The organism is Streptomyces bicolor (assembly GCF_000719285.1).
In the GTDB taxonomy this organism is placed as follows: Bacteria; Actinomycetota; Actinomycetes; order Streptomycetales; family Streptomycetaceae; genus Streptomyces; species Streptomyces bicolor.
In genome coordinates, this window is record NZ_JOFS01000037.1 from 1 (window position 1) to 56869 (window position 56869).

A 56869-nucleotide genomic window follows, 5' to 3' on the forward strand; every position below is an offset into this window, starting at 1 on the left:
GCGTGGGGGCGCAGGAAGGGGCGGGTGGGGTCGAGGGGCGCTCCGGTGGGGGTGCCGCGCGCGGGCAGGAGCAGGGCCAGGTGCTCGTACACCTCCTGCGCGGAGGCCGGCCGGTGCTGTGGGTCCTTCGCGAGCAGGCGCAGGACCAGGGCCTCGAGCGCCTCGGGGACCTCGGGGCGGATTCGGCGCACGGGCAGCGGGGGCTCGTACAGATGCCGGTGCAGTACGCCCAGCGCCGTCGAGCCGGAGAAGGGGACGTCTCCGCTGAGGAGTTCGTGCAGGAGTACGCCGAGTGCGTACAGGTCGGTGTACGGGCCGACCGCGCCGCCCATCGCCTGCTCGGGGGCCATGTAGGCGGGCGAGCCGATGGGGGTGCCGGTGTGGGTGAGGCGGGTGGTGTCGGCGTCCATGACGGAGGCGACGCCGAGGTCGAGGACGGTGACCGTGCCGTCCTGCTTCACCATCACGTTGCGCGGCTTGAGGTCGCGGTGGACGATCGGCACGGCGTGCACGGCGCTCAGCACGGCGCACAGTTGCGCGGCGACCGCGACCGCCCACTGCCAGGGGTACGGGTCGTGCTCGGCGAGATGGTCGGAGAGGTCGGCGCCGTCGACGTACTGCATGACGAGGAACAGCTCCTCGCCCTCGCTGCCCGCGTCGTGCACGGTGACGAGGCCGGGATGGTCGACCTGTGCGGTGACCCGGCACTCACGCACGAAGCGCCGGCGCAGCTCGTCCGCCTCCTGGCCCGCCACCTTGTCGGGGCGCAGCAGCTTCACCGCCACGCGCCGGTCGAGCCGTTGGTCGTACGCCGTCCAGACCTGTCCCATGCCGCCCTGTCCTATGAGCGTGGACAGTTCATAGCGGCCTGCGACGACACGTCCTGTCGCCACGGTCACCTTCCGCCCTCGTGGTTGCCGTCCTGCCGGCCGTCGTGCTGGCGCAGATAGTCACTGAGCTCGTCGAGCTCGGCGCGCACCTGGTCGATGCGCGCGGGCGCGGGGCGCTGCGGGGCCGGGGGCGGCGGTACGGGGCTGTGGGGGGCGGCGTCGCGGGGCGGCGACGGTATCGGCGTGGGGGGTATCGGGGGCGACTGCGGCACCGTCGCGGCGCTGTACGGCGACTGGGCTTGCGGATAGCCGTAGGCCGGGGGCGTGGGCTGCTGCGCCGGGTAGCCGGAGAAGCGGAGCTGGTGGAAGTGGCGTATGTCCGCGGAGAGGTAGTACGAGATCGACAGCACCATGCCGCCCAGGACGAGGGCGAAGCCCGTCCAGCCGCCCACGGTGTGGATCTCGTCGCCCGGCTCGGAACCCATCAGGTAGAGGCCGAGGATCTCCACCACGATCGAGGCCGCGAACAGCGCCCAGTCGAGCGCCTTGCGGGTCACGATGGCCAGGCGGAGCATCATCGTCCACATCAGCAGGCCGAAGCTCAGCACCGAGATCACGACGAAGAACACGCGCAGGAAGACCAGCCACCCGGTCGGCGGCGGCTGCTTCACCGGCTGCGTGTAGCCGTGGCCGTGCATGGCTGCTCCTGATGCCTGAAGTTGACGTACGAGGTGGACCGCCCCTGCCCGGTGCGGCACAACCTCGGTCGTGCGATTGTCGCTTCGAGCGTATAGGTCGACACCGACATACGGTCACCGGTTGTACCGAACCGTTGTCGTGCTGATCACTTCGCACGACGGCGCAGGTCGGGCGGAGGCTCGGCTTCCGGGTCAGTCGGGTGCGACTGTCCCGTCCGTCAGGCCGTCGTACATGCCGCGTACCAGTTGTTCCCCGAGCCGGCCCGCGTGCCTGAGCGCCCGTTCGAACTCGTCGAGTGCGCGGAAGCGCGCGCCGTAGCGGCGTTGTTCGTCCAGCGGGAGCCGGGGCAGTTGGAGGCGGCGCACGTCGAGGCGGGTGGCGGTGGAGGCGTAGCTGCTGGCCTGGCGGTTGTTGGCGGTGCCGCGCAGGAAGCCGGCGAGGAACCAGGGGTCGAGCGCCGTGGGATCGGGGCGCAGCAGCACCAGGTTGCGCCCCAGGGCGGCGCCGCCGGTCGCCTCGTCGATCACGCGCGCGATGGAGCCGCCGCCCACGACCGGCACGACGACATCGCCGGGTTCGGTCAGCACGGCTTCCTCGTCGCTCTCGGGCAGCGTCCCGGAGGGGGCCGTTCCGGCGAGCACGTCATGATCGGTGAGAACGGGCACGCGCGCGTGGCCGCCGTTTCCGCCGGTCCGCATCGTCAGGGCGCCCCCGCGCGCGAGTTCGCCGAGGGTGGTGAGCGGCCAGCGGGCGGGCTGCGTGGCGTCGGCGGGCGACGGGGTGAGGTCGGCGGTCAGCCGCAGGGTCTCGCCGAGGCGCTCGCGCACGGCCGTGAGCTGCTCGGCGCCGTCGGCCGCCGTGGGGGGCGGGAGATGACGCGCCGGGGCGAGGTCCACGTCGTCGTCGAGGAGCTCGATGACGGGCAACGAGCGGGCCAGGCCCGGGCGTTCGTCGAGCGAGCCGATGGGGGTCCCCCCGCTCGAGCGAAGCCGAGAGTGGGGGAGGTCGTGGACGCGCCAGGCGTCGAGCACGGCACCCCGCACCGCCTCCCAGTCCGGCCCGCCACGCCCCGCACCGGCGAACTGCCCCACATCGACGAGCAGCACCTCCGACTGCCCCACCGCCCGGTCGGGCCGGCGCAGCACCCACAGGTGCAGTGGGATGTTGTACGGCGGTGCCGCGCCCACCGGCAGGGCGATCACGGCGCGCAGCGCACCGCGCCGCAGCAGGTCGGCGCGGATACGGCGGCCGGAGCGGCGGGAGGCGGCGGCGGGCGGCATGAGCAGGACGGCGGTGCCGCCGTCCTTGAGGCGCGCGAGGGCGTGCTGCACCCAGGCCAGCTCGGACTCGTTGCGGGCCGGGAAGCCGAACTCCCAGCGGGGGTCGTAGGCGAGTTCGTCGTGCCCCCAGTTGCGCTCGTTGAACGGTGGGTGGCACAGCACGGCGTCGGCCCGCAGCCCGGGGTGCGCGTCGGCCCGCAGGGTGTCACCGACGGCACCGCTCACCGCGGCCCGGGTCTGCAGGGCGAGCCGGAGCGCGGTGAGCGCGGCGAGTTCGGGGGCGCTGTCCTGGGCGTACACCTCCTGGTCGGGGCGGTCGGCGACGGCTCGCAGGAGGGCGCCGGTGCCACAGGCCGGGTCGAGGACGGTGCGGGCGGTGCCCGACAGATCGGCCAAGTCGACCATAAGGGCGGCGAGTTCGGCGGGGGTGAGCGTGTACTGGCGCGGGTTGGCGTCCAGGTGCCTGCCGAGCAGGAACTCGAACGTCTGACGGGCGCCCAGCTCGGCGGCCAGTTCGGCGGTGCCGCGGAGGAGGGGGGCGGAGGGGAGGAGGTCGGGGCTGGTGGGGACGCGGACGGCGGGGGTGGGGGTGGCCAGTGCGCCGGAACCGTTCACACCGGAATCAGCGTGAGCCTGCGACGCCGTGTTCACAGAGTCCGGAGTGTTCACACCGAACCTCGGCACAAGCACCTGCTCCAGCGCCCCGGGCAGCATCGCGGCGAGCCGCTCGTCGGAACCGGCGCAGATCTCCAGCCAAACGGTGGGCCGGTCATGGATGAGCAGGAGGACGCAGCCGGCGTGGAGCAGCGCGGTGACCGGGCCCTGGGGATGGCCGGCGAGCTGCTGCCAGACGCGTTCCCGCAGGGGGACCTCGGCGAGTTTGCCCTGCTTGCGCAGCCAGGCCTCGACCTCGGCGAGGGCGAAGGAAGGGCTGGTCTCGGTGCCCCCGACCGGCTTGGGGAAGTCGGCGTGACGGCGGCGCCAGTTGCTCACGGCAGCGCGTCCCACGCCGGCGAGCCGGGCGATCCCGGCGGCGGTCACCTCTGTCGCGTTGTCCTGCTGCACCCGCCCGCTCCCCTCGTCGTCCCCGCGTTCGCGTGTGGCGCCGAGCATACCGACGTACGCAAGATCGACCCATTCACGGTCGTGTACACACTCCTTCTCGTCAATCGTGTTGACTCGGTTCACACGCTCTGCTCTTATTGACCAAGCGAACGAGCGACCGCCGATCGGCGGCAGTCGCCGCGCCTGGGGAGGGACACAGTCATGGGCATGAAGGGCAAGATCGCGCTGGGCGCCGTCGTGGGGATCGTGGTCATCGGCACCGCGTCGGCGAACGCCGGGAGCGGCGGCACCGGCGACTCCGGCAGCGGCGACAAGGGCTCTTCGGCGTCCACGGAGCGCAGGGGCGGCGGCGAGCGGGAAGGCAAGGACGCGGCCGAAGTCGCCGAGAAGAAGGCCGCGTTCGCGGGGGACGGCGACTTCCAGGTCGGTACGGACGTCAAGCCCGGCACCTACCGCACCACGGGCAACACCGACGGCATGTGCTACTGGGAGCGCGCCAAGGACTCCTCGGGCGAGATGGACTCGCTGCTGGCCAACGACAACGTGACCGGCACGAGCTACGTCACCGTCAAGGCCGGCGACAAGCTCTTCACGTCGAGCGGCTGCAATGACTGGGAGGCAGTCGACGAGAAGGCGAAGGGCTCCCCCGCCTCGACGATGGCCGGCGAGGGCGGCATGTTCAGAGTCGGCGTCGACATCGCCCCGGGCACCTACAAGTCCGCCGGCAACACCGACGACTCCTGCTACTGGGAGCGCTCCAAGGACGCCGAGCACGGCATCGACTCGATCATCGCGAACAACAACGTGACCGGTACGGCCGTCGTCACGATCAGCGCGTCGGACGCGTACTTCAAGACGACCGGCTGCCAGGACTGGAAGAAGTCCGGCTGACCCGGTCGGTTCCTACGGCACGACCGGGGGCCGCAGCGGCGTACGGCGAATCCTCACGACTCGGGCGCCGGGCACCTCGACGGCGCCACCGCGGACGGGACTCACAGCGGGTGCCGCATCCACACGTTGGGCTCGACATACACCGCGTAGTCCCGCTCCGGCTCGCACCGCACCGGCACCAGAGCGCCGGGAACCTCGATGTCGCCCGCGGCGTCGAACGGCAGGCCGGTCCAGCTGCGCCACTGCTCCAGGGAGCCGGCGACGGTCATGGAGGCCGGGGCTATGGAGTCGATGGTGGCGCCCGCGCGCGCGTGGACGCGCAGCCAGGGGTCGTGGGGCAGGCCGTCGGGGCGTACGCGGTGGGCGTACTCCTCGATGGGGGTGCGCGGTTCGAGGTGTTTGGCGTTGGGCCGGACCGGGGCGACGACCTCGCTGAAGCCGTGGGCCCTTGCGTTGTCGCGCATCGCGGAGAGCATCCGGGCGGACAGGCCGCCGCTCTGGGCGTGCGGGGCGATGACGACGGAGATGGCACTGACCGTGTCAGGGCGGATGCCGCGACGCAGGTCGGCGAAGGCCCACGTCAGCACCTCGTCCCAACCGCGGACGGGCAGCCGGCCACGGCCCTCGGCGGCGAGGGCGAACGGCACGCTGTGGGCATGGGCGACGACCTCGCCGTTCTCGTCCTCGGCGAACTGCACGTACTCCGGGAGTTCGCGGGCGATCCGGCTGTAGTGGGCGTTGCCCACGAGGTCTTGGATCACGAACTCCGGCCAGGTGTCCGCCATGTCGACGACCCGCTCCAGCATCTCGGGGCGTTCGGCGAGGGTCGATATCTTCAACTCCATGGCCGTCACCGTAGGCATGGGGCGGCTGCGCCGGAAAGCCGTTTTCGACGCGCCTCCTTGGTCGGGCCGTCGACCCGTACGAGGTCGAGGAGGTCGTCGGCGAGGTCCCGGCGCTTGCCCTCGGGCCGGCGGGATGCGCCCAGCTCCCAGTCGTACTCAGTCGGTGTCCGTCGCGGCCAGCACCGCCAGCCGTCGGCGTTCCGGAGACACCGCGGCCAGGCCGATGTCCCAGGCCACCTGCTGGAACCACTTCGTGTCGGCGCCGAAGGCGTACCACGTGCACGCTCGGGCACGTGCCTCGACCGCCTCCGCGGAGTCGTCCTCCGCGCCCCCGCAGAGGTGGGCCAGGGACTGCCACGCGGCCAGCCGGCCGTAGGCTCCGCAGGCGCCGGAGTTGTAGGCCCCTCCCGTGGACGCGGCGGCGAAAAGCACTCGCCACGCCTGGTCATGCGGACAGACCGCGATCGAGAACCCGGTCTTCTTCCCCGCGCCTTTCAAGCACTCCAGCCCCAGCGCCGGCAACAGGCTCGGTACCGAACCCTCCTCCAGAGGCTCTGCCAGTTCGAAGACTCGTGCCTCGATCCGGCCGTTCGACTCCTCGGCCCAGTTCGCCACAGCCGCACCGATCCCCGCGGCCGTAGTTTCGGTCGTCGTCTCCTCGACCGGTGGAACGTGCCCTCCGGTGACGACTCCCACGCCGTGGCCCGCCGACGGTCCGTACGGCATCGAGAAGCTGCTGCCGTGGACGCTGTAGCTCGGCAGTGCCGGCTGCCCTTCCACGTCGGACAGCGCCAACGGCAGCCATCCCAGAGGATGGTGCCTCCAGTGCGGCGATGTCGCCCACTGTGCGATCCCCGGTATCTCCGTCACGCCGACGCCCCTGAGCACCAGTTCGTGAACGAGGCAGGCACGCAGCTCCTCCGAGGCTTTCCCGCTGAACGCCACGGCCAGTTCCTCCGCCGGGTGGCTCGATGCCAGCAAGGAGGCTGCGTAACGGTCCAGCTTCCGGTCGCCGACCTCCGCCGAGGAGACCAGACGCAGCGCCTGGGCGACGATCCCGGAACCGGGGGTGGTGGTCAGCAGGCGGAGCAGGTGATCAAAGACGCTTCGGTACTGCCAGACCCGCCTGCTGTCCGAGCCGTACGCCCGGGCGAGCGCGATCCCGAGGTCCGCGGCAAAGGCGGCGTCCCCGCTTGCGAGGCGGCTGTCGAGCACGTTCCACACGTCGGTGACGCTCTTCAGCTCTGGCAGGTTCCTCACGATTTCCTGTATGCGATCAGCCACGCCATGGAGCGTACGTGTCCGGCAGCTCGAAACCGAGCGCGTTTCCCCAGTTCACCGGGCCACTGTCAGCCGCCGCACTGCTTCAGCATCATCGCCTTGTCCGGTGCCGTCACCGCAAGGCCGTACTTGAGGGCGACCTGCGCGAAGCGGACGGCGTAGGCGCACCTGATCTGTTTGTCGGGCGGCAGCCAGGACGCGGGTCCGGAATCGCCCTTGGCCGAGTTGGCTCGCCCCTCGACCGGCATGAGATTCAGTACGTCGTTGGCGAGTTGCTCGCGCTTGCTCTCCGGCCAGCGCGAGGAGCCCATCTGCCAGCTGTAGGACAACGGCACCACGTGATCTATCTGCACCTCGGCGGCCTGCTGCTTGCGCCACTTGATGGTCGTCCCGGTGTACGGGTCGTCCAGCGTCATGGCGATGACCACGCAGTCGGAGCCGGTCCGGTAACGAAGGTTCTGACCGTCACGACGAATCAGATCGTTTCGGGTGTCACACCCGTTCCTCGCCAGCGGCACCCCGTCGGCCGTGTCCATCCAGGCGTAGCCGAACTCGTCCCGCTCGTAGCCCGTCCTGGGGCCGCGGCCCTTCGTCGCCACCTTCTCGATGAGCACCCGTGCCTCGGCCCGATCGGCGTCCGACGTGAGGGGCGCGAGCCCCGGTTTCGTGCCGTCCGGGTTGTCGAGCGGGCTGGTGCCGCGGCCGGAGCCCGTGGCGGGGACGGAACCGGAAGGCTCGCTGTCCACGGGTAGGTCGACGTTCTCGCATCCCGTCAGCACCAGCACCATGCCGAGCATCACCGCGGCGCTCGCCGCCCCGCCCCTCAGACGCATCACGATGCGCCCCTCCCCTTGCCGCCGGTTCCGCCTCGCACAGGCGGTTTTCCCTGGTACTCCGTCGCGAACACGGTAGCGACCCGGCGCACGGCGGCATTCAAGAGGTCCAGACCAGAACGGTCTCAGTCGCGCATACTTCGCAACCCGGGCGTATCGTCGGTGGTGAATCACCTCTGGAAGGAGCTCTGCATGGGCATCTTCGACAGGTTCAAGAACCGCCAGGCGCAGGACAAGACCAGGGACGTGTCCGACGCCGCAGAACGCAAGGTCAACGAGAAGACGGGCAACAAGTACGAGCGCCAGGTCGATGACGCGCAGCAGCGGATGGAGCGCGAACTCGGCATGGACCGCGACCGGCCCGAGCAGCCGTAAGGCCGCAGACCACGGAGGACCAGGAGCCCCGCCGGGCACGGCGCCGGCGCGGGGGCGGTCCGCGAGGGCGCGCCCCCGACGCCTCTGCCGGCGCCCGCGGCACGGCCGGGCTTTCGCTTGAACCACCTTGAGAACAGGGGCCGTCCGCGGAGACTCAGCTCCCGCGGGCGGCTTCGCGCTGCCACCACCGGCCCACCATCGACCTTCGACCACCGCCGACTGCCGACCGCCCACCATCGACCTCCGACCCCTGCCGACCGCCAACGGCCTCACGAGTACAGGCAACCGGCATCCCACCCCGCGCCGGGTTCACCGAGGAGCGCTCAGACCTTTCCGATCCCCAACGTCGTCTCCGACGGCAGCAGACCGGAGGACAGCACCGCCACCCAGAACTCGCCGAGCAGTTCGACGAGGCGGTCGACCTCTTCGAGGGTCAGGGCCTGCCAGGGTGCGGCGGCGAGACGGTCGGTGTGCTCCTCGACGGTGCGGCGCAGTTCACGGCCCGCATCCGTGGCCGTGCCGGCGGCGTCCACCAAGCCTCGGGCAGTCAGGCGGGAGTGGGCGGCCGCCCACTCCTCGGGGCTCCAGCCTCGGCTCTCGAAGCGTTCCACGGATGCGGCGCCTATCGCCGCGAAGGACACGAGCGACTCGACGGGGTCGAGGCCGGCCACCAGCAGGGCCGCTATGTGACCGTCGCCGCGGTGTTCACGCAGAAGTGTCGCCGCGTGCCAGAGCTGCAGGTGTGGCGCCTCCGGCCAGTCCAGGGCGGCGTTGGCCGCGGCGAGCGGGCGGCCCTCGGAGCCGGCCGCCTCGGCGGCGCGGCGGGCGAGGGCCGCGGCTTCCGCCAGTTCGGGGCTGTCCGTCCGGTCGCCGAATATCGCGCGGTAGGCCCGGTCGATCCCCCTCACCCTCGCCGACAACAGGGCCTCGGGGCCGGCGATCTTCCACGCGGGGTCGATGTACTCGGCGACCATGCGGGGGCTGAAGCTGTAGAAGGCGGACGCGACCCGTTCCGCGCCGACCGCCCCCAACGGCGCGGCCCGGTACGGGAAGTAACTCGGCCAGCGCTCCGCGGTGGCGTAACCGAGCGCGGACGCCTCCTCGAAGACCTCCGGTGCGTAGTACAGCACCGCGTGCAAGGGCTCCAGCAGGTGCCAGAGCTGACGTACCCGACCCGATTCCAGACCGCCTTCGTGCTTCACCACGACCCGACTCCCCCAGTCCGACGGCGCGGATCGCCGAGACCCGCAACTTGACACTGACAAGATTGCCCGACGCAACCCGAACTTGTCAATGCCTAGATTCCGCGTACGCTGCTGACCATGCCCCCCGAGAAGCCGTCCACCCGCCGCCCCTACCACCACGGCGACCTGCGCCGCGCCATCCTCACAGCGGCGCTGGACGTCATCGCCGCCGACGGCCCGTCCGCGCTGAGCCTGCGCGACCTCGCCCGTCGCGCCGGTGTCTCGCACGCGGCGCCGGCACATCACTTCAAGGACCGCACCGGACTGCTGACGGCGATCGCCGCCGAGGGGTTCGGGCTGCTCGCGGGCACGCTCAACGAGGCCGGGGATCTGAAGGACGCGGGCGTGCGCTACGTCCGCTTCGCGCGCGAGCACCCCGCCCACTTCCAGGTGATGTTCACCCCCGAACTGCTGCGCGCCGACGACCTCGAACTGACCACGGCCCGCACCCTCGCCGGCGAGGCACTGCGCGGCGCCGTCTCCGCCGTACGGCCCGAGAGCCTCGGCATCGACACCCGCCTGGCCGGCGTCGCGGCCTGGTCCCTGGCCCACGGCTTCGCGACGCTGCTCCTCAGCCACAACCTCGACGGACCGGTCGGTGACAAGGATCCCGAAGAAGTGTTCCGGACGCTGGCGGCGATGCTGTTCCGGAGGGAGTCCCGGGAAAACACTTGACCTCAAGGCCACTTGAGGTACCACAGTGATCCACATGACAACGGAGACCACTGACAAGGCCATCGAACAGGCGGACCTCAAGGCCATCGAGCAGGTCGTCGCCACCGTCGAACGCACCCAGCGCGCCAAGGACCCCGACGGCTTCCTCGCCCTCTTCCATCCCGACGCGCTCTGGACCACCGCCCACGGCAAGGTCCTCATCGGCCTCGACGCCATCGCCGAGTTCACCCGCGCCGTGCTGCCCACTGCGACCTGGGACGGCGAGGTCACCTACGAGGTGGCACACACGCAGTTCCTGCGGCCCGACGTGGCGGCCGTCAAGGTCCGGCAGGTCTACCACTCGCCCAAGGGCGACACGGAGGGCGCCCCGCTGTACGTCATGACCAGGCAGGACGACGGCCGGTGGCTGCTGCACGCCTGCCAGAACACCGAGGTGCGGGTCGCGGCCGACTAGGGCCTGGCGACCGCGTACCGCACCCCGGCCCGGATCACGAACCCAGGATCGACGCCAGGAACTCCCCGACCCACCCGAGCAACTCCCGCCCGACGAGCGGCTTCCCGCCCACCTTCGCGGTCTTCGGGCGCGGCACCAGCACCTGGTGCACCGCCGGCTTGATGACGGTGCCCGGGTACAGCCGCTTGAGCCGCAGTTCCTGGGATTCCCTCAACTCCACCGGCGCGAAGCGGATGTTGGTGCCCTGCAGGACGATCTCGCCGACGCCACACGCGCGTGCCAGCATGCGCAGGCCCGCCACCAGGAGGAGGTTCTCGACCGGCTCGGGCAACTTGCCGTAGCGGTCGGTGAGTTCCTCTCGTACGGCCTTGATGTCCTCCTCGGTGTTGGCGGAGGCGATGGAGCGGTAGGCCTGGAGGCGGAGGCGCTCGCCGGGCGCGTAGTCGTGCGGGACGTGCGCGTCGACCGGGAGCTCGATCTTGACCTCCAGCGGCGGCTCTTCCTCCACGCCGCCCTCCAGTGAGGCGCGGTAGTCCGCGACCGCCTCGCCGACCATACGGACGTACAGGTCGAAGCCGACGCCCGCGATGTGCCCGGACTGCTCGCCGCCCAGCAGGTTGCCCGCGCCGCGGATCTCCAGGTCCTTCATGGCGACGTACATGCCCGCGCCCATCTCCGTGTGCTGGGCGATGGTGGCCAGGCGCTCGTGCGCCGTCTCCGTCAGGGGCTTCTCCGGCGGGTAGAGGAAGTAGGCGTAGCCGCGCTCCCTGCCTCGACCCACCCGACCGCGCAGCTGGTGCAGCTGGGACAGGCCGAAGTTGTCGCCGCGCTCCACGATCAGGGTGTTGGCGTTGGAGATGTCGATGCCGGACTCGACGATCGTGGTCGAGACGAGGACGTCGAACTTCTTCTCCCAGAAGTCGACGACGACCTGCTCCAGCGCCCCCTCCGACATCTGCCCGTGCGCCGTGGCGATGCGCGCCTCGGGGACGATCTCGCGCAGGCGCGCGGCCGCCCGGTCGATCGACTCGACCCGGTTGTGGATGTAGAAGACCTGGCCCTCGCGCAGCAGTTCACGGCGGATCGCGGCGCCGATCTGCTTCTCCTCGTACGGGCCGACGAAGGTCAGGACCGGGTGGCGCTCCTCGGGCGGGGTCGTGATCGTCGACATCTCGCGGATGCCCGTGACCGCCATCTCCAGGGTCCTGGGGATGGGGGTGGCGGACATCGTCAGTACGTCGACGTTCGCGCGCAGCTTCTTCAGCTGCTCCTTGTGCTCGACGCCGAAGCGCTGCTCCTCGTCGACGATGACCAGGCCCAGATCCTTGAACTTGGTCTCCGAGGAGAACAGCCGGTGCGTGCCGATGACGATGTCGACCGAGCCTTCGCGAAGGCCCTCCAGGACGGCCTTCGCCTCGGTGTCGGTCTGGAAGCGGGACAGGGCCCGGGTGTTCACCGGGAACTGCGAGTAGCGCTCGGAGAACGTCCCGAAGTGCTGCTGCACCAGCAGGGTCGTGGGGACCAGTACGGCCACCTGCTTGCCGTCCTGGACCGCCTTGAAGGCGGCGCGGACCGCGATCTCCGTCTTGCCGTAGCCGACGTCGCCGCAGATCAGGCGGTCCATCGGGACCGACTTCTCCATGTCCTCCTTGACCTCGGCGATGGTCGTCAGCTGGTCGGGCGTCTCGGCGTACGGGAAGGCGTCCTCCAGCTCGCGCTGCCAGGGGGTGTCCGCGCCGAAGGCGTGGCCGGGCGCCGCCATGCGCGCGCTGTACAGCTTGATCAGGTCGGCCGCGATCTCCTTGACGGCCTTCTTGGCCCGCGCCTTGGTCTTCGTCCAGTCGGCGCCGCCCAGGCGGTGCAGCGTGGGCGCCTCGCCACCGACGTACTTGGTGATCTGCTCCAGCTGGTCGGTGGGGATGTAGAGCCGGTCGCCGGGCTGGCCGCGCTTGGCGGGGGCGTACTCCACGACCAGGTACTCGCGCGTGGCGCCCTGCACCGTGCGCTGCACCATCTCGATGTAGCGGCCGACGCCGTGCTGCTCGTGGACGATGTAGTCGCCCGCCTCCAGGGTGAGCGGGTCGATGGTCTTGCGGCGGCGGGCCGGCATCCGGGCGCCGTCCTTGCCGGCGGCCTTCTGGCCGGTCAGGTCGGTCTCCGTCAGCACGGCGAGCTTGAGCACCGGGTCGACGAAGCCGTACTCGATCGAGCCGCAGGCGACATGCACGACCGACGGGGAGATCTCCCCCAGGTCCGCCTCCAGGCGCGCCGCGACGCCCTCGCCGCCGAGCACCTCGACCGTGCGGGCCGCCGGGCCGTGGGCCTCGGTCACGAAGACCGTGCGCCAGCCGTCGGCGAGCCAGCCCTTGGTGTCGGCGAGCGCCTTCGCGGTGTCGCCCCGGTAGGACTCGGGGGCGTGCATGCCGAGCTTGAGGGTGTCGGCGTCGAGGGTCTCGTCGGCCGCGAAGGGCGACACCGACCACCACATCATGTCCAGCTCGCGCGCGCGGTCACGGACGTCCGCGATGGACCACAGGGAGGCCGCACCGACGTCGATGGGCGCCTCGCCGCCGCCGGCCGTGGCGGCCCAGGACGCCTGCAGGAACTCCTGACTCGTCGCTACGAGATCGGCGGCACGCGTGCGTACCCGTTCCGGATCGCATACGACGGCCATGGCGCCCTTGGGCAGGACGTCGAGCAGCAGCTCCATGTCGTCGACGAGGACGGGCGCGAGGGACTCCATGCCCTCGACCGCGATGCCCTCGGCGATCTTGCCGAGCAGTTCGCCGAGTTCCGGGTGCTGTTCGGCGAGCGCACGCGCGCGCGTGCGTACGTCGTCGGTGAGGAGGAGCTCGCGGCAGGGCGGGGCCCACAGGCCGTGCTCGGCGACTTCGAGGGAGCGCTGGTCGGCGACCTTGAAGTAGCGGATCTCCTCGACGTCGTCACCCCAGAACTCGATGCGCAGGGGGTGCTCCTCGGTGGGCGGGAAGACGTCGAGGATGCCGCCTCGTACGGCGAACTCGCCGCGCTTCTCGACGAGCTCCACGCGCGCGTACGCGGCCGCCGCGAGGGCGTCGACGACCGCGTTGAGGTCGGCGGTCTGTCCGGTGCGCAGGGCCACGGGCTCCAGGTCACCGAGGCCCTTGACCTGGGGCTGGAGGACGGACCGGACGGGCGCGACGACGACCGAGACCGGGCCCGTCTCGGGGTCGTCCGCGCTGGGGTGGGCGAGGCGGCGCAGTACGGCCAGGCGGCGGCCCACGGTGTCGCTGCGGGGGCTGAGGCGCTCGTGCGGGAGGGTCTCCCACGACGGGTACTCCACGACGCCCTCCGGGGGGAGGAGGGAGCGCAGGGCCGCCGCCAGGTCCTCGGCCTCCCGGCCCGTCGCCGTCACCGCGAGGACCGGGCGGTCGGTGTCGCGGGCGAGGGCGGCGATCGTGAACGGACGGGCCGCCGGGGGGCCGACCAGGTCGACGTGCATGCGGTTGCCGTCTGCGGCCGCCGTGATCGCTTCCGCGAGGGCGGTGTCCTTGACTACGGCGTCGAGCAGACCGTGCAGGCTCATTCGGGGGCGCTTTCCGTCCAGGGTGGGCAACACGAAGGGCCCGACGCGTGGTACGGGCCGGGGGTTCCAGCGTACGTCGCTGCGCGGGCGGGTGCGGGGGCTGTGGATAACGTGCGTTCTCTGGTGCTCGGCGTTGTGGTTGCCGTGGGCGGGTTTTCGCCCCCGCCGCCCCTACCCGTCCCGTCCTCCAGGGGCTCTGCCCCTGCGACCCCGGCCCCTCCTGGGGACTGCCGCCCCCAGACCCCCGCTTCGGCCCCTAAAGGGCCTCGTCCTCAAACTCCACCAGAGGGGGCACCCCCAGGCGGGCTGAAAGAAATGGGCCGAGCTTGTTCTTGAACTCCGGACGGGCTGAATGACGCGCACCGGGCGTTGGAAGGTGACGCGGTCACCCCTGCGAGTGAAGGCCACGCATGTACACCGCGTAAGGTCCCCTCATGCCCTCCCCCGCTCCCTCCACGACGTCGAACACGTCATCCGAACCCCACATACCGGCGCAGAACACGCCCCGGCCCACGGGGACCGAGCAGTCCGGCAGCGGGCGGCGTGATCCATGGCTGGTCGCTGCGGTGCTCTTCGTCGGGTACGCGGTCATCTCCGTCGGGCGTTACCGGCATCTGGGGCAGCGGTCCTGGGATCTCGGCATATTCGAGCAGGTCATCCGCTCCTACGCGCATCTGCAAGCCCCCGTGGCCGACCTCAAGGCGCCGGGCTTCAACATCCTGGGCGATCACTTCAGCCCGGTGACGGCACTCCTCGCGCCTCTCTACCGGGCCTTTCCCTCGCCGGTCACGCTGCTCGTCGCCCAGGCCGCGCTCTTCGCCCTGTCCGCCGTTCCGGTGACCCGGGCGGCGGCCCGGCTGCTCGGGCGGTCGCGTGGGCTCGCGATCGGCGTCGCGTACGGGCTGTCGTGGGGGCTGCAGCAGGCCGTCGACTTCGACTTCCACGAGATCTGTTTCGCCGTACCGCTCATCGCCTTCAGCCTGGAGGCGCTGCTCGCCCGGCACTGGCGTGCCGCCCTGCTGTGGGCGCTGCCCCTCGTCCTCGTGAAGGAGGACCTGGGGATCACACTCACCGCGATCGCCCTGGTCGTCGCCCTGAGGGCCCGGCAGGCCGGCTCGCAGCGCGCCGCCCGGTACGCGATCGGCGTCGCCGTCCTCGGCGTGGTGGCCGTCGCCGTCACGCTCCTGGTCGTCATACCGAGCTTCAACAGCGCCGGCACCTACGACTACTGGAACAAGGTCGACGACTCGGGCGGCGGCGGCCCCTTCGACGGCCTCGACACCAAACTCCGCACGCTCGGCTGGCTGCTCATCCCCACCACCGGGCTGCTCGCCCTCCGGTCCCCGATCCTGCTCGTCGCCCTGCCCACCCTCGGGTGGCGGTTCGTGTCCTCCTACTCGGAGTACTGGGGGACCGACTGGCACTACAGCGCCGTGCTCATGCCCGTCGTCGCCCTCGCCCTCGTCGACGCCCTCGACAGCGCCCGGCGGAGTCCGCGCGCGTGGCTGCGGTCGTACGTCCATCACCTGCCCGCCGCCGTCGCCGCCGCGTCCCTCGCGCTGACCACCTCGCTGCCGCTGTCCGCCCTGACCGAGGGCGAGATCTATCGCAAGCCCACGCGCGTGAGCGCCATCGAGCGGTTGCTGGCCGCAGTGCCGGACGGCGCGTCCGTCGAGGCGAACATCGCTCCGATCAGCCGGCTCACCTCGCGCTGCCGCGTCTTCTGGATCACCAACACGCGCGGCATCAACCCCGACTTCATCGCCCTCGACAACTCCCGCAAGCGCTACCGCGACGTCGAGGACTACGCCAAGGCCCTTCACCCCGACGTCCGGTACAGCGTCGTAGGCACGGCCTACGGCGTCGTACTCCTCAAGCGGCAGACCGGGCAGGGCCAGTAGCCATTAGCCGGTAGCCACTCGCCTCTCGACTCTCGCCTCTCGACTCTCGCCTCTCGACTCTCGCCTCTCGACTCTCGCCTCTCGACTCTCGACTCTCGCCTCAAGCCAGTCATGGCTACGGGCCCGGTCCGGAAGGTGATCCCTCCGGACCGGGCCCGTCCCCCGCAACCCCCGTGTGCGGTGGCTACTCGGGCGGCCTACTCGGTCGCGATCGCGTTCAGTACGTTCATCCGGCCCGCCCGGAACGCCGGGATCAGCGCCGCGAACAGCCCCACGAACGCCGAGCCGATGAAGACCCCGATGATCGTCGGCCACGGGATGTCGAGGACGTTCAGACCCTCCAGCGCCAGGAGCCTCTGGGCCGTCGCACCCCAGCCCATGCCGAGCCCCAGGCCCAGCAGGGCGCCGAACAGGGCGATCACGACCGACTCCATGCGGATCATGCGGCGCAGCTGGCGGCGGGAGAGGCCGATGGCGCGCATCAGGCCGATCTCACGGGTGCGTTCCACCACCGACAGGGCCAGGGTGTTCACCACGCCCAGGACCGCCACGATGATCGCCAGGGCGAGCAGGCCGTAGACCATGTTCAGGAGCTGGCCCATCTGGTCCTTGAGCTCCTGCTTGTAGTCGGTCTGGTCGCGGACCTGGTACTGCGGGTAGCCGTCGAGCGCCTTCTTCAGGGCTGCGTACGCCGCCTCCTCCTGGCCCTCCTTCGCCTTGCCGAACATGATCTCGCTCTGCGGGATCCGGTCGGCGGGGAGGTACTTCCGCAGCGTCTCGATGCTGGTGTAGCGGGCGCCCTGGTCGAAGCTGGTGTCGTCGTCCGTGACGGCGGCGACCTTCAGCTTCGCCGTCTCGCCGCCCTTGAAGGCGACGGTGATGGTGTCTCCGACGTGCACGCCGTGCTCCTTGGCGTAGTCGGAGCCGACCGACATGGCGTCCTTGCCGTAGGCGGCGGAAAGGGTGCCTTCCGTGGTCGTACGGCGCAGGTCCTCGGCGTACGTCGGGTCGGCGGCCGTGAGGCCGGTGTCGTCGGTCTTGCCGTCCGGCGAGGTCAGCGTGGCGTCGATCTGCTTGTTGCGGGTGACGTGGGCGAGGCCCGGCGTCCGCTGCATCGCCTTCTCGGCCTGCGGCACGATCTCCTGCTGCTGGGCCATGACGATGAAATCCGCGCCCACCGACTTGTCGAGCTCGCTCGTCGCCGAGGCGACCAGCGAGGAGCCGACCACCGACAGGCAGGCCACCAGCGCGAGGCCGATCATCAGGGCGGCGCCCGTGGCACCGGTACGGCGCGGGTTGCGCAGGGCGTTGCGCTCAGCCATGCGGCCCACGGGTCCGAAGGCCCGCAGCAGCACCGCGCTGATCACCCGGACCACGCCGCCGGCGAGCAGCGGGCCGATGACCACGAAGCCGATCAGGGTCAGCACCACACCGCCGCCCAGCATCACCGCGCCGTCACTCGCCTTGTCGGCCGTGGCGGCCGCGAACAGCCCGTAGGTGCCGGCGCCCGTGAGCACCAGTCCGATCAGGCCGCGCACCCAGCCGGCCCTGCCGTCGGCCGGTGTGCCGGCGTCGCGCAGGGCGGCCATCGGGGAGACCTTGCCGGCGCGGCGGGCGGGCAGGTAGGCGGCCAGGACGGTGACGACGACGCCGAGCAGCAGGCCGACCACGGGGGTCGTCGCCTTCACCGTCAGGTCGTCGGTGGAGAGGTTCATGCCGGCCATCGACATGAGCTTCATCAGGCCGATCGCGATGCCGACGCCGGCGCCGACGCCGAGTACCGAGCCGACGAAGCCCAGCAGCAGCGCCTCCACGAGCACGGAGCGGTTGACCTGCCTGCGGGACGAACCGATCGCCCGCATCAGGCCGATCTCGCGGGTGCGCTGGGCTACCAGCATCGAGAAGGTGTTGATGATCAGGAAGATGCCGACCAGGAACGCGATCCCGGCGAAGCCGAGCATGGCGTACTTCATGACGTTCATGAACTCGCCGACGTCCTTGCGGTTCTCGTCGGCGGCCTCCTTGGCCGTCTGGATCTTGTACGTGCCGTCCAGTGCCTGCGCGATGTCCCGCTTGAGCTCGGCGTCGCTCACGCCGTCCGCCGCGGTGACGGAGACCTGCGTGTAGCGGTCGGTGGTGCCGAGCAGGGTGCGCTGGGCGGTCTCGGTGTCGAAGTAGACGACGGCCGCGCCCGGGTTGGTCACCTTCCAGGAGGCGATGCCGACGATCCGCGCGCGGATGTCCCCGGTGGCGGCGATGGTGCGCAGCTCGTCACCGAGCCCCAGGTCGTGCTTGTCGGCGGTGTCCGCGTCGACCATGACCTCGGTGGGCCCGCGCGGGGCGTGTCCGGAGGTGATCTCCATGGACTTAAGGTCGTTCTCGGTCCAGTTGCCGGCGATGGTCGGCGCGCCGGTGGACGAACCCATGTTCTCGTTCTCGGAGTTGACGACGGTCACGCTCATCGAGCCGACCGCGCCCTCCGCCTTCTTGACGCCGTCCACGGCCGCGACCTGCTCCACGGCCGAGGCGGGCAGCGAGCTCGGCCGGCCCGTGCCGCCGCCGTCGTCCTCGTCCTTGGCCTCCTTGGGGCTGACGGTGACGTCGGAGGAGGTGACGGCGAAGAGCTTGTCGAAGGTGGTGTTCATCGTGTCGGTGAACACCAGCGTCCCGCACACGAAGGCGACGGACAGGAGCACCGCCACGGCCGACAGGGCCATGCGCCCCTTGTGCGCGAAGAAGTTGCGCATGGAGGTCTTCAGGACGGTCATGACGTACGCCCCCGGGCGTCGAAGTCCTTCATGCGGTCCAGGACGGTGTCGGCGGTCGGCTTGTACATCTCGTCGACGATGCGCCCGTCGGCGAGGTACAGCACGCGGTCGGCGTACGAGGCGGCGACGGGGTCGTGCGTGACCATCACGATGGTCTGCCCGAGTTCGTCGACGGACCGCCGCAGGAAGCCGAGTACTTCGGCACCCGCGCGCGAGTCGAGGTTTCCGGTCGGCTCGTCACCGAAGATGATCTCCGGCCGGGCGGCCAGGGCGCGGGCGACGGCGACGCGCTGCTGCTGGCCGCCGGAGAGCTGGGTGGGCCGGTGCTTGAGTCGGTCGGAAAGTCCAACCGTGTCGACCACGCGCGCGAGCCACTGCTTGTCGGGCTTGCGCCCGGCGATGTCCATGGGCAGCGTGATGTTCTCGATGGCGTTGAGCGTCGGCAGCAGGTTGAACGCCTGGAAGATGAACCCGATCCGGTCCCGGCGCAGTTGGGTGAGCTTCTTGTCCTTCAGCCCGGTGATCTCGGTGTCGTCGAGGTAGATCTGGCCGCTGGTGACGGTGTCGAGCCCGGCGAGGCAGTGCATGAGGGTGGACTTGCCGGACCCCGAGGGGCCCATGATCGCGGTGAACTGCCCGCGCGCGATGTCCACGTCGACGTGGTCGAGAGCGACGACACGGGTCTCCCCCGACCCGTACGCCTTGACGACCTGCCGCGCCCGCGCGGCAACGGCCGTACGCCCTCCAGTGCCCCCGTGCCTGGGAATGGTTACAGCCGATGTCACGGTATGTCTCCTATGTCGGTCAGCAGGTGATCGAGTCGTTCAGTGGGTGAATCACGAGAACTGGCTACGACCGTCAGTCTCGTGGCGGGGATGGGTCCGGCGCGCTGGTGCCCGGCCCCGTTTTGTGCGGGGGAAAACCCCACCCCGGCGGGTTCGGCAAGCCACCCCCCAGCGGCGTAAAGCCAGGCTAAGGACGAGCCCTGTCCCGTCTCGTCCTCCGGCGGTACGAACCCTCCCCGAGACCTGGTACGGAGGTCCCCCTAGGGGCTGTCCTCCCCGCGGCGGAGCTCTTCTCGGGGTCGTCTCCCCCGTCCGACGCATCCAGGCTCCACCCTCCCGCGACGTCAGGGTCAAGTGGGAAGCTGTCGGCGGCCGATAGATGCAAGGGGAAACCAAACGGAGAGGAACCCCGGTGGGCAGTACGACACCCGCGATAGGCGACACCGCACAGCGCACCGGAACCGACAGACGCTCAGCCGTGGTCGCGGCCCTGATGCTCGCGATGGCGCTGGCGGCCCTCGACTCCACCATCGTCTCCACGGCCGTACCGCAGATCGTCGGCGACCTCGGCGGCTTCTCGGTCTTCTCCTGGCTCTTCTCCGGCTATCTGCTGGCCGTGACCGTGACCCTCCCGGTCTACGGCAAGCTCTCCGACACCTTCGGCCGCAAGCCGGTGCTGATCGCGGGCGCGGCGGTGTTCCTGCTGGGGTCCCTGCTGTGCGCGGTGGCCTGGAACATGGGGGCGCTGATCGCGTTCCGGATCGTGCAGGGGCTGGGCGGCGGGGCCCTTCAGGGCACGGTCCAGACGCTGGCCGCCGATCTGTACCCGCTGGAGCAACGCCCGAAGATCCAGTCGAAGTTGTCCACGGTGTGGGCGCTTTCTGCGGTGGCCGGACCGGGGTTGGGCGGGGTCCTGGCCGCGTACGCGGACTGGCGGTGGATCTTTCTCATCAACCTGCCGATAGGGGCGGTGGCGTTGTGGCTGATCGTGCGTCATCTCCACGAGCCGGAGCGTGAGACGACGGGCACGCGCGCGCGTGTCGACTGGGCGGGCGCGTTGGCGGTGTTCGCGTGCGGGGGCGTCCTGCTGACGGCGCTGGTGCAGGGCGGGGTGGCGTGGCCGTGGCTGTCGGCACCGTCGTTGGCCCTCTTCGGTACGGGACTCGCACTCGCGGCGGTCGTGGTGCTGGTGGAGCGGCGGGCGGCCGAGCCGATCATCCCCGGGTGGGTGTGGCGCCGCCGGACGATCGCGGCGGTGAACCTGGCGCTGGGCGCGCTGGGGCTGCTGATGGTGGCACCGACGGTCTTCCTGCCGACGTACGCCCAGGCGGTGCTCGGCCTGGCCCCGGTGGCGGCCGGATTCGTGCTGTCCGTATGGACGTTGAGCTGGCCGGTGTCGGCAGCGTTCAGTCAGCACGTCTATCGCAGGATCGGCTTCCGCAACACGGCGATGCTGGGCATCGGCACGGCGTCCCTGATCCTGCTCGCGTTCTTGTTCCTGCCCTACCCCGGGCAGGCCTGGCAGCCGACGCTGCTGATGCTGTTGCTGGGGGCGGCGCTGGGCCTGTTCCAACTGCCGCTGATCGTCGGCGTGCAGTCGACGGTGGGCTGGTCGGAGCGGGGTACGACGACGGCGTCGGTGCTGTTCTGCCGGCAGACGGGGCAGACGGTGGGCGCGGCCCTCTTCGGTGCCGTGGCGAACGGCGTACTGGCGTCGCGGCTCGGCGGGGCGAGCGACCTGGACTCGGTGACGCGGGCGCTGGATTCCGGCGGTACGGCCCCGGAGGCCACCAGGCGGGCCGTCGCCGATGCGGTGCACGCCGTGTACCTGGGGGCGTCGTGCGCGGCGGCACTGGCCTTCCTGGTGCTGTTGCTGCTGGCGCCGAGGCGGTTTCCGGTGCTCAAGGAAGTCCCCCAGGAACAGGAAGGCCTCACTCAGGGCTCAGTGTGATGCGGGCGGCGACCGGCAGATGGTCGCTGCCGGTGGCGGGCAGGGTACGGATGTGGCCGACCCTCGCCGAGCGGGCCATGACCTGGTCGATCCGCGCCAGCGGCAGCGCGGCGGGGAAACTGAAGGCGAAGCCCCGCTCCGCCACGTTCATCCGTGAGGTCAGCGGGTCCAGTCCGCGGTCGTCGACCGTGCCGTTGAGGTCGCCCAGCAGGATCACCCTGCTCAGCTTCTCGGCGGCGACGGCCTCGCCCAGCCGTACGGCGCTCTCGTCGCGCCGCCAGGACGCCAGACCGGTCGCCCCGACGCGGACCGAGGGCAGGTGCGCGACGTACGCCGCGATGGCGCCGTACGGCGTGTGAACCACCGTCCGCAGCCCCCGATTCCACTCCTCCACGATCCCCCGGGGCTTGATGTCCACCAGCCGGGCACCGCTGATCGGATACTTCGACCAGAGCCCGACAGTCCCCCGCACCGCGTGGTAAGGGAAGTCGGCGGCGAGGGCCTTCTCGTAGGCCTGCAGCGCCGACGGCACCAGTTCCTCCAGCGCGATGAGATCGGGCCCGGCGGCAGCCAGCGCCCGGGCCGTGCCCGCCGGGTCGGTGTTCTCGTCGCTGACGTTGTGCTGCACCACGACGAGGTCGTGCGCGCCGGGTTCGGCCGCCGGCAGGAGCAGCCCGCCGAAGAGATGCGTCCAGGTGGCCACCGGCAGCAGCAGGCACACCAGCGCGACACCGGAACGACGCAGCAGGGCCAGGCCGAGCAGCACCACGACCACCAGGCCGAGCCACGGCAGGAACGCTTCCAGCAGACTGCCCAGGCGGCCCACGGAGTTGGGCACCGCCCGGTGGAAGGCCAGCAGCCCGGCCGTCAGCACCGCGAGCGCGGCGATCAGCCGCCCCCGCACCCACGGTGGCGCCGCCGCCCTCACCGTCGACGTCATACCGCTGCCCGCTCGCTCCACCATGGTTTCCCGTCCGCCGGCCTCGCTTCCCAGGACGAGCAGCCGGATAAATCAGTTTCGGATGGACACATCCGTGTCCCTATCCTGCGGACCATGGTGACGTTGGAGCGGCTGCGGGCCGATCACGCGGATGCGCTGCTGGCCTTCGAGCGGGAGAACCGGGAGTACTTCGCCCGGTCGATCCCGGATCGCGGGGACGCCTACTTCGACCCTGCCGGGTTCGCCGCCAGACACGAGGCACTGCTGGCCGAACAGGACGCCGGGATCTGCCACTTCCATGTCGTGCTCGACGGCGACGGGCACCTCGTCGGGCGGGTCAACCTGATCGACGTCGAGGACGGCTCCGCCGAACTGGGCTACCGCATAGGCGAGCGGGCGGCGGGCAAGGGGGTCGCCACGACGGCGGTGGCGGAGATGTGCCGGAGGGCGAGTACGGCGTACGGGCTGACGTCCCTGGTCGCGGTCACCACCCTGGACAACCGCGCCTCCCGGGCCGTCCTGGAGAAGAACGCCTTCACCGCCGTCGGAGAGGTCACCATCGATGGCCGGCCGGGCATCCGCTATACGCGCTCGACCTGACCGCCGCCGCGTCGCCCCGAGCGCTGCGGTGGCTGCGTTGTCAGTACCGCCGTCTACGGTGCGGTCATGTCGTTTTCCCTGCCCGATGGACTGCCTCCCGGCCGGTTCCTGTCGCATGGTCCCGTACGTCTGTGGGTCTCTGGCGAATTCCCTGACGACGTCGAACAGCTGTGGCCTCGCCTGCTGAGCCAGCAAGGAACACCCGGTGTGGTTCCCCTCCTGTGCCGGCCCGACTCCATGGGAAGGCCTGTCAGCCTGGATCACATCGACGCCGTCCGCCTCGACGACGTACTGGCCACGGACTTCGCCGAGTACCGCCGCAGGAGGCTGCCGTTCTGGGCGGACCCGACGCCGGCTCCGGTGCCTGAAGGAATCGAGCCGTGGCCGCACGACCCCGGGCCGCCCTTCGAACAGTGGCCGGGCCTGGCACCGCAGGTGCCGATCACGTCCACGGACCCGACGCCCGGGGAGGCTGCGTCAAGTCTGCTGGCCGGGCTCATCGAGACGGGCCGGTTCGGGCTGGAGGAGTGTCACCTCGTTCTCGTCCCGGCCCACCGCGGCAGCGATGCCCTGGCGTTGACCGGCCGGCCTGCGGGAGCACCACTGCCTCTTCTGTGTGCACTCCTACGGAGCTGGGAGCATCGCTTCGGCGCCCAGGTCGTGGCGGTGTTCGGCGGCGAGCTGCACGTCTCGGTCACGAGGCCTCCCGTCGAAGCGGAGCACGCGGACCTGCTCGCCTTGGAGCACGTGCTTTCCACTGCGAACAACATCGTCGATGACCCACCCACGCCGTTCCCCGAGTACGCGACGGGCCTTGTGGGGCGGGCGGCCTGGTCGTTCTGGTGGGACTAGGCACGACGGCGGGGACACACAGCCGTTCCAAAAGTCCGAGTTAACCGGGGTAACGCCACAGCTCAGACACGGTTCGATGTAGTAAGCGCATACCGACCACTCAGTTTGGTGAAACCCTCGCACATGGCCGGTACCGCGCAGTAACGTGCAAGGCTCGCCTGCCCCCCACCTCCCTGCGGTCCACCGCACCGGACCCGAGCCACGCAAGGAGTACCGGGATGTCCTCCCCGTACCACCCGTACGACCCGCACGACAGGCACGACAGGCACGACACGTTCTCGCCGTACCCGCGGTACCCGGCCCCCTCGGCGACTACGTCCCCGTCGTATGCCACCTACCCGTGGCAAACCCCCACCCCGCCGGAACCAGCCACGCCCCCACGCCACCGAACCCCGGACCACCCGCCCCTCGGGCACCACAGCGACCTGCGGGTCCTGCGCACCGCCTACCGCTGGCAGCGGCGCGTGGCGACGCTCACCGCGCTCGGGTACTTCATCCTCTTCCTGATCCTGTCCGCCTTCGCGCCCGGGTTCATGACGAGCACGGTCAGCGAGGGGATGCCCGTCGGCCTGCTGCTCGCGCTGCTCCAACTGCCCGTCACCTGGCTGGCGATATGGCTGTACGAGCACACGGCGAGCCGTTACGTCGACCCGCTCGCGGACCGCATCCGCAAGGAGGCCGCGGTGGACGCCAAGCGGGAGGCCGGCAAGCGGGACGCGGGCGGTTGGGAGGCCGGGCGATGACGGACTTCAGCGGAGACGCGCAGGCGATGTCGCTGGTCGCGTTCTGTGCCGTGGCCACGATCACCCTGCTGTTGTGCGTGATGATGGGCCCGGACGGGGACGACCTCGACGAGTTCTACACGGGCTACAGCTCCCTGTCCCCCATGCGCAACGGACTGGCCATCGCGGGCGACTACATCAGCGCGGCGACCGTGCTGGGCACGACCGGCGTCGTCGCGCTGTGCGGCTACGACGGCATCGTGCTGGCGCTGAGCACGGCGCTGTCCCTGATGCTGCTGATGTTCCTGCTGGCCGAACCCCTGCGCAACGCGGGCCGGTTCACGATGGGTGACGCGCTGGCACGCCGGATGCCGGGGCGCGGGGTGCGGGTCGCGGCGTGCGCGGTGACGCTGGCCGCGCTGGTGCCGCTGATGCTGGTTCAGCTGGCCGGGACCGGGCAACTGCTGGCGTTCATCCTCGGGTTCTCGGGCGACTCCCTGAAGACGGGGTGCATCGTCGGGCTGGGTGTGCTGATGATCAGTTACGCGGCGATCGGCGGGATGAAGGGCACGGCCCTCATCCAGATCCTGAAGATGGTGATGCTGCTCGGGTCGGGGGCCGTCGTCGCCGTACTGGTGCTGCGCCGGTTCGACTGGGATCCGGGCGCGCTGTTCGACGCGGCGGCCCAGCAGAGCGGGGTGGGTTCGGCGTTCCTGGAGTCGGGGCTGCAGTTCGCGGGCGGTCCGCATCCTCGCCTCGACATGATCAGCTCACAGCTCGCGGTCGTCCTCGGCGGCGCGGTGCTGCCGCACATCACCATGCGTATGTACACGGCGAGCGGCGCGCGTCAGGTGCGGCGGTCCATGTCCTGGGCGGTGTCCAGCGTGGCCGTGTTCGTGCTGGTGATCACGGTGGTCGGCTTCGGCGCGACGGCGCTGATCGGGCGGGAGGCGATCGCCGGGGCGGATCCGCAGGGCAACACGGCGTATCTGCTGGGGTCGCGGGCCGCCTTCGGCGCGGACATCTCGACCGCGGAGAGCCTGCTGTTCACGGCGGTCACGACGGCCATCTTCCTGACCGTGCTCGCCTCGGTCGCCGGCATGATCCTCGCCTGCGCGAACTCCCTCGCCCATGACCTGTTCGCCACGCGGGTACGGGAGCTGTCCGGGCGCCGCGAGATGACGGTGGCGCGGCTGTCGGCGCTGGCGGTCGGCGTCCCGGCGATCGTGCTGGCGACCATGGTCCAGCACCGCAGCCTGCAGCCGCTGGTGACCCTGTCCTTCACCCTCGGCGCCTCCGCCATCGCCCCGGCCCTCGTCTTCAGCCTCTTCTGGCGCCGGTACACACGCACCGGCCTGCTGTGGACCCTGATCGGCGGTTCGGCGGTGGTGCTGATCCTGATGCCGGGGACCAACCTGGTGTCCGGCTCGCCGGTCTCCGCCTTCCCCGACGCCGACTTCAACTGGTTCCCCTTCACCACACCCGGGCTCGTGTCGATTCCGGCCGGGTTCCTCTTCGGATGGCTGGGGACGGTCGTGTCGGGGCGCGGGAAGGTGGAGGAGCAGCGGCGGCAGTACGAGGCCGTGGAGGGGTGGATTCTGGCGGGGGCGGTGCGCAGGGGGAGTTGAGCGGGGGACCGGGTGACTGCCACGGGGTGGACCGTCGCCCGGCCTTCGGGTCACTCGCCGTGGGCGGACCGCGTCCCGGCGCCCAGGACTTCGGATGTCACTCGCCGGAGGCGGACTGCATCTCGGCGTCCGGGTCCTCGCCTGTCTCCGACCGCGGTTGATTACCGCGGGCGCGCAGCAGGTCCGCCCGGGCGTAGGTGAGATGGGCCACCGCCTTGATGATCGCGGCCGCGCCCGCGGTGACGCCCGAGGTGAGGCCCGCGATCGCCACGATGACCTGCGCGGTCTCGGAGGCGTCGAAACCAAGGGGGTGGGGCTCGTCCAGCAGGGGCCGGGCGGCGAGGAAGGCGATGGCGTATCCGAGCAGGGCCACCGCGGCGAGGAGGGCCATCTCGCGCAGGGGCCTTGCGGGGTCCGCGCGCTGTACGGAAGTGCTGGGGACGTGGTGGCGTCCTCGGCCTCTCAGCACCGCACCCGCCACCGCACCCATGGCGGCCGCCACCACGGCGGCGACGGCCACCTGCGCCGCGGACACGCCCCCGCCGTCGGACACGGAGTCCCGGGTGAGGACCAGCCCGGCGAGAGCCAGGATGCAGCACATCAGCACGAAGGTGATCAGCCGGGCGGCACCGCTGAACAGCGGCGGCCTGTCGTCCGGCGTCGCACCGCGGTTGGGGTGCACCTCGCCGTCCCGGATGCCGCCCCGCAGCCGTAGCGGACTGCCCACCTCGCCGCCCGACAGCAGCACCAGCACCTTGAAGTGATCGCCACGGTCGAGCGGCACGCGCGGCAGGCGCAGCCGGTTGCCATGGTGGCCGAAGCCCTGATTCGGGGTGAAGTGGTCCATCAGATGGACGAGGCCGGGCGGCCGGGTGACCGAGACACCCCGGACGGTGCGGTCGGTGAACACGACGGTGAGGCCGTGCTGTTCGTAGCCCGTGTAGTCGTCAGGTCCGATGCTCTGCGTGCCGTCGTTCTCGACGCGCAGCAGCACGAGGGTCGCGTCGCCGGTGTGCGGTATCTCGTCGAACAGGCCCAGCCGGGCCCCGGCCCCGCTCCGCCGTACGTCGCCCAGCGGGCTGTCCAGCTGCACCCGGTAACCGATCCGCTTGCGACGCGGCACCCGGCGTTCGTACCAGGCCGTGGCGACCGAGGCGACGACACCCACGACGACCGCCACAACAGCCACGACATCCTGCGCGCTCAGCCAGTCCACGGTGCCTCAACTCACGTACGGTGCCGGGCGGTTCCCGTCCCCTCCTTGCCCGAACGTACCGGCCCGCAACCCGCGTCGCTCACTCACCGCTCACTCCAGCGCCGCCTGCCGGGTCAGCGTGATCAGGCTGTTGCGCATCTGGTCCATGTTCTTGCGCACCTCGTCCCACATCTTCCCGTGCTCGAGCAGCACCCGCTCCGTCTCCTCGGCGATGTCGTCCGCGCGCCGCTGGGCCTGCGCGAGCACCGCCGTCGCGTGCGCCCGCGCCTCCTCCTGCAACCGCTTCGCCGAGGCCTCGGCGTCCGCCAGCACCAGCTCCGCCTCGGCCACCGAGGCCTCGGCCCGCGCCTCCCGCTCCACCTCCGACGCCCTCAGCGCGGCCGCCCGCTCCTCGGCCTCCCGCTCCACCTCGGCCAACCGCTCGGCCTGCTCCTCGGCCTGCCCGGCGAGCAACCCGTTGGTGCGCAGCCGCACCTCGCGCAACGGTCCGAGCACCTCTCCGCGCCCCTCCTTCAACGCGCGCTTGGCGGCGAGACGGATCTCGCCGGCCTCGGCGCGGGCCGCCAGCAACCGCTGACGGACGTATTCGTCGGCCTCGGCGCTCACGGCATCGGCGTGCGCCTGCGCCGCATCCCGCACGCCGTCCGCGTACGTCTGCGCCTCCTCCACCATGCTCCGCGCCTCCTGCCGCGCCCTCTCCCGCACGGCCGCGGCCTCCTCCTCCACCAGCTCGAAGAGGCGCCGCGCGCCCTCCCCGAGCGTCTCGTAGGTCTGCGGGGCGAGTTGCGCCACCGTCTCCCGCAGCCGCTCCGCCTCCTCCTCCATCTCCCTGGCGAGGACGGTGAGCCGGGCGGCCCGTTCCCAGGCGGCGTCCCGGTTCTGGAAAAGGGCGTCGACGTAGGCGTCGACCTGGTCGGGACGGTAGCCACGCCCCCGTACGACCACGAAAGCGTGGTGCGAACCCGGTGCGCTGCTCATCCTGGAACCCCTCTCCGCCGGGGATACGAAAATGATGATTTAGCGCACATCTTGATGTATAGGGCGGAAGCGTTCATAACGCGACACTCCGCGCGCGGGGCACGGGCAGGGGCGCTGAGGCCCGCAGGAAAAGCGCGTACGGGCGCATACGAAAGGGCCGGCTCCCGGTCGCACAACCGGGAGCCGGCCCTTTCACACCTGCACGCCGCCCTCAGCGGCAGCCGGGTGATGTCACGTCACATGGAAGTGCCGAGTGAGGTCACCTCGCGGCGGGCAGCCGGGTGACGTCACCCCGCGGCGGGCGGAGGCAGCAGAGCGGAGGCACCTCGTGGCGCAGCCGCACGGCGTCACAGCAGCCCGTCCCACATCTGCTCCAGCAGCACCGACCACCAGCTCTCCGGCGAGCCGAGCGCCGCCGGGTCCAGGGAGGCGAGCTGCGCCTGGAAATCGACGGTCCAGCGGCCCGCCTGCTCCTGGTTCAGACCGAAACGAAGACGCCACATCCGGCCCAGCAGCGCCAGACAGCGCTGGAACTCGGGCAGACCCGTGTTCACGAACTGCGGCGGTACGGGCGCACCGCCCGGCCCCGCCTCCACCGGCACGGCAACGATGTTCGCCGTCCCGTACTGCACACACAGCGCCTTGCCGAAGTCGCTGCCCATGACGAGGTACGACCCCGCGTCCGACGCCGGCTGCACCCCGCGCTCCCGCGCCAGCTCCGCCAGCGTCGGAACGGGCCGCCCCGGCTGGGCCTGCGCCCAGAAGAACGGGCCGATGTCCATCGGGAGCCCGCCGACGACGAGGCTGTGCGCCACGACCGGCGGCACGCCCTGCCTGGACACGGCGGCCTGCTCGAACCGGAAGATCCCCGGCCCGAACGCCGCCGCCAGCTCCTGCGCCACACCCTCCGGCGGAATCGGCGGCGCCGACTGAACCTGCGGCAACGGGGCGCGCACCGGCGCCGGCCGGGCGGGCCCGTCGGCCACCTGGTGCAACTCGCCCTGGTGGGCCAGCAGTTGCCGCATGCCCTGCTGCCGGCTCGCGTGATCCGTGCCGTACGGCGCGATGGACGTGATCCGCGCCTGCGGCCACTGCTCCCGGATCATCCGCGCGCAGTACGCACCCGGCAGCTCACACGACTCCAACTCCGTGTGCAGCTCCAGCACCTGGTCCGACGGCACGTTCATGCCGCGCAGCTCATGGAAGATCTGCCACTCCGGGTGCGGCGTACCGGGCGCCGAACGCCGGATCAGCTGCTGCTCCGACCCGTCCTGCGCGCGGTAGCGGAGAACGGCCTGGTAGCCGGGGCCGACGGTCGGCTGGCCGGTGGGCTGCTGGGGGTAGCCGTAGGCCGGGGGTTGGCCCGGGGCGGAGGGCTGGGCCGGGATGGGCGCCGGGGCGGGGTGGCCGGGGTGGCCTGCCTGCCCGGGCTGACCCGGCTGACCGGGTGGCGGCGGTACGGCGCCCGGCGGCATAGGGGGCTGCGGGGTGGCCGGGGGCATGCCGGGGGCACCCGGAGCACCAGGCGGGTTGGGGGCGGGAGGCATCCCCGGAGCGCCGGGGGCGGCGGGGACGCCAGGTGCGCCTGCCATGCCGGGTGCGCCAGGGGGTGGCGGCATGCCCGGAGCGCCGGGGGCGCCGGGTGCCCCGGGAACGCCAGGAGCCTGCGGCGGCGGAGGGACACCGGGGCCGCCCACCGGGGGCGCGGCCAGCACCGTCTCCGCATGGTGAACGGCACCCCGAGCGCCGCCCGCGGAGCCCTGGGCGCCAGGCCCACCGGGGATGCCGGGGGCGCCGGGAGCCTGCGGGGCACCCGGAGTGCCGGGTGCGCCCGGGCCACCGGGGACGCCGGAAGGCTGGTGAGCGCCAGGCATTCCGGGGCCACCCGGAGCAGCACCGGGCGGATTGGGGACGCCAGGCGGAGTCTGCGCACCCGGAACACCAGGCGTACCCGGCCCACCCGGAGGCTGCGGCAGACCGCCCAGCTGACTCGGGTCGGCCAGCACCGTCGCGGCATGGTGAACAGCGCCCGGAGGCGTACCGGGCGGATTCGGCGCGCCAGGCATGCCCGGAGCACCGGGACCACCGGGAGCACCGGGCGGCTGCGGAGCGCCAGGCCCATTCGCACCCCCAGGCCCCTGCGGCGCACCCGGACCCGCAACACCCTCAGGCCCGTCCGGCCCCAACGCCGACACGAGCTGCGTCGGAACGTACCCACCCGCAGGCGCGCCCGGCGCACCCGGAACGGACGGCGGAGGAGGAGGCGTACTCCCCGCCCGCGCGCCAGGCGTCCCCGGCGCACCCGGCGGCGGAGGCGGCGTCGCCCCACCCCGCGCGCGCGGCGGAGGCGCCGCCTTGCTGGTCGCCGCATCGGCGATGTCCCCGGCGTTCGGCGCGAGCGGCCGCCCCGGAGCACCCGGAGCACCCGGAGCTTGCGGATAGCCGTACGACGGCGCACCCGGCGCAGGCGGAGGCGGCGGCGGGGCACCCGGCCCCGCAGCAGGAGCCCCCGGAGGCGGCGTCCCCGGCACACCCGCACCCTGCGGATAGCCGTACGACGGCCCACCCGGCACCGGCGGAGGCGTGCTGCCCTGCGGCGCACCACCCGGCGCACCCGGCGCGTTCGGACCGTCGAGCCCAGGATCGGCCGCCGGAGGCGGAACCTGGACGCCACCCGACAGCAGTGCCGTCTTGGCATCCCTCGACGCGGCGTCGTCACCACTCAACGGCGGCGCGAACACCGTCTCCGGCAACGGCACGGAACGATCCTCAAGGCCATCGGCACTGGTGTCCGTCCCGGCCCACGGAGTCGCGCCTTCGGGCACACCCGGCACCGCACCGGGCGCAGGCCTCGACGAAGCTCCACCCGTAAAACCACCAGAGGCACCCGAGCCACCGTCAGAACGGCCAGGACTGTCAGAACCGCCGGAACCGGCCCCCGCCCCGGACCCCGCGTCCGCGGCCCCGCCATCCCGCCGCTGATCCGCGATCCCCAACTTGTCCGCCGCCTCCTGCAACCACTCCGGCGGCGTCAGCAAGAACGACGTCTGATTCAGATCCACCCGAGCCGGAGCAATCGGCGCCGACTGCGCGGCCGCTCCCCCACGGCCGTACTCCTCCTCGTACCGGCGAATCACCTCACCCACCGGCAACGACGGCCACAACGTGGCCTCCCCGCTGTCCCGGGCGAGCACCAGCCGCTGCCCGCCCCCCTCCGAACGCGGCCCGTCCGCACGGTCCTCGGCCCACACCACGAACCCGAGCTCGAACTCCCGCACCCGCACCTCACGATGCTGATACGACGGCACATCCCCGTTGATCCACTCTTCCGCGCGCTCCTGCGCCTGTGCGAACGTCACCATCGCGAAGCTCACTCCCCCACAGCCGCGGCAGCCACGGGCACCGCACGCGCGAACCCACCGTCCACCATCAGATTCGCCACCGTCTCCAACTCCGGCGGAGAACCCGCCAGTCGGGACAGAAACACGTCGAAGTCCTCACCGCACGGCAGCAACAACCGCTCCACCCGCTCGGCCGCCGACAACCCCGGATCAACATCCCGCACATCGTCATACGCGCAGAACCACACCGACCCCAGCCGGTCGCCCCGCACCTTCACGGCCAGCAACCCGCCCTGCACGAACCCGACACCCAGATAGTCCTTGGTCAGATGGTCCCGCAGGCACTTGTTCACATAGACCAGGTCATTTATCGCCGCCTCGTCCCGAACCGTGAACAACGGCTGATCGACCAGCAGCCCCAACTCCGCGTCCAGAGCCGTCCCCACCGGCGCACACCCGCCCGCCGCCTTCAGAAACGACCGATACGCACCCGGCAGCCGATACCCCAGGTCCTCCTCGACCCCGAGCACCTGCGACTCCGTCACCGCCACACCCGACTTCGGCAACCCGAAATGCGCCGGCCGCGTGTCCTGCAACGGCCGCGTCCCCCGCTTGTTCTGATCCACCGCCGACGTCGCCACCCCACCGTGATGCCGCAGCAACGCCTTCACCTCGACCGGTACCAACTCCAGCCGCCGCGAACCCACCACGTGATGCCACGTCCAGCCATGCGGCGTCGCCACCGCGGGCACCGTGTCCCACAGATCGTGCCCCGACGCCGCCAACGCCGCGTTCGCCGACACATAGTCCGTCAGCCGCAACTCGTCCACCCCGAAGCCTTCCGGCGGCTCGGCGATCTCCGCGGCCGCCCGCGCATACGGCGAGAAATCGGGGTAACCACGCTCGTCGACCCGTACTCCCCTCGGGTGACGCGACGCCCGTACCGGATCCGGGAAATGCACGACCTGCCCGGCGTAGGCCGCGTTCGGCGGCGCGGCTTGCTGCCCGAGCCGACCTGTCGTCATGGCGGTTGCCCCCTGCGGCGTTCTGATACGGCCCGCCACGACCACCCTCGGTCACAACGCCCCGTATCGACTGTCTCGTCTGCCTCCACACGTCACCGCATGGAAAGCGGTGCCGACAGCCTATGCGGTACGACGACACCGGTCACCGGCGCCGGTCACGACCCCCTCCGCTTCCGTGACCAGCCGTCACCCCGCCGTGACAGCCCGCCCAAACCCGGGCGTGTCGCGCCGCCCCAGCTTCCGCACCCGCCACGCCGTTTGGCACTCTGTGACGTCCGAGAGCATGCCCGGGGGATGCTCGGGAGGGGATGACGACATGAACACCACACAGACGGGACCCGACGCAGCGAGGTCCGGCGACCCCCGCATCGGCTGGAGCGCCACCGAGGCCCCCCACGCGCCCACCCTCCGCCACCGCCGCGACGGCATACTCCCCACCGTCGCCGCCGCCCTCTCCGTCCGCGGCGCCACCCTCACCGGCACCGCAGCCCGCGGCGACCAGCCCCCACCCCTGCACCACCTCGTCCAGGACTTCCTCGACACCCTCACCAGCGGCGAACGCGACCGCTTCACCGGCCGCTGCGCCGAAACCATCCTCATCTCACGCCACATCACCACCGCCGACGCAGCCCGCAGCAAACGCGCCGCCCGCAAACCCATGACCAACGGCGAAGCCCGCAAAGCCCTCAAACAGGCCAAGCTCACCGCCCGCCGCATCCGCGAGGACGGCGACCCCCTCCACGGCAGCTTCGCCGCCCCCTGCCGCGCCTGCACCGCGCTCAGCGCCCACTTCGGCGTCCGCATCGTCGACCCGACAGCGGCAGACGACTGACCCCCACACCCCAGCAGCAACACCCGCAAGCCAGTAAGACCGCACCCCGCCGGGCGGCCACGCACCACCACGGCCCCGACGCACTCGACGAACGAAGGGCAGATGCACACCGACCGCACCTCCTCCCCCAGTCTCGGCTCCGCTCGACCGGGGGGACCCCCATCCCGCTTCCCCGTCCCCGTCGACGCCGCCCTGCGCGCCGCCGGCTGGCAACCCGGACGCTGGGACATCAAGCAGGCCGAGATCTGGGCCGACACGTTGCGCGAACACACCTCACCCGCCGGCCACCGCCACGCCGTCTTCCCCGCCGCCGTCGAAGCCTGGGCCGAATTCGGCGGCCTCCACCTCACACCCACCGGCCCCGGCCGCCAGATCGCCCCCGCCAGCGTCCACTTCGACCCACTCCACGGCCTCCACATGGCCCGCACCCTCGGCGACCTCGGCCGCGCCCTCGACACCGAGGTCTGCCCCCTCGGCGCCGAAACCGACACCCAGGCCCTCCTCGCCATCGACACCGAAGGCCGCGTCTACACCCTCGACCACACCGGCGACTGGTACCTCGGCCCCGACATCGACCAAGCCCTCGCCGGACTGGTCGCAGGCATAGAACCCGTACGACTCACAGCCGGCTGACCCCCACCAACGGCACCCGCGGCTACGCCGCCGGAATCACCGCCGACACCCGAAAACCCCCCGCATCCGTCGGCCCCGACACGAACACCCCGCCCAGACCGACGACCCGCTCCTTCATCCCCACCAGGCCATTGCCCCCCGACGGCAACCGCGCCGACGACTCCGACGCCACCTCCGGCGGCGGCTCGTTCTCCACCTGCATCGCGATCTCCGACACCCGATGCGCGAGCCGCACATGCGTCTTCGCCCCCGCCGCATGCTTGTGGACGTTCGTCAACGCCTCCTGCACCACCCGGAACGCCGTCTGCTCGACCTCCGGCGCATACGACCGCGACTCCCCCTCCACGGACAGATCCACCACCATCCCCGCGGCGGCCGACTGCCCGATCAACTCATCCAACTCCGACAGACAAGGCCCCTCAGCAGCCCCCTCGTCCGCACCACCCACACCGCCCCGCTCCCGATCAGCCGCGGCGGCCGCGGCGACCCCCACCGCGGCAAGCGGTACGACAACCCCCCGAACCCGATCCGAGCGGTCACCCCCACTCCGCAGCACCCCGAGCATCTCCCGCAACTCGGTCAACGCCTGCCGCCCCATGTCCCCCACCAGCGCGGCATTCCGCACGGCCTTCTCAGGATCCTTCCGCGCCACCGCCTGCAACGCGGCCGCATGCACGACCATCAGACTCACCCGATGCGCGACGACGTCATGCATCTCCCGCGCGATCCGGGTCCGCTCCTCACCGCGCGCCCACTCGGCGCGCTCCTCGGCCCGCTCGGCCAGCAACTGAAGCTCCCGCTCAAGACTGTCGGCCCGCTCCCGAAGACTCTCCATCAGCCGCCGCCGAGCGCCCACATACAGCCCGAGGAGTAGAGGAGGCGCGGTCATACCGAGCGCAGTCGTCAGAGACGCAAACGGAACAACCCAGTCCCCGAAGGTCAGATCACCGCTCGCCACCCCCTGCCGCACCCACACGAACGTCACGATCAGCATCCCGACGAACGACATACCGGCGAGCGAGGCGATGATCCGCCGCGGCAGCTCCGAAGCGGCGAGGGTGTACAGACCGACGATCCCCATCAGGAACCCCATCTGGGCCGGCATCACAGCGATCGACACCAGCACGACGGCAATCGGCCACCGACGCCGCAGCACCAGCACCGACCCGGCCAGAACCCCGAACACCACCCCCGCGGCCACCGGAATCCCCGCATCCCGCGCGAACCGAACCCCCTCGATCCCACACTCCAACGCCGACGCGACACCCAGACCCACGTCCAGCACCGCGCTGCGCAACCTGCCCCACCACCACGGCCCCGCCCCCGGTGGCGGGGCCTCGGCGTGGTCTTCCCCCGTCGTGGTCATGCCTCCAGCCTAAGGGCCGCCGGGCGCCGATTTCCGGGGAGTTTTGACGACTGGCCTACACCACAGTCCGTGACCGAACGTAAGCGAAACCGCCCGATATCCCTCGAACTGCTGAATCGCACACCGTTCGACCCCTGAGGCGATCATTCCGGCTGGACGGTATGCCTATGGCACATCCACATGGCAAATACGCCGACTTCGAGGGGCTGCGGGAGCGGGCGGTGGCGCTGCGGCGGGCAGGCCTCAGCCGACGCCAGATCCGCGACCGGCTGCACGTCGACAACAACGACATCCTCAACCGACTCCTCGAGGGCGAGCCGCCGGAATGGACGAAACGACCGAACGCGAAGGACGACCTGAGGGAGAGGGCAAGGGAGCTCCGGCTCCAGGGGTGGACGTACGACCAGATCCAGGTGGAGCTGGGGTGCTCGAAGAGTTCGATCTCGCTGTGGGTGCGGGATCTGCCGACGCCGGAGCGCAAGCGCAGCTATAACGAGGCAGCGGCAATCGCCAGGCGCGGCTGGGAAGCGAAGCTCCGGATCCGCGACGAGGAGCGACAACGCACGAAAGAAGCAGCCGAGCAGGCGATCGGCAAGCTGTCACCCCGGGAGCTGTTCATTCTGGGCGTGGGCCTCTACTGGGCCGAGGGCGGCAAGGACAAGCCCTACGACCGCCGCGAAAACGTCGCCTTCGTGAACAGCGACCCAGGCATGATCAAGGTCTTCCTGGCCTGGCTGGACCTGATGGGCGTCGAGCGAGAGCGTCTCCGCTTCACCGTGATGATTCACGAGACGGCCGACGTGGCAGGCGCCGAGCAGTACTGGGCCGACTTCGTCGGCGCCGACCGCTCCGCGTTCCACAAGACGACCCTCAAGAAGCACAACCCCAAGACGGTTCGCAAGAACGTCGGCGACGCATACCGCGGCTGCCTAGTGATCAAAGTCCTGAAGGGAGCGGACTTGTATCGTCGCATCGAAGGCTCTTGGTACGGCATAGTGTTGGGAGCCACCCAGCCAGTTGGCGAAATGTCCGATTAGCCGGGTTTGCGGTCCCCTGTGGTGTAATCGGCAACACTATCCACTTTGGATGGATCATTCCAGGTTCGAGTCCTGGCAGGGGAGCAAATGCTTGGTTCGGGTCCTGACTGCTAACAGCTCAGTCAGGGCCCGCTCTCATGTCCCCCGCAAAACACCCCGGTATCCTGCGGATGTCACCCCACCCCCTCCACAGCCGAAGGGCATCCCGTGAGCGCCATTCGCCCGGCAGCCGTCGTCGTTCTCGCAGCGGGTGAGGGCACCCGTATGAAGTCGGCCACACCCAAGGTCCTGCACGAGCTCTGCGGACGCAGCCTCGTGGGTCATGTCCTCGCTGCCGCGCGCGAGTTGCAGCCCGAGAACCTCGTCGTGGTCGTGGGGCACGCCCGTGAGAAGGTCACCGCGCATCTCGGCGAGATCGACCCGGGCGTCCGCACCGCCGTGCAGGCCGAGCAGAACGGCACGGGGCACGCCGTGCGGATGGCCCTGGAGGAGCTCGGCGGCACGGTCGACGGCACCGTGGTCGTCGTCTGCGGGGACACCCCTCTCCTCACCGGCGAGACCCTCACCCGCCTCGCCGCCACGCACTCCGCGGACGGCAACGCCGTCACCGTGCTGACGGCCGAGGTTCCGGACGCGACGGGTTACGGCCGGATCGTGCGCGACGGTGCCTCCGGTGCCGTCACGGCCATCGTCGAGCACAAGGACGCGAGCGAGTCGCAGCGGGCGATCCGGGAGATCAACTCCGGTGTGTTCGCCTTTGACGGGCAGTTGCTCGCCGACGCGCTCGGCAAGGTGCGTACGGACAACAGTCAGGGCGAGGAGTACCTGACCGACGTTCTCGGCATCCTCCGTGAGGCCGGTCATCGCGTCGGCGCCTCCGTGGCCGCCGATCACCGCGAGATCGCCGGGATCAACAACCGGGTGCAGCTCGCCGAGGCGCGTCGGATTCTGAACGACCGGCTGCTGAGCCGCGCCATGCTGGCCGGCGTGACGGTGGTCGACCCTGCCACCACCTGGGTCGACGTCACGGTCACGTTCGAGCAGGACGCCGTCGTGCACCCGGGCACCCAGCTGCAGGGTTCCACTCACGTCGGTGAGGGCGCGGAAGTGGGGCCGAACAGCCGGCTCACGGACACGCGTGTCGACGCCGGTGCCCGCGTCGACAACACGGTTGCCTACAGCTCTCATGTCGGGCCGGGTGCGTCGGTGGGGCCGTACGCCTATCTGCGGCCCGGTACCCGGCTGGGTGCCAAGGGCAAGATCGGGACGTATGTCGAGACGAAGAACGCCTCGATCGGTGAGGGCACGAAGGTGCCGCATCTGTCCTATGTCGGTGACGCGACGATCGGCGAGTACTCGAACATCGGTGCCGCCAGCGTCTTCGTGAACTATGACGGACAGGACAAACACCACACCACCATCGGCTCGCACTGCCGTACCGGTTCGGACAACATGTTTGTGGCTCCTGTCACGGTCGGGGACGGTGCGTACACCGCTGCCGGGTCTGTGATCACGAAGGACGTACCGCCTGGTTCGCTGGCCGTGGCCCGTGGTCAGCAGCGGAATATCGAGGGTTGGGTGGCTCGTAAGCGTCCGGGCAGTGCGGCCGCGAAGGCGGCCGAGGCGGCTTCGCGGCAGGTCGAGAGCGAGGACTGACCGGAAACGGGTGCGTCAAACACGGCGTACCGTGATAAGTGCACACCCGCACGCCACCAGCTCGACACCCAGCTGAGACACCTCTGAGGAGACAGTGCTGTGACCGGGATCAAGACGACCGGCGAGAAGAAGTTGATGTTCTTCTCCGGCCGCGCCCACCCCGAGCTTGCCGAGGAGGTCGCCCAGCAGTTGGGGGTCGGCGTCGTCCCGACGAAGGCCTTCGACTTCGCCAACGGCGAGATCTATGTGCGTTATCAGGAGTCGGCGCGTGGTGCGGACTGCTTTGTGATCCAGAGCCACACGGCTCCGATCAATCAGTGGATCATGGAGCAGTTGATCATGATCGACGCGCTGAAGCGTGCGTCGGCGCGCTCCATCACGGTCATCGTGCCGTTCTACGGTTACGCGCGGCAGGACAAGAAGCACCGTGGGCGTGAACCGATTTCGGCGCGTCTGATCGCGGATCTGATGAAGACTGCGGGTGCCGATCGCATCCTGACCGTTGATCTGCACACGGATCAGATTCAGGGCTTCTTCGATGGACCCGTCGACCACCTGTTCGCTCTTCCGCTGCTCGCGGACTATGTGGGTGACAAGGTCGACAAGGAGAAGCTGACGGTCGTGTCTCCGGACGCGGGGCGTGTGCGGGTGGCTGACCGCTGGTGTGACCGGCTGGGTGCGCCGCTGGCGATCGTGCACAAGCGGCGTGACAAGGACGTGGCGAACCAGGTGACCGTCCATGAGGTCGTGGGTGAGGTCCGGGGTCGGGTGTGTGTCCTGGTCGACGACATGATCGATACGGGTGGCACGATCTGTGCGGCTGCCGATGCGCTCTTCGCGCATGGTGCCGAGGATGTCATCGTCACCGCGACTCACGGTGTGCTGTCCGGCCCGGCGGCGGACCGGCTGAAGAACTCGCGGGTGAGTGAGTTCGTGTTCACGAACACGCTGCCGACGCCGGGTGAGCTGAGCCGTGATCTGGACAAGCTGACGGTGCTGTCGATCGCGCCGACGATCGCGAGTGCGGTGCGTGAGGTGTTCGAGGACGGTTCGGTGACGAGCCTGTTCGACGAGCAGTAGGGATTCTGCGGTAGAGATCCTTTTGGGTGCGGCCTCCTGGTCCGAGTAGACTGCTTCAGTTGCTCGGCGAGGGAGGCCGTTCCCGTTGTGGGATGCGGTTGTCCGTTATCGACGCGCTCTTCGTAGCAGGCCGTTCGTGGCCGGGTGACCACGTCCGTTTCTACTTCTACGAGGAGTGATCCGTATGTCCGAGGTGAAGCTCACCGCCGAGACGCGCACCGAGTTCGGTAAGGGTGCCGCGCGTCGTATCCGCCGCGACAACAAGGTTCCGGGTGTCCTGTACGGGCACGGTTCGGACCCGCTGCACCTGACCCTGCCGGGCCACGACCTGCTGCTGGCGCTGCGTACGCCGAACGTCCTGATCGCGCTGGACATCGACGGCAAGTCCAACGAGCTGGCGATCCCGAAGGCTGTGCAGCGTGACCCGCTGAAGGGCTTCCTGGAGCACGTCGACCTGCAGCTGGTGAAGCGCGGCGAGAAGGTCACGGTCGAGATCCCGGTGCAGACCGAGGGCGAGCTGGCGGCGGGTGGCAACCTGCTGGAGCACGTGCTGAACGCGCTGCCGGTCGAGACCGAGGCCACGCACATCCCCGAGTCCGTCACGGTGTCCGTGGAGGGCCTGGAGGCCGGTGCTTCCGTGCTGGCGAAGGACATCGCGCTGCCGAAGGGCACCACGCTGGCCGTCGAGGAGGACGCGGTCGTGCTGCAGGTGCTGGCCGCGCAGGCCGAGGAGGCCCCGGAGGGCGAGGCCGCCGAGGGCGAAGAGGTCGCGGAGGCCTGATTCCCGGGTCCGGCAGAGGCGTGATTCTCGGCTCTGTCATCGGTTCGTCAGCCGCTGTTCCCGTACGGGGCAGCGGCTGGCGCGTATCACTCCCGGGTAAGCACAGCAAGGAGACATGGACGTGATGACCGACCCGAGTGCCCCCTGGCTGATCGCCGGCCTCGGCAACCCCGGGCCCGAGTACGCGATGAACCGGCACAACGTCGGGTTCATGGTGGCGGATCTGCTGGCCGAGCGGATCGGGGGGAAGTTCAAGCGGGCCGGTAAGGCTCAGGCGCAGGTGGTGGAGGGGCGTATCGGTCCGCCGGGGCCGTTGAACCGGCGGGTGATCCTGGTGAAGCCGATGTCGTTCATGAATCTCTCCGGGGGGCCGGTGAACGCCCTGCGTGACTTCTACAAGGTGCCGTTGGGGAACATCGTCGCTGTTCATGACGAGTTGGACATCGACTACGGCACGTTGCGGTTGAAGCTGGGTGGCGGTGACAACGGGCACAACGGGCTGAAGTCGATGACGAAGGCGATGGGTTCGGACTATCACCGGGTGCGGTTCGGGATCGGGCGGCCCCCGGGTCGTATGCCGGTGGCCGACTTCGTGTTGAAGGATTTCGCCTCCGCGGAGCGCAAGGAGCTGGACTACTTCGTGGATCGGGCGGCGGACGCGGTGGAGTGTCTGGTGATCGAGGGGTTGGAGCGGGCGCAAAGCACGTACAACTCGTGACTTGTCCGCCCACTTCAACGGGCCGAGGTTGACCGGGCGTAGGGGCATGGCCAAGGATCGCGGCCATGCCTTCTGCCGTTGTCTCCAGTCAGGGTGCCGTGGCCGCGCTGCGGTTCGGGCGGCTCGCGGCGATGGGTACGGTCGCGGTGCTGATTCTGATCGCGGGTGTGTGGGCGTCGTGGGGCACGGCTCATCATGTGATGCTCACGAAGGGGCGGGAGAGCGGCACGATCAAGGTGACGCGGTGTGGTGCGGACACCTGCGGTGGGCCGTACACGCCGATGTCGGCGGGGTCGCAGCCGCGTGAGTCGGTCGTCATCGAGAAGAACGTGGCCGTGCGCAGGGGGCAGACGTACACGGTCGTGATCAAGCCGGGCAGCGACGAGGTCGTGCGGTCCGGTCCTGCCGGTGTGCTGTACGCCTGGGTTCCGCTGGGTGGGGCGCTGTTGCTGGCGTCGGTGGTCGTGGCGGGTGGGTTGCGGCGGACTCGGGTGGCGTGGGTGCTGGCGGGGTCGGGGATTGCCCTGCTCACGGCGGCTTTCGTGACAATCTGACGTTTTCGTCGTTCCCCTGTCTGTGGGGGATCTGTGTGTTGCCTGTTCGTGATTGACCTGGGGTCAGTCGCGGCAGGATGCTGAGCCGCCCCCTCCACATCTTCCCGTTCCTTCTCGAAGATGGACTACTGCCTCATGCGTACCCTCACCCGCGTCGGCGCCCTGTCCGCCGTCGCCGCGGCCGCGGTTTTCTGCGTTCCGGCCGCCGCCCACGCCACCGGTTCCGGTGACGACACGTACACCGTGCAGTTGCGGCAGGATCTGCCGCGTACCGCGACCACCGACGACGGTGGCGCCCCGCAGCAGGGGCGGGACGAGTGCCCCGGTATTCCGGAGGGGCAGGATGGCTGGCACTTCGTGCTGCCGGGGAACTCCACGGATTTCGTGAAGCTGACCGTGACGTTCGAGCCGGGCGGGCAGCAGGTGGTGACGGACTTCGGTCCGCCGTCCGACAAGCACGCCTACGTGGCCTCGCAGCCGGGTGCGGAGCTGACGTCCGCGGTGGCCGAGGTGCGCGGCGGTGATCTGGAGCTGTTCAACCTGTCGCACACGTGCCCGGCGGAGGACGGCACGGAGCCGACCGACACCCCGGACCCGACCAACGGCACGTCCTCGGAGCCGTCCGAGGAGCCGTCCGAGGAGGCGTCCGCCACGCCGTCCGCGGAGGTCTCGCCCTCCGAGAGCAGCAGCGACAGCGCCGCTCCGGCCGTCTCCTCGTCCCCGTCGGCGCCGGGTGGCGGCTCTTCCGAGGGTGATCTGGCCGAGACGGGCAACGGTGCCCCGGTCGGACTGCTCTCGGGTGTCGCGGCCGCGCTGGTGGCGGCGGGCGGCTACCTGGTGTTCCGCCGTCGCAAGGCGGCCGGCCAGGGCTGACGTAGGACTCCGCCGTAGGTCTGCGGCGCAGGACTGAGCCGTAGGACTGCGGCGTACGGAACGAACGGTGCCCCCGAGTACGTCACTCGGGGGCACCGCCGTGTGCGGGGCGCTCAGCCGGTGTTACGCAGGCCGGCCGCCACGCCGTTCACGGTGAGGAGCAGGGCGCGGGCGAGCAGCGGGTCGGCTTCGGCGCCTGCCGCTGCCGCGTCGCGCTGGCGCTTGAGCAGGGCGACCTGGAGGTAGGAGATGGGGTCCAGGTAGGCGTCGCGGATGGCGAAGGTCTGCTTCAGGACCGGTGCCGCGTCGAGGAGTTCCGTCTCGCCGGTGACCTTCAGGACCTCGGCGACGGTGAGTGCGTGTTCGGCGCGGATGGTGTCGAAGACGTGCTTGAGCTCGTCCGGCACGAGGGTGTCGACGTAGTGGGCGGCGATCCGCAGGTCGGTCTTGGCGAGCGTCATCTCGACGTTGGAGATGAAGTTGCGGAAGAAGTGCCACTGTTCGTGCATCTCGTCGAGCACGGTGTCCAGGCCGGCTTCGCGCAGGGCCTTGAGGCCGGAGCCGACGCCGAACCAGCCGGGCACGATCTGCCGGGACTGGGTCCAGCCGAAGACCCAGGGGATGGCGCGCAGCCCGTCGAGGGAGACGCCTGATCCCGGGCGGCGGGAGGGCCGCGAGCCCAGGTGCAGGTCGGCGAGCTGGTCGACCGGCGTGGAGGCGAGGAAGTACGTCGGCAGGTCGGGGTCCTCGACGAGCTTGCGGTAGGCAGCGTGCGCGGCGTCCGAGACGACGTCCATCGCGGCGTCCCAGCGGGCCAGTGCCTCGGTGGACTGGCGCGGGGCCGTGTGCAGGGCGGAGGCCTGGAGGGTGGCGGCGACGGTCAGTTCCAGGTTCTCGCGGGCCAGGGACGGCACGAGGTACTTGTCGGAGATGACCTCGCCCTGTTCGGTGACCTTGATCTCGCCTTCGAGGGTGCCCCAGGGCTGGGCGAGGATCGCGTCGTGGGAGGGGCCGCCGCCGCGGCCGACGGTGCCGCCGCGGCCGTGGAAGAGCCGCAGGCGGACGCCGTAGCGGTGGGCGACGTCGCGCAGGCGGCGCTGGGCGCGGTGGATCTCCCACTGGCTGGTGGTGATGCCGCCGAACTTGGAGGAGTCGGAGTAGCCGAGCATGACCTCCTGGACGTCGCCGCGCAGGGCCACGAGCCTGCGGTACGACGGGTCGGAGAGCATGTCCTCCAGGATCGTGTCGGCGGCCTTGAGCTCGTCGGTGGTCTCCAGGAGCGGGACGATGCCGATCTTGGCCCAGCCGGCGTGCAGGTCGATCAGGCCGGCCTCGCGGGCGAGGACGGTCGCGGCGAACACGTCGTCGGCGCCCTGGCACATGGAGATGATGTACGACTCGATGACCTCGGGTCCGAAGACCTCCAGGGCCCGCTTGACGGTCTGGAACACGCCGAGGGTCTTCTCGCCGGCGGCGTCCACGGGGGCCGGGGTGGGGGCGAGGGGCCTGCGGGAGCGGAGTTCCTTGGCGAGGAGCTTGGCGCGGTAGTCGCGGGGCATGTCGACGTAGCGCCAGGACTCCTCGCCGAGGCGGTCGAAGAGCTGGCCGAGGGCGTGGTGGTGGGCGTCGGCGTGTTCGCGGACGTCCATGGTGGCGAGCTGGAGGCCGAACGCGGACAGGGTGCGGATGGTGCGGTTCATGCGGCCGTCGGCGAAGAGGCCGCCCTTGTGCTCGCGCAGCGAGGTCTGGATCAGGGTGAGGTCCTGCAGCAGCTCGCTGGTGCCGAGGTAGTCCCGGCCCGTCTCGTGCGGGATGCCCTTGGCGAGGCGCGTCTTGGTGTTCTCCAGCTTCTGCCGGATGCAGGTGGCCTTGAGCCGGTAGGGCTCCTCGGCGTTGAGGCGCTTGTAGCGGGGGCTGATCTCGGGGAGGGCTTCGAGGTCGGCCTTGAGGGACTCCAGGAGTTCCTCGGTGGCGCCGGTGTAGCGGATGGAGTTGGACAGGAAGCCGCGCAGCTCGTCGATCATGTCCAGGGCGTCGTTGATGCCGTGTTCGTGCTGGAGGATGAGGACGTCCCAGGTCACCTGGGGGGTGACGTTGGGGTTGCCGTCGCGGTCGCCGCCGATCCAGGTGCCGAAGGTGAGGGGGCGGGTGGCGTCGGGGAGCTGGTGGCCGACGCGTTCCAGTTCGGCGGTGAGGTCTTCCAGGACGTCGCCGACGGCGCCGGCGTGGAGTTCGTCGAGGTAGTAGATGGCGTTGCGGGCCTCGTCGGCGGGCTCGGGACGGACGACGCGGAGTTCGTCGGTCTGCCATACGAGGTCGATGTTCTCGGCCAGTCGGGTGTCGTGGCGGCGGCGGTCGCCGTCGAGGACGGGGGTCTCCAGGAGCGCGGCGATGCGCCGGAGCTTGTTGAGGACCGAACGGCGCGCGGCCTCGGTGGGGTGTGCCGTGAACACGGGGCGAACGTTGAGGTGCTGGATCGTCTGGCGCAGGTGCTCGGGGTCGGCGTCCTTGAGGCGGTCGGCCGTCCGGGCGAGGAGGCCGCCCTCGGCGGCGCGCTTGGCGCGCAGCTCGCGGCCGCGGTGGACCTGTTCGGTGACGTTGGCCAGGTGGAAGTAGGTGGAGAAGGCGCGGACCAGCTTGGCCGCGGTGTCCAGCTCCGTGCCACGCAGCAGCTCGGCGGCGGCGTCGCCGTCCTCGCGGGTGAGGCGGCGGACCTTCTCGACGAGGTCGAGGAGCTCGGGGCCCTCCTGGCGGACCAGGGTCTCGCCGAGCAGGTCACCCAGTCGGCGGATGTCGGCGCGCAGCTCACTGCTGGTCGTGGTCTGGTCGTCGGCACTGCTCACAGGTGCGGCTCCTTGCAGTGTTGAAGCTCGTCTGGAGGGAACCCGGCGCAGGTGTCGCGCGGCGGGATGCCGCATACGGCTCCTGAGATCCGGGAAGAAATCAGAGCGGACCGCGCTGTCCGACCGACTCCAAGGATAGGTGTCCCTGCGGACGCGCAGTCTCTCGGGCTCTTGCCGCCGGGCGACGCACTGCCATACTTACGATGCCGTAGGTTACGGAACCGTAGGGACCGATGTAACGGAACCTGGGAACAGTTGCAGCGACCCCGGCACCTGCCACAACCCTCGAAACCCCACAGGGGACGCCCATGACCACGAGCTCCGATGTGATCGAAGACGCCCCGAAGGCGAACGACGACACCCCACTTCCCTCAGCCACGCTGGGCGGCGAGAAGAAGGGGTCGCTCGAGCAGTTCGCGCTCCTTCTCTTCATCGTCGTCCCGTTCCTGGCACTCGCCGCCGCGGTGCCGCTGGCGTGGGGCTGGGGCGTGAGCTGGCTGGACCTCGGTCTGCTGGTCTTCTTCTACTTCTTCGCCTGCCACGGCGTCACGATCGGCTACCACCGCTACTTCACCCACGGTTCCTTCAAGGCGAAGCGTCCGCTGCGCATCGCGCTCGCCGTCGCGGGCTCGATGGCGGTGGAGGGCCCGCTGGTCCGCTGGGTCGCCGACCACCGCAAGCACCACAAGTTCTCCGACGCGGAGGGTGACCCGCACTCGCCGTGGCGTTACGGGGAGACCGTGCCGGCACTGATGAAGGGCCTGTGGTGGGCGCACATCGGCTGGATGTTCGACGAGGAGCGGACGCCGCAGGACAAGTACGCGCCGGATCTGATCAAGGACCGGGTGATCCGCGGGATCTCCCGTCAGTTCATCTGGTGGACGGTGCTGTCGCTGGCCCTGCCGGCGCTGATCGGCGGTCTGGTGACGATGTCGTGGTGGGGTGCGTTCACTGGCTTCTTCTGGGGCTCGCTGGTGCGGGTGGCCCTGTTGCACCACGTGACGTGGTCGATCAACTCGATCTGCCACGCGGTGGGCAAGCGGCCGTTCAAGTCGCGTGACCGTTCGGGCAACGTGTGGTGGCTGGCGGTCCTGTCGTGCGGCGAGTCCTGGCACAACCTGCACCACGCCGACCCGACGTCCGCGCGGCACGGTGTGGAGCGCGGGCAGATCGATTCCTCGGCGCGGTTCATCCGCTGGTTCGAGATGCTCGGCTGGGCCTACGACGTGCGCTGGCCGTCACGCTCGCGTATCGATTCGCGCCGGAACACCGGGGAAGGTGGCTCTCGGCGCCGGAAGGAACCCGTAAAGGCGGCATGATTGACGCCGTGGCGACCGACTCCAGCAGCACCCCTGGCAATGAGAAGCAGCGGCGGGCGCGCCGTACCCGGATGACCGGTGCGGAGCGCCGCCAGCAGCTGCTGGAGATCGGTCGCACCCTCTTCGCCGCGAAGGGCTTCGAGGGCACGTCGGTGGAGGAGATCGCGGCGAAGGCGGGCGTCTCGAAGCCGGTGGTGTACGAGCACTTCGGTGGCAAGGAGGGGCTGTACGCGGTCGTGGTGGACCGTGAGATGCGGCGGCTGCTGGACATGGTGACCAGCTCGCTGACGGCCGGCCACCCGCGTGAGCTGTGCGAACAGGCCGCCTTCGCCCTCCTGGACTACATCGAGGAGTACACGGACGGTTTCCGCATCCTGGTCCGTGACTCGCCGATCCCCCAGTCGACGGGCTCCTTCGCCTCGCTGATCTCGGACATCGCGACCCAGGTGGAGGACATCCTGGGCCGCGAGTTCAAGAGCCGCGGCTTCGACCCGAAACTGGCCCCGCTGTACGCCCAGGCCCTGGTCGGCATGGTGGCGCTGACCGGCCAGTGGTGGCTGGACGTGCGCCGCCCGAAGAAGGCGGAGGTGGCGGCCCATCTGGTGAATCTGGCATGGCACGGGCTGGACGGCCTCGAGGCGAAGCCGCACTTGATAGGGCGCCGGAAGAGCTGACGCCCGCCGCGGCGCCCTGGGCGTCATTCGCTGTCATGCCTGACGGCACCCGGCAGGCATGACAGCGACCTGGCATTGCCTGTCAGCGTCGGTCAGCCCTTGAAGGTGTCCTTGCCCTTCTCCTTCGCCTGACGCGCGCTGCCTTTCCTCTTTTCGGCCTTGCCCTCGGCGGTCAACTCCTCGTTGCCGACCATGCGGCCCATCGCTTCCTTGGCCTTGCCCTTGGCCTCTTCCTTCTTGGCCCTGGCCTTCTCTTCCTTCGCCACGTTCCTCACTCCTCGCAAGGATCGACGTCGCTGTGCTTCAGCGGGTGACCCTGCGCCGCACCGTTCAAACGGCGGTGACCGGCTCCAGGAACTCCAGGCGGTTGCCCACGGGGTCGGACGAGTAGAACCGCCTGTGCCCCGGGAGGTTCTCGTCCCACTCCACCCGCGCTCCATGGGCCTCCAGCCGGGCCGCGTACCGCTCGATCCCCGCGACCCGCAGCCCGGGGTGCGCCTTCCTCGCGGGCCGGAAGCCTTCTCTCTCGATCCCCAGGTGCAGCTGTACGGGTCCCGCCTGGAACCAGCAGCCGCCGCCCGCGGCCAGGACGGGCGGCTTGGGGATCTCGGTCATGCCGAGGACGGTGACGTAGTACGCGCGCAGCTCGTCCTCCGAGCCGGGTGGCGCGGCCAGCTGGACGTGGTCGACGGCGGTGATCACGGCTCCTCAGCCCTCCTTGCGGGCGACGGCGAAGATGCGGCGGAAGGGGAAGGGCGTGCCGTGGGCGGTGGGCGGGTAGGCCTCGCGCAGTGCGGTGCGGTACTCGGTGAGGAAGGCCTCCCGGGCCTCCGGGTCGTCCGCGAGGGCAGTGAGGACGGGCCGCAGCCCCGTGCCCTTCACCCAGTCCAGGACCGGGTCCTCGCCGGTCAGCAGGTGGATGTACGTCGTCTCCCAGACGTCGGCGGCGCAGCCGAGGCCGGTGAGCGCCTCCAGGTAGCCGGCGGGGGTGTGGACGGCGTCGTCGTGGCGCAGGGCGCCGGTGAGGCCGTGCCGGTCTGCGAGGTCGCGCATCAGGCGGTGGCTGGGGGCGTCGAAATTGCCGGGGACCTGGAAGGCGAAGGTGCCGCCGGGCCTGAGGCCCTTCACCCACTCCCGGAACCGCTCCACGTGCCCCGGCACCCACTGCAGGGTGGCATTGCTGACGATGAGGTCGTACGGCTCCCCGGGCGTCCATGTGCGTACGTCGGCGTGGGCGAAATCGAGGCGGCCGCCGCCCGGGGTCGGGCCCTCGTGCTCGACGTGGGCCTTGTCCAGCATCTCGGCGGAGTTGTCGTAGCCGGTGATGTGGGCGGTGGGCCAGCGGCGGGCGAGGAGGGCGGTGACGTTGCCGGGGCCGCAGCCGAGGTCGGCGATGCGTGGCGGGGCCTGGGGCAGGTCGGGGACGTGGGCGAGGAGGTCGGTGAAGGGGCGGGCGCGGTGGCCGGCGTGGCGCAGGTACTGGGCGGGGTCCCAGGTGGGGGCGGCGGCAGCGGACATGGCGGGGCCTCCTGTCGGTTCCTCCCGGCGGTCGCTCTCCAGCCTGCCCCCGCAGATATCTTGACGTCAAGAGACTTCACGTCGACACAACCACTACACTGATCGTCATGGAGGACGAGGTCGATCGGCTGGTCGCAGCGTGGCGCCGGGAGCGCCCGGACCTCGACGTGGAACCGCTCGAGGTGCTCAGCCGGGTGAGCAGACTCGCCCGGCATCTGGACCGCGCACGCCGGCTGGCCTTCTCCGAGCACAGCCTGGAGCCCTGGGAGTTCGACGTGCTGACCGCGCTCAGGCGCGCCGGAACGCCGTACCAGCTCTCCCCGGGGCAGTTGCTGACGCAGACCCTGGTCACCTCGGGCACGATGACGAACCGCATCGACCGCCTGGCCAAGAAGGGCCTCGTGGAGCGTCTCCCCGACCCCAGCGACCGGCGTGGAGTGCTGGTGCGCCTCACCGACGAGGGCCGCGACCGCGCGGACCAGGCGCTCGCCGGCCTGCTGGACCAGGAGCGCGCGATCCTCGCGGAGCTGACGCGTGCGCAGCGGGGGGAGCTGGCCGGGCTGCTGCGGCAGCTGACGGCGCCGTTCGACAACATCCCCGGGTGAGCTGAGCGCTCTACGGGAGGCGCCGCGCTATGCCGTCGGTTGTCCGCGGCTTCATCGTGGCTGGTCGCGCCCACGCGGCGGTAGCCGCAAATCGACACAGCCCCGCGCCCCTCAGCGGCGTTGCTGCTCACCGGCATCCATCACGCGCTGCTGCTTTCCTCCGGCAGGATTCGGCCGGCGGGCCTCAAGTCGACCGGGCCGACTCCGGCCCTGCGTGCCAGGGCGACGGCGGCCAGGGTGGAGTGCACGCCCAGCTTGCCGAGGACGTTCTGCATATGGGTGCGGACCGTGTGCGGGGAGAGGTACAGGCGTTCGGCGACCGCCTTCCTGCCAAGGCCGGCGACCATGCAGCGCAGAACTTCCCGCTCCCTCGGAGTCAGCGACTCGACCAGCCGCTCGCTCTCCGTGCGGTGCTTGCGGGCCGCCGTCAGCTCCCGCAGGACGCCCGTGAGCAGGGCCGGCGGCAGATGGGTCTCGTCCCGCAGGACGCCACGGATGACGGTGAGCAGTCGGGACAGCGAGCAGTCCTTGGCCACCCAGCCGGACGCCCCGGCCTGCAGGGCGAGCGCGGCCCGGCGTGGATCGTCCTTCTCGGCGAGGACGACGATCCGTACGGCGGGCTGCGCGGAGCGGACCCCGGCGACCAGCGAGATGCCGTCCACCAGCCCGTCCTCGCCCACCTCCTGAACGGGCACGGCCGGCCGGACGCCCGGCACGTTGCCGCCCAGGTCGGCATCGACGAGCAGCACGTCGAACCGGCGCCCCTCGGCGGCCGCGCGCTCCAGACTGCGCAGCGCGGCCGGACCGCTGCCCGCGGCGGAGACGTCGACGTCGGGCTCTGCGGCCAGGGCGGCTGCGAGCGACTCGGCGAAGATGCGATGGTCGTCGACGACCAGCACTCGGATGCGAACCACGAAACCCCCTTCCCCAAGCTCTCGAAGAGCAGGGGATACCCCATCGTCATGAGGACGACACCGGGAGACGAACACCGTCGCGGGCACGACGCCCGAAGCGCGGATGGCCGCACGGCCGCCGCCGTGCAGGAACTGCTACCCCCACTTCGGGTGTCGTACCCGACCTGTCTCGCCCCCTGATCAGCACCGCCCCCCACCGGTGCTGCTCATCAGAGTACGGGCGGGTGGCAGGAGCGGAAGGTAATTTGCAGAACTGGTTGGCCGACGCGTTTATGGTGAGCCGCATGTTTCGTCTGGAGACAGAAGTCGACAAATCACGCCAGGATCTGCTCCGCCGTCGGCTGCGGGACACCAACACCGCGGCCTCCCCGATTCTGCGCGCCCTGCGCGGAACCCCAGGTGAACGAGAACTTCCGCTCCAGGTATGGGCGTTGGACGAGCACGGCGCCGTGGCCGGCGGTCTCGTCGGGCACACCTGGACCACCTGGCTCCATGTCACCTACCTCTGGGTCGACGAACGCCATCGCGGCGGCGGTATCGGTTCGCAATTGCTCGCCCACGCGGAGCGCGTCGCCCGCTTCGAACGGGGCTGTACGGCCGTACGCCTGGAGACGTGGGACTTCCAGGCGCCGGAGTTCTACAAGAAGCAGGGGTATGACGTGGTGTGTGTGATCCCGGACTATCCGCCGGGGATCACGGAGTACACACTGACCAAACATTTGGTCCATTCCGACTGAGGGGCACTGCGCGAGATCACCCGATCCGGACAGCGCGCGGCCCGAGGCGCCGAACTGGAGAAGAACCCGACGCTCGGTCGGCGAGCCCGCAGCGCTGTCGGAGACATGGAGGTCTACACAACACGCCTCGAAGGCACAGACGCGCGGCCTGACCTCACCGTCACCTACGTTTAGGACGCACCGCCGCCCGACCCCGGTCCGATCCGCATCGCTCTCGTGTCGCCCGTCCGCTTCGCGGGTGGCGGTACAGAGTTCTGAACCGTCCCGGTTCGACGCGACCGCGAGCCCGGCATGCTCGACTACGGCAGCAGCCTGGAGGGCGCCGTGCTGGGCGGCGGCTTCGGCGACTGGAACGACAAGATCCGCTCCGGGCGCGTACAGCGTCGCCCTCAGCCCCGTGTCCCTCGGGGTCAGCTCAGCTCAGTCGCCGCGCGCCCGCCGCGGGCACCGCCTCGAACACGCGCGGTGCCGCGAAGCCGGCCGAGGCGAAGGCCTCTTCGACCGCCTTGGTGATGGTCTCGACGTCGGCCGCCTCCGCCAGCACGATCGCCGAGCCGCCGAAGCCGCCGCCCGTCATGCGGGCGCCCAGCGCGCCGCCCGCCAGGGCCGTGTCCACGACCAGGTCCAGCTCGGGGCAGGAGATGCGGAAGTCGTCCCTCAGCGAGGCGTGGCCCTCGGTCAGGACCGGGCCGATGGCGCGGGTGTCGCCCGACTCCAGCAGGGAGACGACCCGCTCGACGCGCTGGTCCTCGGTGACGACGTGGCGCACCAGGCGGCGCACCTCCTCGTCGTCGCCGATCCGCTCCAGCGCCGCGTCCAGGTCGTCGTAGACGATGTCCCTGAGCGCGTCCACGCCCAGCAGCGCCGCGCCCTTCTCACAGCCCGCGCGCCGCTTGCCGTACTCGCCCTCGCTGTGGGAGTGCTTGACCTGGGTGTCGACGACCAGCAGGCGCATGCCTTCCGCCGCGAGGTCGAAGGGGATCTGCTTCTGGGAGAGGTCCCGGGTGTCCAGGAACAGGGCGTGGCCGGCCTCGCAGCACGCGGACGCCGTCTGGTCCATGATCCCGACCGGGGCGCCGACGTACACGTTCTCGGCGCGCTGGCACAGGCGGGCCAGCTGCCAGCCCTTCTGCCCGAGGTCGTACAGGTCGTTCAGGGCGAGCGCGACGACGACCTCCAGCGCCGCCGACGACGACAGGCCCGCGCCCGCCGGGACCGTCGAGGCGAGGTGGATGTCGGCGCCGGTCACCGGGTGGCCGGCCTGGCGCAGGGCCCAGACGACGCCGGACGGGTACGCCGTCCAGGCCTTGTCGGACTCGGGGACGAGGTCGTCAACGCGCAGCTCCACAACCCCGCCCTCGACGTCCGCCGAGTGCAGGCGCAGCAGGCCGTCCGCGCGCCGTGAGACCGCCGCGACCGCGGTGTGCGGCAGCGCGAACGGCATGACGAAGCCGTCGTTGTAGTCGGTGTGCTCGCCGATCAGGTTGACCCGGCCCGGCGCGGCCCACACTCCCTCCGGCTCGGCCCCGTACAGCTCCCTGAACCGCTCGGCGACCGCGGCTGCCGTGTCGACGCTCATCCCCTGACCCTGACCTTTCCTACGTTCTACTTGTCGCGCCGCTGCGCGAACTCCCACGCGTCCGCGACGATCCCCGCGAGGTCCGCGCGGGACGGGTTCCAGCCGAGCCGCTCGCGGGCGGTGTCGGCCGAGGCGACCAGGACCGCCGGGTCGCCGCCCCGGCGCGGGGCCACGACCTCGGGGATCGGGTGCCCGGTGACCTGGCGGACGGTCTCGATGACCTGGCGGACGGAGAAGCCGTTGCCGTTGCCGAGGTTGCAGATGAGGTGCTCGCCCGGCTGGGCGGCCTTGACCGCCAGCAGGTGGGCCTCGGCCAGGTCGGCGACGTGGATGTAGTCGCGCACGCAGGTGCCGTCCGGCGTCGGGTAGTCGTCGCCGAAGACGGAGATCGCGTCGCGCCTGCCCTGGGCGACCTGGAGGACGAGCGGGATGAGGTGCGACTCGGGGTCGTGGCGCTCCCCGTACTCGCCGTAGGCGCCGGCGACGTTGAAGTACCGCAGGGAGACCGCGCCCAGCCCGTGGGCCGCCGCCTCGCCGGTGATCATGTGGTCGACGGCCAGCTTCGAGGCGCCGTAAGGGTTCGTGGGCTGCGTCGGCGCCGACTCGACGATCGGGACCTCGGCCGGCTCGCCGTAGGTGGCGGCCGTGGAGGAGAACACGAGCTTGCGCACGCCCGCCTCGCGCATGGCGCCGAGCAGCGCCATGGTGCCGCCGACGTTGTTGTCCCAGTACTTCTCGGGCTTCACGACCGACTCGCCGACCTGCGAGAACGCGGCGAAGTGCAGCACCGCGTCGAAGGAGGAGTCCAGCCACTTGGCGGCGTCGCGGATGTCGCCCTCGATGAAGGACGCCCCGGACGGCACACCCTCACGGAAGCCGGTGGAGAGGTTGTCGAGTACGACGACCTCCTCGCCCGCCTCGATCAGGTGCTGCGCGACCACGCTGCCGACGTAGCCCGCGCCACCGGTGACCAGAAACTTCCCACTCATGTACTCGCTACCTCTCGCAGTCGCTCGGCCGCGCGCTCCGGCGGCACATCGTTGATGAACACGCTCATGCCGGATTCGGAACCCGCGAGGAACTTCAGCTTGCCGGAAGTGCGGCGGATGGTGAAAAGCTCGAGGTGAAGCGCGAAGTCCTCACGCATGACACCCTCGAAGTCCTCCAGCTGCCCGAACGGCGCCTGGTGCCAGGCGGCGATGTACGGCGTCGGAGGCTCCCCTTCCCCGAAGATCCGGTCGAAGCGCCTCAAGAGTTCCAGATAGACCTTGGGGAACTCTGAGCGCGCCTCCTCGTCGAGGGCGAGCAGATCGGGCACCCGGCGCTTCGGGTACAGGTGGACCTCGTACGGCCAGTGCGCGGCGTACGGCACGAAGGCGACCCAGTGTTCACTCTCCAGGACGATCCGCTGGTCGGCGAGTTCACGTTCCAGGACGGCGTCGAAGAGGTTCTCCCCGCCGGTGGCGTCCTTGTGGGCGGCGAGGGAGCGCAGCATCAGGGCGGTGCGCGGGGTGGTGAAGGGGTAGGCGTAGATCTGCCCGTGCGGGTGGCCGAGGGTGACACCGATCTCGGCGCCCCGGTTCTCGAAGCAGAACACCTGCTCGACGCAGGGCAGTGAGGACAGCTCGGAGGTCCGGTCGGTCCAGGCGTCCAGGACGAGGCGGGCCTGCTCCTCGGTGAGGTCGGCGAAGGAGGCGTCGTGGTCGGAGGTGAAGCAGACGACCTCGCAGCGCCCGGAGTCGCCGGCGAGCGAGGGGAAGCGGTTCTCGAAGACGACGGCGTCGTACGACGAGTCCGGGATCTCGCTCAGGCGGTCGCCCTCGGAGGGGCACAGCGGACACTCGTCGGCCGGCGGGTGGTATGTCCGCCCCTGCCGGTGCGAGGCGATGGCGACGGAGTCCCCGAGCAGCACGTCGTGACGGACCTCGGACGTCGTGACGGTCCGGTCCAGGGGACGGCGGTCGACCGCGTCCCGCACCGTGTCGTCACGCAGGTCGTAGTAGATGAGCTCACGACCATCGGCCAGTCGGGTCGAGGTCTTCTTCACGCCGAACTCCCATCCAACAGAACTAAACACAGAGAAACACAACTCACCACCTCAGTCAACGTCACAATCAAACAAAGACCATCACCGGACGTGTTCAATTACTGAACGCAGGGGCGTAGGTTCCGCGCTGTATCGGTTCGCCAAACGAAGCGAGTACATATGCACACCCCCACGCAAACCCCCACACAATCCCCCATTCCTCTCGCCGCCGAGCTACGGCTCCCCACGAACTGGCTCGACTACACGCTGCTCGGCATCTACTTCGTCGTGGTGCTGGGCATCGGCTTCGCGGCCCGCCGCTCGGTGAAGACCAGCCTCGACTTCTTCCTCTCGGGCCGCTCACTGCCCGCCTGGGTCACGGGCCTCGCCTTCATCTCCGCCAACCTGGCCGCCACCGAGATCCTGGGCATGGCGGCGAACAGCGCGCAGTACGGGGCGTACACCGTCCACTGGTACTGGGTCGGCGCCATCCCGGCCATGGTCTTCCTGGGGCTGGTGATGATGCCGTTCTACTACGGCAGCAAGGTCCGCTCGGTCCCGGAGTTCCTGCTCCTGCGCTTCGACAAAGGGGCACACCTGCTCAGCTCGATCCTGTTCGCCTTCGCCGCGATCCTGATCGCCGGTGTGAACCTCTACGCCCTGGCGATCGTGGTCGAGGCGCTGCTGGGCTGGCCGCAGTGGGTCGCCATCGTCGTCGCGGGCTTCTTCGTCCTGGCGTACATCACCCTCGGCGGCCTGTCCTCCGCGATCTACAACGAGGTCCTGCAGTTCTTCGTGATCCTGGCGGCCCTCATCCCCATCACCGTGCTGTCCCTGAAGAAGGTGGGCGGCTGGGACGGCCTGACGGACACCCTGACGAAGTCCCACGGCGACGACTTCGTCACGGCCTGGGGCGGCACGGGCATCGGCGAGGCGAACCCGCTGGGCGCGAACTGGCTGACGATCGTGCTCGGCCTCGGCTTCGTGCTGTCCTTCGGCTACTGGACGACGAACTTCGCCGAGGTCCAGCGCGCCCTGTCGGCGAAGAACCTGTCAGCTGCCCAGCGCACCCCGCTGATCGCGGCGTTCCCGAAGATCTTCATCGTGTTCCTGGTGATGATCCCGGGCCTCGCGGCCGCGGCCCTGATCCCCGGCTTCGGCACGGAGGAGTCGGGCTACCAGTACAACGACGCCATCCCGTACCTGATGGAGGGCCTGCTGCCGAACGGCGTGCTGGGCATCGCCGTAACCGGCCTCCTGGCGGCCTTCATGGCGGGCATGGCGGCGAACGTGTCGTCCTTCAACACGGTGTTCACGACGGACATCTGGCAGAAGTACGTGGTCAAGGACCGCGAGGACGAGTACTACGTCCGCTTCGGCCGCCTGATCACGGCGATCGGCGTGCTGGCGTCGATCGGCACGGCGTTCCTGGCCTCGTCCTTCTCCAACATCATGAGCTACCTCCAGACCCTCTTCTCCTTCTTCAACGTGCCGATGTTCGTGGTCTTCATCGTCGGCATGTTCTGGAAGCGGGCGTCGATGAAGTCGGGCTTCTGGGGCCTGCTGGCCGGCACTACGGCAGCGATGATCAACTACTTCGTCTTCTACAAGCAGGACGTCATCTCCATCCCCTCCGACCAGGGCGCGAACTTCGTCTCCGCGATCGCGGGCTTCGTGGCCGGCGCGGTCGTCATGGTGGCCGTCTCCCTCTTCACCGCACCGAAGCCGACGGAGGAACTCCAAGGACTGGTCTACGGCACCCGTTCCCCCGGCATGGCCGAGCCGCCGGCGCCGGGCGACGAGGCGTGGTACCGCAAGCCGGCGCTGCTGGGGTGGGGTGCGGTGGTGCTGGCGGCCGTCTGCTACATCCCGTTCTCCTTCTGACGACCGGAGGTTGACAGACCATGACCGACAACTCCGAGCACTCCGAGCGCCACCGGTACTCCGAGGAGGACGTCCAGCGGGAAGTCACCGAGCTGGAGGGGAAGTCCGCGACGGCCGCCCGCCTCTTCGACATCCGGCGCATCATCGGGGGCCTGTTCGTGATCTACGGCGTCATCGTCACGATCACCGGCCTCACCGACGACGACGCCGCGATCGACAAGGCCGAGGGCGTCAACATCAACCTCTGGACCGGCCTCGGCATGCTGCTCCTCGGCCTGTTCTTCCTGACGTGGCTGAAGCTGAGGCCCACGGCTCCGCCGCCGCCGGACGTCGAGTCGGGGGTGGCGCCGGGCGAGCGGCCGACCGAGTAGCGGCCGGGGCGGCAACGCGACGGGGCCGAGGTCCACGGGGGACCTCGGCCCCATTGGCCTTCATCGAGCCGCGACGGTCACCAGTGTGAGCGCCCGCCCGCCGGGCAGCGCGACAACCCCACCCC

The 56869-nt window shown here is 70.3% G+C and carries 49 protein-coding genes, 1 tRNA gene and 1 pseudogene (1 of these 51 cut by a window edge); 26 read left to right on the forward strand and 25 right to left on the reverse strand.

The annotated features are described in order from the left end of the window. The 3 genes and pseudogenes from pkaE to IF78_RS0135800 all read right to left on the reverse strand — a co-directional run. Positions 1-830 (reverse strand): annotated as a pseudogene (gene pkaE, locus IF78_RS0135790) (serine/threonine protein kinase PkaE); the annotation flags it as partial. Positions 831-895: 65 nt separating this feature from the next. Continuing rightward, positions 896-1528 carry a hypothetical protein gene (locus IF78_RS0135795; RefSeq protein WP_031481397.1) on the reverse strand — a complete coding sequence of 211 codons (633 nt, stop codon included), beginning with the start codon at positions 1526-1528 and terminating at the stop codon, positions 896-898. Positions 1529-1720: 192 nt separating this feature from the next. Next, a complete protein-coding gene (locus IF78_RS0135800) occupies positions 1721-3922 on the reverse strand; it encodes an N-6 DNA methylase (protein WP_051828447.1) in 2202 nt (733 codons plus the stop codon). Positions 3923-4075: 153 nt separating this feature from the next. Between IF78_RS0135800 and IF78_RS0135805 the strand changes: the two genes are divergently transcribed. Next, a complete protein-coding gene (locus tag IF78_RS0135805) occupies positions 4076-4765 on the forward strand; it encodes an Rv1352/Rv1906c domain-containing protein (RefSeq protein WP_031481401.1) in 690 nt (229 codons plus the stop codon). 101 nt (positions 4766-4866) lie between these two features. On the opposite strand, the gene IF78_RS0135810 is transcribed toward IF78_RS0135805, so the two are convergent. The 3 genes from IF78_RS0135810 to IF78_RS0135820 all read right to left on the reverse strand — a co-directional run bounded on the left by IF78_RS0135810 (position 4867) and on the right by IF78_RS0135820 (position 7724). Then, positions 4867-5610, reverse strand: a complete 744-nt coding sequence (locus IF78_RS0135810) for a hypothetical protein (protein ID WP_031481403.1) — start codon at positions 5608-5610, stop codon at positions 4867-4869. A 156-nt stretch (positions 5611-5766) separates the two neighbouring features. Continuing rightward, positions 5767-6894, reverse strand: coding sequence for a DUF6183 family protein (locus tag IF78_RS0135815; RefSeq protein WP_031481405.1), 1128 nt, complete (start codon positions 6892-6894; stop codon positions 5767-5769). A 65-nt stretch (positions 6895-6959) separates the two neighbouring features. Then, positions 6960-7724, reverse strand: coding sequence for an HNH endonuclease family protein (locus tag IF78_RS0135820; RefSeq protein ID WP_031481407.1), 765 nt, complete (start codon positions 7722-7724; stop codon positions 6960-6962). A gap of 192 nt (positions 7725-7916) precedes the next feature. On the opposite strand from IF78_RS0135820, the gene IF78_RS0135825 reads away from it, so the two are divergent. Beyond that, positions 7917-8099, forward strand: coding sequence for an antitoxin (locus IF78_RS0135825; RefSeq protein ID WP_031481411.1), 183 nt, complete (start codon positions 7917-7919; stop codon positions 8097-8099). Between the two features lie 323 nt (positions 8100-8422). On the opposite strand, the gene IF78_RS0135830 is transcribed toward IF78_RS0135825, so the two are convergent. Further along, positions 8423-9304 carry an SCO6745 family protein gene (locus IF78_RS0135830; RefSeq protein ID WP_031481413.1) on the reverse strand — a complete coding sequence of 294 codons (882 nt, stop codon included), beginning with the start codon at positions 9302-9304 and terminating at the stop codon, positions 8423-8425. Between the two features lie 117 nt (positions 9305-9421). On the opposite strand from IF78_RS0135830, the gene IF78_RS0135835 reads away from it, so the two are divergent. Together IF78_RS0135835 and IF78_RS0135840 are read left to right on the forward strand one after the other, a co-directional pair. Then, entirely contained in the window at positions 9422-10018 is a 597-nt protein-coding gene (locus tag IF78_RS0135835; protein ID WP_031481415.1) for a TetR/AcrR family transcriptional regulator, read from the forward strand. Between the two features lie 34 nt (positions 10019-10052). Next, entirely contained in the window at positions 10053-10472 is a 420-nt protein-coding gene (locus IF78_RS0135840; RefSeq protein ID WP_107050086.1) for an SgcJ/EcaC family oxidoreductase, read from the forward strand. Positions 10473-10506: 34 nt separating this feature from the next. Here the strand turns inward: IF78_RS0135840 and mfd are convergent, their stop codons facing one another. Continuing rightward, entirely contained in the window at positions 10507-14037 is a 3531-nt protein-coding gene (mfd, locus tag IF78_RS0135845; RefSeq protein WP_031481419.1) for a transcription-repair coupling factor, read from the reverse strand. A gap of 434 nt (positions 14038-14471) precedes the next feature. On the opposite strand from mfd, the gene IF78_RS0135850 reads away from it, so the two are divergent. After that, positions 14472-15938 carry a DUF2079 domain-containing protein gene (locus IF78_RS0135850; protein ID WP_031481420.1) on the forward strand — a complete coding sequence of 489 codons (1467 nt, stop codon included), beginning with the start codon at positions 14472-14474 and terminating at the stop codon, positions 15936-15938. Positions 15939-16135: 197 nt separating this feature from the next. Here IF78_RS0135850 and IF78_RS0135855 read toward each other — a convergent pair whose 3' ends face one another. Together IF78_RS0135855 and IF78_RS0135860 are read right to left on the reverse strand one after the other, a co-directional pair. Continuing rightward, positions 16136-18706 carry an ABC transporter permease gene (locus IF78_RS0135855; protein ID WP_031481421.1) on the reverse strand — a complete coding sequence of 857 codons (2571 nt, stop codon included), beginning with the start codon at positions 18704-18706 and terminating at the stop codon, positions 16136-16138. Further along, positions 18703-19491, reverse strand: coding sequence for an ABC transporter ATP-binding protein (locus IF78_RS0135860; protein ID WP_031481423.1), 789 nt, complete (start codon positions 19489-19491; stop codon positions 18703-18705). The genes IF78_RS0135855 and IF78_RS0135860 overlap by 4 nt, the downstream gene beginning before the upstream one ends. A gap of 412 nt (positions 19492-19903) precedes the next feature. Between IF78_RS0135860 and IF78_RS0135865 the strand changes: the two genes are divergently transcribed. Continuing rightward, complete coding sequence (locus tag IF78_RS0135865; protein ID WP_037642027.1) at positions 19904-21442, forward strand: MFS transporter; 1539 nt, start codon at positions 19904-19906, stop codon at positions 21440-21442. Here IF78_RS0135865 and IF78_RS0135870 read toward each other — a convergent pair. Then, on the reverse strand, positions 21423-22382 hold the full coding sequence (locus IF78_RS0135870; protein ID WP_425314638.1) for an endonuclease/exonuclease/phosphatase family protein: 960 nt from the start codon (positions 22380-22382) through the stop codon (positions 21423-21425). The genes IF78_RS0135865 and IF78_RS0135870 overlap by 20 nt on opposite strands. Before the next feature lie 114 nt (positions 22383-22496). Here IF78_RS0135870 and IF78_RS0135875 point away from each other — a divergent pair, with 114 nt between their 5' ends. From IF78_RS0135875 to IF78_RS0135890, 4 genes are all read left to right on the forward strand, one after another. Then, on the forward strand, positions 22497-22982 hold the full coding sequence (locus tag IF78_RS0135875) for a GNAT family N-acetyltransferase (protein ID WP_031481429.1): 486 nt from the start codon (positions 22497-22499) through the stop codon (positions 22980-22982). A 207-nt stretch (positions 22983-23189) separates the two neighbouring features. Continuing rightward, entirely contained in the window at positions 23190-23834 is a 645-nt protein-coding gene (locus IF78_RS44205; protein ID WP_234439810.1) for a DUF4253 domain-containing protein, read from the forward strand. 218 nt (positions 23835-24052) lie between these two features. Next, complete coding sequence (locus IF78_RS0135885) at positions 24053-24577, forward strand: DUF485 domain-containing protein (RefSeq protein ID WP_031481433.1); 525 nt, start codon at positions 24053-24055, stop codon at positions 24575-24577. Further along, positions 24574-26184: a sodium/solute symporter gene (locus IF78_RS0135890; protein ID WP_031481435.1), complete on the forward strand. Its 1611-nt coding sequence runs from the start codon at positions 24574-24576 to the stop codon at positions 26182-26184. The genes IF78_RS0135885 and IF78_RS0135890 overlap by 4 nt, the downstream gene beginning before the upstream one ends. Before the next feature lie 97 nt (positions 26185-26281). Here the strand turns inward: IF78_RS0135890 and IF78_RS50995 are convergent, their stop codons facing one another. The 4 genes from IF78_RS50995 to IF78_RS0135910 form a co-directional block, all read right to left on the reverse strand. Further along, positions 26282-27400: a hypothetical protein gene (locus IF78_RS50995; protein ID WP_051828446.1), complete on the reverse strand. Its 1119-nt coding sequence runs from the start codon at positions 27398-27400 to the stop codon at positions 26282-26284. 90 nt (positions 27401-27490) lie between these two features. After that, positions 27491-28378 carry a cellulose-binding protein gene (locus IF78_RS0135900; RefSeq protein WP_031481438.1) on the reverse strand — a complete coding sequence of 296 codons (888 nt, stop codon included), beginning with the start codon at positions 28376-28378 and terminating at the stop codon, positions 27491-27493. A gap of 347 nt (positions 28379-28725) precedes the next feature. Then, a complete protein-coding gene (locus IF78_RS45210; protein WP_031481439.1) occupies positions 28726-31740 on the reverse strand; it encodes an SUKH-4 family immunity protein in 3015 nt (1004 codons plus the stop codon). A gap of 8 nt (positions 31741-31748) precedes the next feature. Further along, the gene (locus IF78_RS0135910) at positions 31749-32744 is read right to left on the reverse strand and encodes an SMI1/KNR4 family protein (protein ID WP_031481440.1); all 996 of its coding nucleotides are present in this window, start codon (positions 32742-32744) and stop codon (positions 31749-31751) included. A gap of 316 nt (positions 32745-33060) precedes the next feature. Between IF78_RS0135910 and IF78_RS0135915 the strand changes: the two genes are divergently transcribed. Both IF78_RS0135915 and IF78_RS0135920 read left to right on the forward strand, forming a co-directional pair. Continuing rightward, on the forward strand, positions 33061-33576 hold the full coding sequence (locus IF78_RS0135915; protein ID WP_031481441.1) for a YwqJ-related putative deaminase: 516 nt from the start codon (positions 33061-33063) through the stop codon (positions 33574-33576). Positions 33577-33678: 102 nt separating this feature from the next. Beyond that, positions 33679-34209 (forward strand): SUKH-3 domain-containing protein, encoded by a 531-nt coding sequence (locus IF78_RS0135920; RefSeq protein ID WP_031481442.1) that lies wholly within the window; start codon positions 33679-33681, stop codon positions 34207-34209. A 22-nt stretch (positions 34210-34231) separates the two neighbouring features. Here IF78_RS0135920 and IF78_RS0135925 read toward each other — a convergent pair whose 3' ends face one another. Beyond that, positions 34232-35575, reverse strand: a complete 1344-nt coding sequence (locus tag IF78_RS0135925) for a sensor histidine kinase (RefSeq protein WP_031481443.1) — start codon at positions 35573-35575, stop codon at positions 34232-34234. A gap of 167 nt (positions 35576-35742) precedes the next feature. Here IF78_RS0135925 and IF78_RS0135930 point away from each other — a divergent pair, with 167 nt between their 5' ends. The 8 genes from IF78_RS0135930 to IF78_RS0135970 all read left to right on the forward strand — a co-directional run bounded on the left by IF78_RS0135930 (position 35743) and on the right by IF78_RS0135970 (position 42274). Then, the gene (locus IF78_RS0135930; RefSeq protein ID WP_031481444.1) at positions 35743-36612 is read left to right on the forward strand and encodes a hypothetical protein; all 870 of its coding nucleotides are present in this window, start codon (positions 35743-35745) and stop codon (positions 36610-36612) included. A gap of 12 nt (positions 36613-36624) precedes the next feature. Further along, positions 36625-36696 (forward strand) — tRNA-Gln (locus IF78_RS0135935). Positions 36697-36819: 123 nt separating this feature from the next. After that, the gene (gene glmU / locus IF78_RS0135940; RefSeq protein WP_078662711.1) at positions 36820-38268 is read left to right on the forward strand and encodes a bifunctional UDP-N-acetylglucosamine diphosphorylase/glucosamine-1-phosphate N-acetyltransferase GlmU; all 1449 of its coding nucleotides are present in this window, start codon (positions 36820-36822) and stop codon (positions 38266-38268) included. Positions 38269-38367: 99 nt separating this feature from the next. After that, entirely contained in the window at positions 38368-39348 is a 981-nt protein-coding gene (locus IF78_RS0135945) for a ribose-phosphate diphosphokinase (RefSeq protein ID WP_031481448.1), read from the forward strand. A 184-nt stretch (positions 39349-39532) separates the two neighbouring features. Further along, the gene (locus IF78_RS0135955) at positions 39533-40129 is read left to right on the forward strand and encodes a 50S ribosomal protein L25/general stress protein Ctc (protein ID WP_031481450.1); all 597 of its coding nucleotides are present in this window, start codon (positions 39533-39535) and stop codon (positions 40127-40129) included. Between the two features lie 115 nt (positions 40130-40244). Next, positions 40245-40847: an aminoacyl-tRNA hydrolase gene (gene pth / locus IF78_RS0135960; protein ID WP_031481452.1), complete on the forward strand. Its 603-nt coding sequence runs from the start codon at positions 40245-40247 to the stop codon at positions 40845-40847. A 65-nt stretch (positions 40848-40912) separates the two neighbouring features. After that, positions 40913-41401 (forward strand): hypothetical protein, encoded by a 489-nt coding sequence (locus tag IF78_RS0135965; RefSeq protein WP_031481454.1) that lies wholly within the window; start codon positions 40913-40915, stop codon positions 41399-41401. 135 nt (positions 41402-41536) lie between these two features. Beyond that, entirely contained in the window at positions 41537-42274 is a 738-nt protein-coding gene (locus IF78_RS0135970) for an LPXTG cell wall anchor domain-containing protein (RefSeq protein ID WP_037642054.1), read from the forward strand. 113 nt (positions 42275-42387) lie between these two features. Here the strand turns inward: IF78_RS0135970 and ppc are convergent, their stop codons facing one another. Further along, entirely contained in the window at positions 42388-45117 is a 2730-nt protein-coding gene (gene ppc / locus IF78_RS0135975) for a phosphoenolpyruvate carboxylase (protein ID WP_031481458.1), read from the reverse strand. A gap of 308 nt (positions 45118-45425) precedes the next feature. Here ppc and IF78_RS0135980 point away from each other — a divergent pair, with 308 nt between their 5' ends. Together IF78_RS0135980 and IF78_RS0135985 are read left to right on the forward strand one after the other, a co-directional pair. Continuing rightward, a complete protein-coding gene (locus tag IF78_RS0135980) occupies positions 45426-46436 on the forward strand; it encodes an acyl-CoA desaturase (protein ID WP_031481460.1) in 1011 nt (336 codons plus the stop codon). Next, positions 46433-47110: a TetR/AcrR family transcriptional regulator gene (locus IF78_RS0135985; RefSeq protein WP_031481461.1), complete on the forward strand. Its 678-nt coding sequence runs from the start codon at positions 46433-46435 to the stop codon at positions 47108-47110. The genes IF78_RS0135980 and IF78_RS0135985 overlap by 4 nt, the downstream gene beginning before the upstream one ends. Positions 47111-47202: 92 nt before the next feature. Here IF78_RS0135985 and IF78_RS46900 read toward each other — a convergent pair whose 3' ends face one another. From IF78_RS46900 to IF78_RS0136000, 3 genes are all read right to left on the reverse strand, one after another. Further along, the gene (locus IF78_RS46900; protein ID WP_078662712.1) at positions 47203-47376 is read right to left on the reverse strand and encodes a CsbD family protein; all 174 of its coding nucleotides are present in this window, start codon (positions 47374-47376) and stop codon (positions 47203-47205) included. 64 nt (positions 47377-47440) lie between these two features. After that, entirely contained in the window at positions 47441-47812 is a 372-nt protein-coding gene (locus IF78_RS0135995; protein ID WP_031481463.1) for a VOC family protein, read from the reverse strand. Between the two features lie 6 nt (positions 47813-47818). Beyond that, positions 47819-48628, reverse strand: a complete 810-nt coding sequence (locus tag IF78_RS0136000) for a trans-aconitate 2-methyltransferase (protein ID WP_031481465.1) — start codon at positions 48626-48628, stop codon at positions 47819-47821. 107 nt (positions 48629-48735) lie between these two features. Here IF78_RS0136000 and tamR point away from each other — a divergent pair, with 107 nt between their 5' ends. Continuing rightward, positions 48736-49233, forward strand: coding sequence for a MarR family transcriptional regulator TamR (tamR, locus tag IF78_RS0136005; protein WP_031481467.1), 498 nt, complete (start codon positions 48736-48738; stop codon positions 49231-49233). A gap of 140 nt (positions 49234-49373) precedes the next feature. On the opposite strand, the gene IF78_RS0136010 is transcribed toward tamR, so the two are convergent. After that, positions 49374-50147, reverse strand: a complete 774-nt coding sequence (locus IF78_RS0136010; RefSeq protein ID WP_031481469.1) for a LuxR C-terminal-related transcriptional regulator — start codon at positions 50145-50147, stop codon at positions 49374-49376. A 272-nt stretch (positions 50148-50419) separates the two neighbouring features. Here IF78_RS0136010 and IF78_RS0136015 point away from each other — a divergent pair, with 272 nt between their 5' ends. Beyond that, positions 50420-50884: a GNAT family N-acetyltransferase gene (locus IF78_RS0136015; RefSeq protein ID WP_031481471.1), complete on the forward strand. Its 465-nt coding sequence runs from the start codon at positions 50420-50422 to the stop codon at positions 50882-50884. A gap of 415 nt (positions 50885-51299) precedes the next feature. Here IF78_RS0136015 and galK read toward each other — a convergent pair whose 3' ends face one another. From galK to galT, 3 genes are read right to left on the reverse strand one after another with little or no spacing between them, the layout of a single operon-like run. Next, a complete protein-coding gene (gene galK, locus IF78_RS0136020) occupies positions 51300-52463 on the reverse strand; it encodes a galactokinase (protein ID WP_031481473.1) in 1164 nt (387 codons plus the stop codon). 26 nt (positions 52464-52489) lie between these two features. Continuing rightward, positions 52490-53452 carry a UDP-glucose 4-epimerase GalE gene (galE, locus tag IF78_RS0136025; protein ID WP_031481475.1) on the reverse strand — a complete coding sequence of 321 codons (963 nt, stop codon included), beginning with the start codon at positions 53450-53452 and terminating at the stop codon, positions 52490-52492. Next, positions 53449-54510, reverse strand: a complete 1062-nt coding sequence (gene galT, locus IF78_RS0136030; RefSeq protein ID WP_031481477.1) for a galactose-1-phosphate uridylyltransferase — start codon at positions 54508-54510, stop codon at positions 53449-53451. Before galT ends, galE begins: the two co-directional genes overlap by 4 nt. 159 nt (positions 54511-54669) lie before the next feature. Here galT and IF78_RS0136035 point away from each other — a divergent pair, with 159 nt between their 5' ends. After that, positions 54670-56373: a sodium:solute symporter family protein gene (locus IF78_RS0136035; RefSeq protein ID WP_031481479.1), complete on the forward strand. Its 1704-nt coding sequence runs from the start codon at positions 54670-54672 to the stop codon at positions 56371-56373. A gap of 20 nt (positions 56374-56393) precedes the next feature. After that, on the forward strand, positions 56394-56744 hold the full coding sequence (locus IF78_RS0136040; RefSeq protein WP_031481481.1) for a hypothetical protein: 351 nt from the start codon (positions 56394-56396) through the stop codon (positions 56742-56744). A gap of 60 nt (positions 56745-56804) precedes the next feature. Here the strand turns inward: IF78_RS0136040 and IF78_RS0136045 are convergent, their stop codons facing one another. After that, on the reverse strand, positions 56805-56869 hold the end of the coding sequence (locus tag IF78_RS0136045; RefSeq protein ID WP_031481483.1) for a PH domain-containing protein. 490 nt of this gene lie beyond the right edge of the window; 65 of the gene's 555 nt are visible here — the last part of the coding sequence; its start codon lies beyond the right edge, outside the window; the stop codon is at positions 56805-56807.

Coding starts and splice junctions, on each gene's coding strand:
- IF78_RS0135810 (WP_031481403.1), bottom strand. CDS start 5,610: ATGGAGTTGAAGATATCGACCCTCGCCGAACGCCCCGAGATGCTGGAG.
- IF78_RS0135875 (WP_031481429.1), top strand. CDS start 22,497: ATGGTGACGTTGGAGCGGCTGCGGGCCGATCACGCGGATGCGCTGCTG.
- IF78_RS0135915 (WP_031481441.1), top strand. CDS start 33,061: ATGAACACCACACAGACGGGACCCGACGCAGCGAGGTCCGGCGACCCC.
- galK (WP_031481473.1), bottom strand. CDS start 52,463: ATGAGCGTCGACACGGCAGCCGCGGTCGCCGAGCGGTTCAGGGAGCTG.
- mfd (WP_031481419.1), bottom strand. CDS start 14,037: ATGAGCCTGCACGGTCTGCTCGACGCCGTAGTCAAGGACACCGCCCTC.
- IF78_RS0135800 (WP_051828447.1), bottom strand. CDS start 3,922: ATGCTCGGCGCCACACGCGAACGCGGGGACGACGAGGGGAGCGGGCGG.
- IF78_RS45210 (WP_031481439.1), bottom strand. CDS start 31,740: ATGGTGACGTTCGCACAGGCGCAGGAGCGCGCGGAAGAGTGGATCAAC.
- IF78_RS0135930 (WP_031481444.1), top strand. CDS start 35,743: ATGGCACATCCACATGGCAAATACGCCGACTTCGAGGGGCTGCGGGAG.
- IF78_RS0136000 (WP_031481465.1), bottom strand. CDS start 48,628: ATGTCCGCTGCCGCCGCCCCCACCTGGGACCCCGCCCAGTACCTGCGC.
- IF78_RS0135955 (WP_031481450.1), top strand. CDS start 39,533: ATGTCCGAGGTGAAGCTCACCGCCGAGACGCGCACCGAGTTCGGTAAG.
- IF78_RS0135965 (WP_031481454.1), top strand. CDS start 40,913: ATGCCTTCTGCCGTTGTCTCCAGTCAGGGTGCCGTGGCCGCGCTGCGG.
- IF78_RS0136040 (WP_031481481.1), top strand. CDS start 56,394: ATGACCGACAACTCCGAGCACTCCGAGCGCCACCGGTACTCCGAGGAG.
- IF78_RS0135820 (WP_031481407.1), bottom strand. CDS start 7,724: ATGCGTCTGAGGGGCGGGGCGGCGAGCGCCGCGGTGATGCTCGGCATG.
- tamR (WP_031481467.1), top strand. CDS start 48,736: ATGGAGGACGAGGTCGATCGGCTGGTCGCAGCGTGGCGCCGGGAGCGC.
- galE (WP_031481475.1), bottom strand. CDS start 53,452: ATGAGTGGGAAGTTTCTGGTCACCGGTGGCGCGGGCTACGTCGGCAGC.
- IF78_RS0135985 (WP_031481461.1), top strand. CDS start 46,433: ATGATTGACGCCGTGGCGACCGACTCCAGCAGCACCCCTGGCAATGAG.
- IF78_RS0135910 (WP_031481440.1), bottom strand. CDS start 32,744: ATGACGACAGGTCGGCTCGGGCAGCAAGCCGCGCCGCCGAACGCGGCC.
- IF78_RS0135835 (WP_031481415.1), top strand. CDS start 9,422: ATGCCCCCCGAGAAGCCGTCCACCCGCCGCCCCTACCACCACGGCGAC.
- IF78_RS0135970 (WP_037642054.1), top strand. CDS start 41,537: ATGCGTACCCTCACCCGCGTCGGCGCCCTGTCCGCCGTCGCCGCGGCC.
- IF78_RS0135795 (WP_031481397.1), bottom strand. CDS start 1,528: ATGCACGGCCACGGCTACACGCAGCCGGTGAAGCAGCCGCCGCCGACC.
- IF78_RS0135920 (WP_031481442.1), top strand. CDS start 33,679: ATGCACACCGACCGCACCTCCTCCCCCAGTCTCGGCTCCGCTCGACCG.
- IF78_RS0136035 (WP_031481479.1), top strand. CDS start 54,670: ATGCACACCCCCACGCAAACCCCCACACAATCCCCCATTCCTCTCGCC.
- IF78_RS0135980 (WP_031481460.1), top strand. CDS start 45,426: ATGACCACGAGCTCCGATGTGATCGAAGACGCCCCGAAGGCGAACGAC.
- IF78_RS0136015 (WP_031481471.1), top strand. CDS start 50,420: ATGGTGAGCCGCATGTTTCGTCTGGAGACAGAAGTCGACAAATCACGC.
- IF78_RS0135855 (WP_031481421.1), bottom strand. CDS start 18,706: ATGACCGTCCTGAAGACCTCCATGCGCAACTTCTTCGCGCACAAGGGG.
- IF78_RS0135825 (WP_031481411.1), top strand. CDS start 7,917: ATGGGCATCTTCGACAGGTTCAAGAACCGCCAGGCGCAGGACAAGACC.
- IF78_RS0135925 (WP_031481443.1), bottom strand. CDS start 35,575: ATGACCACGACGGGGGAAGACCACGCCGAGGCCCCGCCACCGGGGGCG.
- IF78_RS0135870 (WP_425314638.1), bottom strand. CDS start 22,382: ATGACGTCGACGGTGAGGGCGGCGGCGCCACCGTGGGTGCGGGGGCGG.
- IF78_RS0135890 (WP_031481435.1), top strand. CDS start 24,574: ATGACGGACTTCAGCGGAGACGCGCAGGCGATGTCGCTGGTCGCGTTC.
- IF78_RS0135900 (WP_031481438.1), bottom strand. CDS start 28,378: ATGAGCAGCGCACCGGGTTCGCACCACGCTTTCGTGGTCGTACGGGGG.
- IF78_RS0135885 (WP_031481433.1), top strand. CDS start 24,053: ATGTCCTCCCCGTACCACCCGTACGACCCGCACGACAGGCACGACAGG.
- IF78_RS0135805 (WP_031481401.1), top strand. CDS start 4,076: ATGGGCATGAAGGGCAAGATCGCGCTGGGCGCCGTCGTGGGGATCGTG.
- IF78_RS0135850 (WP_031481420.1), top strand. CDS start 14,472: ATGCCCTCCCCCGCTCCCTCCACGACGTCGAACACGTCATCCGAACCC.
- pth (WP_031481452.1), top strand. CDS start 40,245: ATGGACGTGATGACCGACCCGAGTGCCCCCTGGCTGATCGCCGGCCTC.
- IF78_RS0135840 (WP_107050086.1), top strand. CDS start 10,053: ATGACAACGGAGACCACTGACAAGGCCATCGAACAGGCGGACCTCAAG.